At 72.8% G+C, this 49,844-nt stretch carries 45 protein-coding genes and 1 pseudogene; 22 read left to right on the top strand and 24 right to left on the bottom strand.

Going from position 1 to position 49,844, the window contains the following annotated elements; genetic code table 11:
• Both H1A17_RS15480 and H1A17_RS15475 read left to right on the top strand, forming a co-directional pair.
• The coding region (locus H1A17_RS15480) for a transglycosylase domain-containing protein (protein ID WP_228543601.1) at positions 1 to 2,477 on the top strand (2,477 nt) is incomplete at its 5' end.
• Positions 2,478 to 2,642: 165 nt separating this feature from the next.
• Positions 2,643 to 4,151 (top strand): glycosyltransferase family 87 protein, encoded by a 1,509-nt coding sequence (locus H1A17_RS15475; RefSeq protein ID WP_194822167.1) that lies wholly within the window; start codon positions 2,643 to 2,645, stop codon positions 4,149 to 4,151.
• Between the two features lie 30 nt (positions 4,152 to 4,181).
• Here H1A17_RS15475 and H1A17_RS15470 read toward each other — a convergent pair whose 3' ends face one another.
• Entirely contained in the window at positions 4,182 to 6,179 is a 1,998-nt protein-coding gene (locus tag H1A17_RS15470) for a hypothetical protein (RefSeq protein WP_309236779.1), read from the bottom strand.
• A 351-nt stretch (positions 6,180 to 6,530) separates the two neighbouring features.
• The gene (locus H1A17_RS15465; protein WP_145922450.1) at positions 6,531 to 7,313 is read right to left on the bottom strand and encodes a deoxyribonuclease IV; all 783 of its coding nucleotides are present in this window, start codon (positions 7,311 to 7,313) and stop codon (positions 6,531 to 6,533) included.
• A gap of 527 nt (positions 7,314 to 7,840) precedes the next feature.
• Here H1A17_RS15465 and rpsF point away from each other — a divergent pair.
• From rpsF to rplI, 4 genes are all read left to right on the top strand, one after another.
• Positions 7,841 to 8,131, top strand: a complete 291-nt coding sequence (rpsF, locus tag H1A17_RS15460; RefSeq protein ID WP_088643630.1) for a 30S ribosomal protein S6 — start codon at positions 7,841 to 7,843, stop codon at positions 8,129 to 8,131.
• Positions 8,132 to 8,209: 78 nt separating this feature from the next.
• Positions 8,210 to 8,746, top strand: a complete 537-nt coding sequence (locus H1A17_RS15455; RefSeq protein WP_194822166.1) for a single-stranded DNA-binding protein — start codon at positions 8,210 to 8,212, stop codon at positions 8,744 to 8,746.
• A 41-nt stretch (positions 8,747 to 8,787) separates the two neighbouring features.
• Complete coding sequence (rpsR, locus tag H1A17_RS15450) at positions 8,788 to 9,027, top strand: 30S ribosomal protein S18 (protein ID WP_007073789.1); 240 nt, start codon at positions 8,788 to 8,790, stop codon at positions 9,025 to 9,027.
• A 14-nt stretch (positions 9,028 to 9,041) separates the two neighbouring features.
• Entirely contained in the window at positions 9,042 to 9,488 is a 447-nt protein-coding gene (gene rplI / locus H1A17_RS15445) for a 50S ribosomal protein L9 (RefSeq protein ID WP_088643629.1), read from the top strand.
• Between the two features lie 110 nt (positions 9,489 to 9,598).
• On the opposite strand, the gene H1A17_RS15440 is transcribed toward rplI, so the two are convergent.
• On the bottom strand, positions 9,599 to 11,254 hold the full coding sequence (locus tag H1A17_RS15440) for a hypothetical protein (RefSeq protein WP_194822165.1): 1,656 nt from the start codon (positions 11,252 to 11,254) through the stop codon (positions 9,599 to 9,601).
• A gap of 388 nt (positions 11,255 to 11,642) precedes the next feature.
• On the opposite strand from H1A17_RS15440, the gene dnaB reads away from it, so the two are divergent.
• Both dnaB and H1A17_RS15430 read left to right on the top strand, forming a co-directional pair.
• Positions 11,643 to 13,970, top strand: coding sequence for a replicative DNA helicase (dnaB, locus tag H1A17_RS15435; protein ID WP_205789334.1), 2,328 nt, complete (start codon positions 11,643 to 11,645; stop codon positions 13,968 to 13,970).
• A 212-nt stretch (positions 13,971 to 14,182) separates the two neighbouring features.
• Complete coding sequence (locus H1A17_RS15430; RefSeq protein WP_145922448.1) at positions 14,183 to 14,896, top strand: hypothetical protein; 714 nt, start codon at positions 14,183 to 14,185, stop codon at positions 14,894 to 14,896.
• 25 nt (positions 14,897 to 14,921) lie between these two features.
• Here the strand turns inward: H1A17_RS15430 and H1A17_RS15425 are convergent, their stop codons facing one another.
• The 5 genes and pseudogenes from H1A17_RS15425 to H1A17_RS15405 all read right to left on the bottom strand — a co-directional run bounded on the left by H1A17_RS15425 (position 14,922) and on the right by H1A17_RS15405 (position 20,680).
• Positions 14,922 to 15,605 (bottom strand): maleylpyruvate isomerase N-terminal domain-containing protein, encoded by a 684-nt coding sequence (locus H1A17_RS15425; protein ID WP_145922447.1) that lies wholly within the window; start codon positions 15,603 to 15,605, stop codon positions 14,922 to 14,924.
• A gap of 130 nt (positions 15,606 to 15,735) precedes the next feature.
• Positions 15,736 to 16,161 carry a zf-TFIIB domain-containing protein gene (locus tag H1A17_RS15420; RefSeq protein ID WP_145922446.1) on the bottom strand — a complete coding sequence of 142 codons (426 nt, stop codon included), beginning with the start codon at positions 16,159 to 16,161 and terminating at the stop codon, positions 15,736 to 15,738.
• A 29-nt stretch (positions 16,162 to 16,190) separates the two neighbouring features.
• The gene (locus H1A17_RS15415; RefSeq protein ID WP_194822170.1) at positions 16,191 to 16,823 is read right to left on the bottom strand and encodes a phosphoribosyltransferase; all 633 of its coding nucleotides are present in this window, start codon (positions 16,821 to 16,823) and stop codon (positions 16,191 to 16,193) included.
• 18 nt (positions 16,824 to 16,841) lie between these two features.
• A pseudogene (locus H1A17_RS15410) lies at positions 16,842 to 18,137 on the bottom strand (glycosyltransferase family 87 protein); the annotation flags it as partial.
• Positions 18,134 to 20,680: a bifunctional diguanylate cyclase/phosphodiesterase gene (locus tag H1A17_RS15405; protein ID WP_240762518.1), complete on the bottom strand. Its 2,547-nt coding sequence runs from the start codon at positions 20,678 to 20,680 to the stop codon at positions 18,134 to 18,136. The pseudogene H1A17_RS15410 and the gene H1A17_RS15405, both read right to left, overlap by 4 nt.
• A gap of 669 nt (positions 20,681 to 21,349) precedes the next feature.
• On the opposite strand from H1A17_RS15405, the gene moaC reads away from it, so the two are divergent.
• From moaC to H1A17_RS15385, 4 genes are all read left to right on the top strand, one after another.
• Positions 21,350 to 21,841, top strand: coding sequence for a cyclic pyranopterin monophosphate synthase MoaC (moaC, locus tag H1A17_RS15400; RefSeq protein ID WP_145922445.1), 492 nt, complete (start codon positions 21,350 to 21,352; stop codon positions 21,839 to 21,841).
• Positions 21,838 to 22,308 carry a molybdenum cofactor biosynthesis protein B gene (locus H1A17_RS15395; protein ID WP_145922444.1) on the top strand — a complete coding sequence of 157 codons (471 nt, stop codon included), beginning with the start codon at positions 21,838 to 21,840 and terminating at the stop codon, positions 22,306 to 22,308. The genes moaC and H1A17_RS15395 overlap by 4 nt, the downstream gene beginning before the upstream one ends.
• A 78-nt stretch (positions 22,309 to 22,386) precedes the next feature.
• Positions 22,387 to 23,646, top strand: a complete 1,260-nt coding sequence (locus H1A17_RS15390; RefSeq protein ID WP_194822164.1) for a molybdopterin molybdotransferase MoeA — start codon at positions 22,387 to 22,389, stop codon at positions 23,644 to 23,646.
• Positions 23,643 to 24,074 carry a molybdenum cofactor biosynthesis protein MoaE gene (locus H1A17_RS15385; RefSeq protein WP_240763105.1) on the top strand — a complete coding sequence of 144 codons (432 nt, stop codon included), beginning with the start codon at positions 23,643 to 23,645 and terminating at the stop codon, positions 24,072 to 24,074. The genes H1A17_RS15390 and H1A17_RS15385 overlap by 4 nt, the downstream gene beginning before the upstream one ends.
• Positions 24,075 to 24,171: 97 nt before the next feature.
• Here the strand turns inward: H1A17_RS15385 and H1A17_RS15380 are convergent, their stop codons facing one another.
• A complete protein-coding gene (locus H1A17_RS15380; RefSeq protein WP_145922442.1) occupies positions 24,172 to 25,614 on the bottom strand; it encodes a glycosyltransferase 87 family protein in 1,443 nt (480 codons plus the stop codon).
• Positions 25,615 to 25,818: 204 nt separating this feature from the next.
• Positions 25,819 to 26,364, bottom strand: a complete 546-nt coding sequence (locus tag H1A17_RS15375; protein ID WP_145922441.1) for a DoxX family protein — start codon at positions 26,362 to 26,364, stop codon at positions 25,819 to 25,821.
• 202 nt (positions 26,365 to 26,566) lie between these two features.
• On the opposite strand from H1A17_RS15375, the gene H1A17_RS15370 reads away from it, so the two are divergent.
• Positions 26,567 to 27,112: a GNAT family N-acetyltransferase gene (locus H1A17_RS15370; protein ID WP_145922440.1), complete on the top strand. Its 546-nt coding sequence runs from the start codon at positions 26,567 to 26,569 to the stop codon at positions 27,110 to 27,112.
• A gap of 10 nt (positions 27,113 to 27,122) precedes the next feature.
• Here H1A17_RS15370 and H1A17_RS15365 read toward each other — a convergent pair whose 3' ends face one another.
• The 3 genes from H1A17_RS15365 to H1A17_RS15355 form a co-directional block, all read right to left on the bottom strand.
• A complete protein-coding gene (locus H1A17_RS15365) occupies positions 27,123 to 28,367 on the bottom strand; it encodes an ATP-binding protein (RefSeq protein WP_145922439.1) in 1,245 nt (414 codons plus the stop codon).
• Positions 28,368 to 28,503: 136 nt separating this feature from the next.
• On the bottom strand, positions 28,504 to 28,956 hold the full coding sequence (locus H1A17_RS35555) for a hypothetical protein (RefSeq protein ID WP_370517102.1): 453 nt from the start codon (positions 28,954 to 28,956) through the stop codon (positions 28,504 to 28,506).
• Positions 28,957 to 30,564: 1,608 nt separating this feature from the next.
• Positions 30,565 to 31,236, bottom strand: coding sequence for a hypothetical protein (locus H1A17_RS15355; RefSeq protein WP_375372816.1), 672 nt, complete (start codon positions 31,234 to 31,236; stop codon positions 30,565 to 30,567).
• Positions 31,237 to 31,312: 76 nt separating this feature from the next.
• Here H1A17_RS15355 and H1A17_RS15350 point away from each other — a divergent pair, with 76 nt between their 5' ends.
• Positions 31,313 to 32,287 carry an EamA family transporter gene (locus H1A17_RS15350; protein WP_194822162.1) on the top strand — a complete coding sequence of 325 codons (975 nt, stop codon included), beginning with the start codon at positions 31,313 to 31,315 and terminating at the stop codon, positions 32,285 to 32,287.
• Positions 32,288 to 32,420: 133 nt separating this feature from the next.
• On the top strand, positions 32,421 to 33,116 hold the full coding sequence (locus H1A17_RS15345; protein WP_194822161.1) for an A24 family peptidase: 696 nt from the start codon (positions 32,421 to 32,423) through the stop codon (positions 33,114 to 33,116).
• A 109-nt stretch (positions 33,117 to 33,225) separates the two neighbouring features.
• Here the strand turns inward: H1A17_RS15345 and H1A17_RS15340 are convergent, their stop codons facing one another.
• The 5 genes from H1A17_RS15340 to H1A17_RS15320 form a co-directional block, all read right to left on the bottom strand.
• Complete coding sequence (locus H1A17_RS15340) at positions 33,226 to 36,420, bottom strand: UvrD-helicase domain-containing protein (RefSeq protein WP_194822160.1); 3,195 nt, start codon at positions 36,418 to 36,420, stop codon at positions 33,226 to 33,228.
• Positions 36,421 to 36,546: 126 nt separating this feature from the next.
• Complete coding sequence (locus tag H1A17_RS15335; protein WP_145922435.1) at positions 36,547 to 37,794, bottom strand: metallophosphoesterase; 1,248 nt, start codon at positions 37,792 to 37,794, stop codon at positions 36,547 to 36,549.
• Between the two features lie 12 nt (positions 37,795 to 37,806).
• The gene (locus tag H1A17_RS15330; RefSeq protein ID WP_088643614.1) at positions 37,807 to 38,052 is read right to left on the bottom strand and encodes a MoaD/ThiS family protein; all 246 of its coding nucleotides are present in this window, start codon (positions 38,050 to 38,052) and stop codon (positions 37,807 to 37,809) included.
• Between the two features lies 1 nt (position 38,053).
• Positions 38,054 to 39,067: a GTP 3',8-cyclase MoaA gene (gene moaA / locus H1A17_RS15325; protein ID WP_194822159.1), complete on the bottom strand. Its 1,014-nt coding sequence runs from the start codon at positions 39,065 to 39,067 to the stop codon at positions 38,054 to 38,056.
• Positions 39,064 to 39,978 (bottom strand): fructosamine kinase family protein, encoded by a 915-nt coding sequence (locus H1A17_RS15320; protein ID WP_145922433.1) that lies wholly within the window; start codon positions 39,976 to 39,978, stop codon positions 39,064 to 39,066. The genes moaA and H1A17_RS15320 overlap by 4 nt, the downstream gene beginning before the upstream one ends.
• A gap of 153 nt (positions 39,979 to 40,131) precedes the next feature.
• Between H1A17_RS15320 and H1A17_RS15315 the strand changes: the two genes are divergently transcribed.
• On the top strand, positions 40,132 to 41,178 hold the full coding sequence (locus H1A17_RS15315) for a DUF4192 domain-containing protein (protein ID WP_194822158.1): 1,047 nt from the start codon (positions 40,132 to 40,134) through the stop codon (positions 41,176 to 41,178).
• A 288-nt stretch (positions 41,179 to 41,466) separates the two neighbouring features.
• Here the strand turns inward: H1A17_RS15315 and H1A17_RS15310 are convergent, their stop codons facing one another.
• Both H1A17_RS15310 and H1A17_RS15305 read right to left on the bottom strand, forming a co-directional pair.
• Positions 41,467 to 41,658: a DUF397 domain-containing protein gene (locus H1A17_RS15310; protein WP_194822157.1), complete on the bottom strand. Its 192-nt coding sequence runs from the start codon at positions 41,656 to 41,658 to the stop codon at positions 41,467 to 41,469.
• Entirely contained in the window at positions 41,645 to 42,451 is an 807-nt protein-coding gene (locus H1A17_RS15305; protein ID WP_194822156.1) for a helix-turn-helix transcriptional regulator, read from the bottom strand. The genes H1A17_RS15310 and H1A17_RS15305 overlap by 14 nt, the downstream gene beginning before the upstream one ends.
• Before the next feature lie 448 nt (positions 42,452 to 42,899).
• Here H1A17_RS15305 and H1A17_RS15300 point away from each other — a divergent pair, with 448 nt between their 5' ends.
• Together H1A17_RS15300 and H1A17_RS15295 are read left to right on the top strand one after the other, a co-directional pair.
• On the top strand, positions 42,900 to 43,199 hold the full coding sequence (locus H1A17_RS15300; protein ID WP_194822155.1) for a hypothetical protein: 300 nt from the start codon (positions 42,900 to 42,902) through the stop codon (positions 43,197 to 43,199).
• Positions 43,196 to 43,450 carry a flavin reductase gene (locus H1A17_RS15295; protein WP_240762514.1) on the top strand — a complete coding sequence of 85 codons (255 nt, stop codon included), beginning with the start codon at positions 43,196 to 43,198 and terminating at the stop codon, positions 43,448 to 43,450. Before H1A17_RS15300 ends, H1A17_RS15295 begins: the two co-directional genes overlap by 4 nt.
• Positions 43,451 to 43,510: 60 nt before the next feature.
• Here H1A17_RS15295 and fdhD read toward each other — a convergent pair whose 3' ends face one another.
• Positions 43,511 to 44,365, bottom strand: a complete 855-nt coding sequence (gene fdhD / locus H1A17_RS15290; protein ID WP_145922429.1) for a formate dehydrogenase accessory sulfurtransferase FdhD — start codon at positions 44,363 to 44,365, stop codon at positions 43,511 to 43,513.
• 107 nt (positions 44,366 to 44,472) lie between these two features.
• On the opposite strand from fdhD, the gene H1A17_RS15285 reads away from it, so the two are divergent.
• The 3 genes from H1A17_RS15285 to H1A17_RS15275 all read left to right on the top strand — a co-directional run bounded on the left by H1A17_RS15285 (position 44,473) and on the right by H1A17_RS15275 (position 46,617).
• Complete coding sequence (locus H1A17_RS15285; RefSeq protein ID WP_168222599.1) at positions 44,473 to 45,090, top strand: NTP transferase domain-containing protein; 618 nt, start codon at positions 44,473 to 44,475, stop codon at positions 45,088 to 45,090.
• Positions 45,087 to 45,344: a DUF6457 domain-containing protein gene (locus tag H1A17_RS15280; RefSeq protein ID WP_145922428.1), complete on the top strand. Its 258-nt coding sequence runs from the start codon at positions 45,087 to 45,089 to the stop codon at positions 45,342 to 45,344. The genes H1A17_RS15285 and H1A17_RS15280 overlap by 4 nt, the downstream gene beginning before the upstream one ends.
• Positions 45,345 to 45,504: 160 nt before the next feature.
• Entirely contained in the window at positions 45,505 to 46,617 is a 1,113-nt protein-coding gene (locus H1A17_RS15275; protein ID WP_145922427.1) for a YbjN domain-containing protein, read from the top strand.
• A 44-nt stretch (positions 46,618 to 46,661) separates the two neighbouring features.
• On the opposite strand, the gene H1A17_RS15270 is transcribed toward H1A17_RS15275, so the two are convergent.
• The gene (locus H1A17_RS15270; RefSeq protein WP_088643606.1) at positions 46,662 to 47,120 is read right to left on the bottom strand and encodes an Lrp/AsnC family transcriptional regulator; all 459 of its coding nucleotides are present in this window, start codon (positions 47,118 to 47,120) and stop codon (positions 46,662 to 46,664) included.
• Between the two features lie 59 nt (positions 47,121 to 47,179).
• On the opposite strand from H1A17_RS15270, the gene ddaH reads away from it, so the two are divergent.
• Positions 47,180 to 48,013 (top strand): dimethylargininase, encoded by an 834-nt coding sequence (ddaH, locus tag H1A17_RS15265; RefSeq protein WP_375372815.1) that lies wholly within the window; start codon positions 47,180 to 47,182, stop codon positions 48,011 to 48,013.
• A gap of 82 nt (positions 48,014 to 48,095) precedes the next feature.
• On the opposite strand, the gene H1A17_RS15260 is transcribed toward ddaH, so the two are convergent.
• On the bottom strand, positions 48,096 to 49,310 hold the full coding sequence (locus H1A17_RS15260) for an ABC transporter substrate-binding protein (protein ID WP_145922426.1): 1,215 nt from the start codon (positions 49,308 to 49,310) through the stop codon (positions 48,096 to 48,098).
• Positions 49,311 to 49,339: 29 nt separating this feature from the next.
• Positions 49,340 to 49,844 (bottom strand): S9 family peptidase (locus tag H1A17_RS15255; protein WP_194822154.1); only part of this gene is annotated, 505 nt, incomplete at its 5' end.

Below are 49,844 nucleotides of genomic sequence, written 5' to 3'. Positions count from 1 at the left end.
GGGCCGGCGTCGCACAGGTCGGCGGCGGGCCGGGTGGCCCGAACGGCCCGAACGGGCCGGGGCGTGGCTACGGCGGTGGCGGCGGACGCGGACGCGGCCCGGGTGACCCGGACGCGATGGCGCGGGCGAAGCGGCGCAAGCGGATCAACCTGCTGATCGCCGGCTTCGCGGTCTTCATCATGCTCGCCGGCCTCGGCGTGGTCGGGTTCACCTACTACTCCACCACCGTGGTGCTGCCGAACCAGATCAAGCTGCCGCTCGCCACGACCATCTACGCGAGCGACAACAAGACGGTCATCGCCAAGGTCGGCGAGCAGAACCGCACCTTCGTCTCGATCAACCAGATCCCGCAGCACATGCGGGACGCGGTGGCGGCGGCGGAGGACAAGAACTTCTACGAGCACGCCGGTGTCGACTACAAGGGCATCGCCCGCGCCGCCTGGAACAACCTCTCCAACGGCGACAAGCAGGGTGCCTCGACGATCACCCAGCAGTACGCCCGCAACGCCTACGAGAACCTCCAGGACGACTCGTACGCGCGGAAGGTGAAGGAGGCGATCGTCGCCTCCAAGCTCAACGATCAGTTCACCAAGGAACAGATCATGGAGCACTACCTCAACACCATCTACTTCGGTCGCAACGCGTACGGCATCGAGGCGGCGGCGCAGACGTACTTCGGCAAGTCGGTCTCGAAGGTCGACGTGGCGGAAGCCGCCGTGCTCGCTGCGTTGATCAAGCAGCCGGAGCCGAGCAGCACGCACAAGGGCTTCGACCCGTCGATCAACCCCACCGACGCCAAGAGCCGCTGGGACTACGTCATCAAGAACATGATCGAGATGCGCTGGGTCGACGCCCCCGGCCGGCCGGCGCATCCGACGGAGTACCCGACGAAGACGTTGCAGACCCCCAAGGAATCCCGGTCGGGCGTCAAGTTCGGGGTCAACACCCCGATCGGCAACGTCATCAACTACGTGTCGGCGGAGATGCGGGAGAAGAAGCTCTGCACCGACAACGACGCGGAAGTGACCGAGCGTAAGCCGCGCTGTTCGGCGATGCTCCGCGAGGGTGGTTACCGGATCAGGACCACCATCGACAACAAGGTGCAGAAGGCCGTTACCAGCGCCGCCCAGCGCAGCACCAAGGGCTCCGAGCTGGACGGCGCCCGCAAGAACCTGATGGCCGCCGTGGTCTCCATCGACCCGCGCAACGGCCGGGTGCTCGGCTACTACGGCGGGGACGACGGCACCGGCACCGACTACGCCGGCACCAACACCGACACCAACGGCAACGTCACCGGTGGGCACTCGCCCGGCTCCAGCTTCAAGATCTACACGCTGGCGGCGGCGCTGGAGGCCGGCAAGTCCGTCGAGTCGCGCTGGAAGGGCCGGGCGTTCACCCCGGAGGGCGTGAAGTTCCGGGTCAGCAACGCCGGTACCGACAACCCCAGCTGTGGTGACTCCTGCACGCTACGGGAGTCGACGTTGAAGTCGTTGAACGTGCCGTTCTACCACGTCAGCCTGGACATCGGCCCCGACAAGATCGTCGACATGGCGGCCAAGGCCGGCGTCAGCATGATGTGGCAGACCAACGTGAGCCCGCCCAAGGGGCACGACCTGACCAAGGAGAAGGCCGCCGACCTGGCGCCCGACCCCTTCTACCACGTGGTCGCCTACGGTCAGTACCCGATCACCGTGCTCGACCACGCCAACGGCATCGCCACCTTCGCCAACAAGGGCATCTACAACAAGGCCCACTTCCTGATCTCCGCCGAGAAGCAGAACAAGGAGACCGGCAAGTGGGAGAAGCTCGGCGGCGAGCAGCTCAAGCCGCAGAAGCGGATCAACCCGGACGTGGTCGCCGACGTGACCGACGTGTTGGAGGCATACCCGGGCCGGATCAACCACACCCTGGCCGACGGCCGGAAGTCGACCGCCAAGACCGGTACCTGGGAGCTCAAGGAGGGCACCACCCAGAACGGTGACGCCTGGACCGTCGGGTACACCCCGCAGCTCGCCACCGCCGTCTGGGTGGGCAACAAGGGCAAGCGGGAAGCGATCAAGCTGAACAACGGCGACAACATCAGCGGTGCCACCATGCCCGGCGAGATCTGGGAACGGGTCATGAACGGCGCGCTCAAGGGCGAGGACAAGCTGGACTTCCCGCCGGCGGCGAACGTCGGCGACCCGGAGTCCGGCAACGGCACCCCGCCGCCGCCCCCGCCGCCGCCGCCGAACCCGAACGGCCAGAACTGCGCACCGACCGACCTGCAGTGCCTCCTCGGCGGTGGCAACCAGGGTGGGAACCAAGGCGGCAACCAGGGTGGGAACCAGGGGGGCAACCCCGGAGGTAACCAGGGCGGCAACCCGGGAGGTAACAACCCGGGCGGCAATCCGCTGACCCCGCCCAACCAGAACCTCCCCGGCCAGAACGGCGGGAACGGCGGCGGCCTGCTGCCGACCCCACGCGCCCGGGACTGAGCCGACCCCGTACCGACGAGCGTCTATGCCGCTGCCGGCGACCCGCAGACCTGCGGTCGCCGGCAGCGGCATGTCGCGGGTGGGATGGTCCGCGTCGGGCGAACGGAGTCCGCACCGCAACATGCTGCTCGTCCAGGAGCCATTCATAGGGCAGGATGCATTCTCATGAGCACCCAGCCGACGGCCGGCATCGACGACGCCGGGAGCAGCGACCACCCGTCCCGATCGGACGGCTTCGTCCGAGGCGCCTCCGAGGCGATCGGCGGACCGCTCGGCGACCACGCCGTCGCCCTCGACCGGCCCGCCGGCCGGGAGAGCCGGTTCTGGACGGCCGCCCGGATCGTGCTGGCCCTGGCGTGCCTGACCCTGGCCCTGCACTGGGTGCAGAAGGCGCCCTGCCAGAACGGCGCCTGGCAGAACAACATCCAGTACACCCGGATGTGCTACACCGACGTGCTGGCCCTCTACTACGCCGAGGGCCTGCACGAGGGCAAGGTCCCCTACCGGGACCACCCGGTCGAGTACCCGGTGCTCACCGGTTACATGATGGGCGCGCTCGGCCTGCCGGTGCACTCGCTCGGCGTCGACGACCCGACGATCAACCAGGGACGCTGGTTCTACAACGCCAACGCGTTGACCCTCGGCGCGCTCGCCGTCGCCACCGTCGGGGTGATCCTCGCGCTGCGCCGCCGACGACCGTGGGACGGGGCACTGTTCGCCCTGGCCCCGGCGCTGTTCCTCACCGCCACCGTCAACTGGGACTTCCTCGCCATCGGGCTGGCCGCCTTCGGGCTGGCCGCCTGGGCGAAACGACAACCCGCCCTGGCCGGCATCCTGCTCGGCCTCGGCGGCGCGGCGAAGATGTGGCCGCTGTTCCTGCTCGGCCCGATCCTGATCCTCGGCCTGCGCGCCGGTCGGCTACGGGCCGCGCTCACCGCCGTCGCCACCGGCCTGGTCGCGCTGGTCGCGGTGAACCTGCCGGCGGCGATCCGCTACCCCGACAACTGGGGACGGTTCTTCGAGCTGAACACCACCCGGCCCATCGACTGGGGCACGCTCTGGTACATCGGGCGGTACCTCGACGGCAAGGTGAACACCGGCGGCCCCGGCGACCAGGGCCCGTTCCAGTGGCTGAACGCCAACATCCCGACCCTCAACAACCTGTCGTACGCCCTGTTCGGGCTGGCCTGCATCGGCGTGGCCGTACTGGCCCTGCGGGCACCCCGACGGCCCCGGCTGGCCCAGCTCGCGTTCCTGGTGGTGGCCGCCTTCCTGATCTTCAGCAAGGTCTGGTCGCAGCAGTTCGTGCTCTGGCTGCTGCCGCTGGCGGTGCTCGCCCGTCCCCGCTGGGGTGCCTTCCTCGCCTGGCAGTTCGCCGAGGTGTGCTACTTCGTCGCCTTCTACGGCGAACTGCTCGGCTCGGCCACCAGCCGACCGGTCTTCCCCGAGGGGGTCTTCGTGCTGGCCTCGTCGCTGCGGCTCGGCACGGTGGTGGTGCTCTGCGTCCTGATCGTCAAGGACATCCTGCACCCGGAGCGGGACGCGGTCCGCCAGACCTACCTCGACGACCCGGACGGCGGCGTGCTCGACGGCGCCCCCGACGCCCCCTGGCTGTCCAAACTCCGCCGCAAGGCCCCCCCCCCCGAACCGGAACCAGCCCCCACCCCCGCCTGAAACCACTCAACCCCCGCCGCAACCCCGACCTCAGAGACGGAACACCACGGCGTTGCCGACCTGCTGACGGGTGATGCCCAACTGCTCGACCGGCGCGTCCACGGTCACCTCCCACGGCGTACCGACGATCTGGTCCCGCAGCACCACCACGTTGCGGACGCCGAGGGTACGCAGGTAGTCGACGCTGGTCTGGTCGGGGAAGGCCGCCGACACCCGGCGTACGTCGTCGAGCTGCTTCGGGGTGAAGCCGCTGCCCCCGTTGACCACCTGCTGGAAGCGGGTGGTCGACCAGAGCATCACCGGCTGGTCCTGGTTCTGGCCGCTGGGCAGCACCAGCAGCGGACCGTCCACCGTGCGCATGGCCACCGGCTGCTCGGGCACCACCGGGTGCGGCGTGTTGTTCAGCCCCTCCACCAGCACCAGCAGCAGCGGCAGCAGGGTGACCGCCCGCAGCCACGGCGACGGCCGGGCGGGCACCCGGTCGGCGCTGATCTCGCGTACCCGCCGGGCGAAGGCGCTCACCGCACCGGCCGCGAGCAGGCCGAGCAGCAGCGTCGTCCAGAGCATCATCCGCCCCGGCGTACGCAGCCCGTTGAACCCGGGCAGGTGCTCGAACAGCGGGGCGTAGGTGAAGGTGCCGTCGAAGAACCGGGTCCCCATCGCGAGCACCATGGTGACGATCACCCCGGCGAGCATCAGCAGCCGGTGCCGCAGCCGCCACACCGAGAAGAAGAGCCCACCGGCCGCCAGCGCGTACAGCACGAAGCCCGGCAGGAGGGTCATCTCCGGGTGCCAGGGCAGCGCGGCCCGCGCCCCCTCGTGCAGCCCGCCCCAGATCCACGACTCGGCGGGCGCGGTGAAGAAACCGCTGGCCGGTGGCGAGTAGACGCCGATGTCGCCGAGCGTGCGTTCCGCGTTCGGATGCAGCTCGGCGACCTTGAAGTACGGCACCGCCAGCAGTGAGCCTACCGCGGCGAAGAGCAGCCCGCCGACCAGGTCGGCGACGAACAACCGACGACCGAAGGGCCGCCGCACGCGTCGCCGCCGCCAGAACCACACCGCCGCCGAGACCAGCAGGGTCAGCGCGAGGACGTACGCGAAGACCAGGCCGATGCCGAAGCCCAGGCTGAGCTGCCAGGCGGCCACCACCCACCCGGCGTACGCCCAGCCGACCCGGCGGCGTTCGGGGCGGTAGCCGTGCCGCAGTGACCAGCCGTGGCCCCGGGCCAGCATGGCCAGCGCCAGCGGGATACCGCCGTTGGAGACGATGTGCAGGTGCCCCGCCTGGGCGAGCAGCCACGGCGCGTACGTGTAGCTGACCCCGGCGACCGCCGAACCGATCCGGCCCGCACCCAACTGCCGGGCCAGCACGTACGCCCCGAAGGTGGCCATCGCGTGGGCCAGCACGAACATGATGTTGTAGCGGAGCACGGCGGCGTCCGGGCCGGTGCCGAGCAGGCCGGCCGGGGCGTACCCGAGCAGCATGTCGGAGAATGCGAAGCTCCACGGTTCCGGGAAGAACGTGTTGGACTGGAACAGCTGCCCCGGATTGGTCCGCAGGGCGTGCCCGGACCAGGCCATCTGCCACGCCTGGAGGCTCGGGTCCCAGTAGTCCTGGGGGAGCGTGTAGCGCGGGTAGCGCAGGGTCGGCCAGGTCAGCCCCACGGCGAGGGCGAGCGAGGCGAGGGCGGCGAGCGTCCACTCGTGCACCAGGAACCGGCCGGTGGCGCGGACGGCCCGCCCGGGGCGGCCGGGCACCGGCTCCGGCGCGGGCGCGAACGAGGTCCACGGATCTGCCTCGGCGGCCGGCTCCGGCTGCTCCGCTCCGCCCCCGGCCGGCTCGTCGCCCCGGCCCTTCCCGGCCTCGTCCTTCCCGGCCTCGTCCTTCCCGGCCTCGTCCTTCCCGGCCTCGTCCTTTTCGGCCCTGCTTCTGCGGAACGTGTCCTTCCAGGTCCGGCGCTTGCCGGTCCGGTCAGGCGTCGTGCCGGCCTGGTCGGCCGCTACCACGGTCGCCGCGGCCTTTTCCACAGTCGTCCCCGCCGGCTGGGCTTCCGCCCCGGCCGGCCCAGCCTCAGCCTCAGCCCCGGCCTTCCCGCCCCCGGCCCGGCTCTCGGCGGATACCTGACCACCCTTGGCGGGCGCCGCGCCGGCTCCGCCGGGCCCCGCGCCCGATCCGGCGGGTTCCGCGCCGGTCCCGGCGGGTTTCGGGTCGGGTCCGGCGGGCGGGGGCGGGTCGGTCCTGCCCGGCTTCGAGCTGTCCCGCGCGTCGGACGCCGTCCGGTCCTGCGGCGACCCGGCCCCACCCCCGGGGGTGGCTTCCGTGCCGCCGGGCTGCCGTGGGGGCTGGCTGCCGCCCGTCGCGTTGGTGGTCATCGGAGTTCAGTTCCCCGTGCCGAGCTGCTCGCGGAGGAAGGTGATGTCCGCGCCCTGGCCCGTCGCCCCGCCGGGGGTCTCCACGATGACCGGTGCGTCGGCCGCCCGGATCACCGCCACCAGCAGCTCCGGGTCGATGGTGCCGCCGTCGAGGTTGTCGTGCCGGTCCTGCCCGGAGTTGAACCCGCCCTTGGAGTTGTTCGCGTGCACCAGGTCGATCCGGCCGGTGATCGCCTTGACCCGGTCGACCAGGTCGAGCAGTTCCTCGCCACCGGCGTACGCGTGGCAGGTGTCGAGACAGAAGCCCACCTCGTAGTCACCGAGGGCGTCCCAGAGCCGGGCCAGCGCGTCGAGCCGTCGGGCGCAGGCGTTGTCGCCACCGGCGGTGTTCTCGATCAGGACCGGGACGGGGAAGCCACCGGCGTCGGCGGCGTACGCGAAGGTCTTGCGCCAGTTGTCGAAGCCGACGGCGAGGTCGTCACCGGCGTTGACGTGGCCGCCGTGCACGATCAGCCCCCGGGCGTCGAGCTGCGCCGCCGCGGTGGCGTGGCCCAGCAGGAGCTTGCGGCTGGGGATGCGGATGCGGTTGTTGAGGGTGGCCACGTTGATGACGTACGGGGCGTGGACGTAGATGTCCACCTCGGCGGCGCGCAGCCGGTCGGCGTCCTCCCGGGGTTTCGGGGCCTTCCAGCCCTGCGGGTCGGAGAGGAAGAACTGCACCGCCTCGGCGGCGCGGGTGGCCGCCTCCGCCAACGGGTCGGCCTGGTCGACGTGGGCTCCGATACGCATGCAGGCGAGCCTACGTCCCGCCCCCGACGTGCGAGGGGTGACGGTCGTGGGCAAGTCGCGCCCGTCCGCCCCCGCGCGGGGCGTGCGGCGTCACCGGTCGGGGCCGGCGATCGTTGAGGGGAGTGGAACAGCCGGACGAATAGTTTCAATTCGGCTATCACGTGACGATCGCCGTTGTATCGTCAGATAACAACAGGATGAAGCTCCGCGGGGTGTCCTCGATCCAACCTCATCGGTGTGGTCGTTCCTCCCCAGGTCCCACCCAAGGAATGCGGACGGGACGCCCCGCGGCCCCGTGGACAGGGGTCCGCCGTCGGCCTTCGGGTGTCGCGGCGGGCCCCTGTCGTCTCCGCCCGCCCCTGCGTCGACCGCCCGGGTCGACCTGCCCGGGGGTGATCGTCGGGACCGGGTATCCTGGTCCGGTTGTCCGCGTCCGGCCGGGTTCCCCCGGCGTGGGGCGGGCACGACGCACGACCTCCTGCCACGGAAGGACCGTGGCCGCCTAGCCCACAGGAGGTGAGCTCGTCTTGCGTCACTACGAAGTCATGGTGATCCTCGATCCCAGTCTCGAGGAGCGCACCGTCGCCCCGTCGCTCGACACGTACCTGAACGTGATCCGGACCGCGGGTGGCTCGGTGGAGAAGACCGACGTGTGGGGCCGCCGGCGCCTCGCGTACGAGATCAACAAGAAGGCCGAGGGCATCTACGCCGTCGTCGACCTTCAGGCGACGCCGGAGGCGGTGGCCGAACTCGACCGCCAGCTGCGGCTGAACGAGTCCGTGCTGCGCACCAAGGTCATCCGGCCGGAGATGCGCTAAGCATTCAACCCGGTTCGCCCGGATCAGCCTCATCGGAGATGTCGCACGGTTCTGAGAACCTGTACGACGCAACGATGAGTGCGCGAGGAGATGGTCATGGCAGGAGACACCACCATCACGGTCATCGGCAATCTGACCGATGACCCCGAGTTGCGGTTCACCCCGTCCGGTGCGGCGGTCGCCAAGTTCCGGGTCGCTTCGACGCCCCGGTTCATGGACAGGACCACCAACGAATGGAAGGACGGCGAGCCGCTCTTCCTGGCCTGCACCGTGTGGCGGCAGGCGGCGGAGCACGTCGCCGAGTCGCTCCAGCGCGGCGCCCGCGTGATCGTCTCGGGACGGCTGCGCCAGCGGTCGTACGAGACCCGCGAGGGCGAGAAGCGCACCGTCATCGAGCTTGAGGTCGACGAGATCGGCCCGTCGCTGCGCTACGCCACGGCGAAGGTGCAGAAGATGTCGCGCTCCGGTGGCGGCGGTGGTGGCTTCGGCTCCGGTGGCGGTGGCAACCAGGGCGGCGGCGGAGGCAACTTCGACGACCCCTGGGCGTCTGCTGCTCCGGCCCCCTCCTCCCGCGGTGGTTCGGGCGGCAACTTCGACGAGGAGCCTCCGTTCTAATGGCGCCGAGCGCCCGCGATCGCAAACCAGGAGCACGTGCAATGGCCAAGGCTGCGGCACTTCGCAAGCCGAAGAAGAAGGTGAACCCGCTCGACAAGGACGGGATCACCTATATCGATTACAAGGACACCGCGCTGCTGCGCAAGTTCATCTCCGACCGCGGCAAGATCCGCGCTCGGCGGGTGACCGGGGTCACCTCCCAGCAGCAGCGGCAGATCGCCCGTGCGGTCAAGAACGCCCGCGAGATGGCGCTTCTGCCGTACACCGCCACGGCCCGCTGAGAGGAGGCACCGACATGAAGATCATCCTGACCCAGGAAGTTTCCGGTCTCGGTGCCCCCGGCGACATCGTCGAGGTCAAGAACGGCTACGGCCGTAACTACCTGCTGCCGCAGGGCTTCGCGATCAGCTGGACCAAGGGTGCGGAGAAGCAGGTCACGGTCATCAAGCGGGCCCGCTCGGCCCGGGAGATCCGCGACCTCGGCCACGCCAACGAGGTCAAGGGCCAGCTCGAAGGTCTCAAGGTCAGCCTGAAGGTCCGCGCCGGTGACGGCGGTCGGCTCTTCGGCTCGGTCACCCCGGCCGAGGTCATCGACGCCGTCAAGGCGGCCGGTGGCCCGGTCCTCGACCGTCGTCGGCTGGAGATGCCCGGTCACATCAAGTCGACCGGCTCCTACCCGGTGAAGATCAAGCTGCACCCCGAGGTGTCCGCCACGTTCGACCTCAACGTCGTCCAGGGCTGACCTCAAGCACCAGGCAACATCCGTAGTGGCCCGCACCGGCTCCGGTGCGGGCCACTACGCACTTCCCACGAGGACGTCGCACACCGGCCGGGCCGGCTGTCGTACGCCGGTCAGCCGATCGGCTGACCGGTGATCGCGCTGATCATCACGGTGGACAGGCCACCACCGACCACCGCCGCCGCCAGCGCCACCGTCGCCGGCCGCCAGGTCGTCCCGACCCGGCGCAACAGCACCGCCACCACCAGACTGCTCAGCAACGACAGGCCGAACCGGGGACCACCCGCGACCAGCGAACCCAGCGCGTGCGCCCGGGGCGGCTCGCACCCGCCACCGCTGATGTCGGTGACACAACCGGCCGGCGGCTGACCGTCCAGGGTCAACAGCCACAGGAACACCAACACCGCCGGCACCAGGTAACAGGCTGCGGTGTAGACCAACGGACGCAGCGGACCACCCGGGTCCGGGTCGAGCAGATCGTCCTCCAGGCGACGGTTCCACGAGCCGGCACCCACCGAGCCGATCCGCTCCCGCAGCGAGGACGGTGCCGCCGCCCGCCCGGACACCGGCTCGGCCCGACGGCGAGGGGCCGCCCGGGGGCGCGGCGCGGTGTAACCCACCACCGGCGACCGGGGCGCCGAGGTCGGCGGGTCCATCCAGCGGGGATCGTCGCCCGCCAGGCGGGTACCCGACCAGAAACCCTCCGGCTGCTCACCCCACGGCCAACCCTCACCGGTGACCGGCTGCGACGACCGGGGCGGCACCGACCGCTCCCACCGGTCCACGTCGCCCGCGTCCCGCTGGTCGATCCCACCCCGGTCCCACGGGCCGACGTCGTCGCGGCCCGGGCGGTCGACCCGGCCCGGGTCCCGGCCGTCCCACCCGTCACGGTCCGTGGTCACCGGACCCCACCGGCCGACGTCCGTCCGGTCCCACTGGGCGGTGTCGGTGAACCGGTCCCACTGGCCGGTGCTGTCGCTCTGCCCCCACCGCGACGACCCGCCGAGGCGGTCCCACCGGTCGTCGGTGGCGGGACTCTGCCAGCCGTGCACGCCGGAGGCGTCCCACGGGTCCACCGCCGGGCGGTACTCCGGTTCCGGCTCGGCCGACCGGCTCCACGGGTCGGCCGCCGGGCGGCTCGCCGGGTCGGTCAGGGGCCGGGCCCACGACTCGTCGGTGTTGCGTCGCCGACGGCGGGGCGGCTGCTCGGGCACGGCCTCCACGGGCAGGTCGGAATCGTCACCGCCGGACCAGATCACCTCCGGACGGCGGGACGACGCCCGGCGCGGACGGGCCGTCGGGGCCGCCCCGGAAACCGGCTCACCCTCGTCGGCGTCCGCCCGCCGGCTCCCGACGTACCCCTGCTCCTGCTGGGGACGGTCGAAGGTCCACTCCCGGGTGTGGTCGTCGGACCCGGGGCCCGCGCCGATCGCCCGTGCCTCCCGGCGTTCGCTCTCCCGCCGCCGCCGGGCCGCCCGCCGGCCCACCCCGGTGGCCCGGCGGGTGTCGTCCTCGTCGTCGTCCGGGGCGGCGTGCCGGCCCCGGCCGTCGGCGTGCGCGATGCCCGACTCGACCGCCCAGCGCGGCAGGTAGGCGTCGACAGGTTCCTGCTGGCCACGCTCGACCGCCCGACGCCGACTCGGCGTACGGTAGCGGTCCGTCGAGGAGTATGAATCCGACGGAACCGGGTCGCCGAGGTCGTCCCACGGGGCGATCGGCTGACGCGCGCGCGGGCTGCCCTCCCCGCGCTCCCAGTCCCGGTAACTCACGGCCGGAGCGTGACCCTTCTCAACCGAAAGTGCAATCCGCTGTCCAGGTGTAGCCGTTTCGCAGAGATAGTACGGGAAGACCGACCCAAGAGCCTTACCGGAAAATATTCGTCCACAGGGTGTGGATAGTGAACTAGCAGCTCACAGCGCTGGGGCTCAGAATTCCCCCACAGTTTTCCACAGGCTGTGCACACGCTGCGCACATGGTTGTCCACGCGCGTCCACAGGTTGTCCCGAGGCTCGTCCACCGCGCCGGTTGAGGGTCTGACCTCGGGGTCCGTATCGTGGGGCACCGACCGGTCGCGCGATGGCCCCCCGATCGACCTGACCGGACGGTGTCACCGCCGGCGTACCGCCGGGGCAACCGCGACGCTGTGGAGGGGGAACCGTGTCGATCACCGACGACATGCGGGCGGAGCCCCGGGTCGCGGGGCAGTCGTCCGCCCCGCCGCCCCGCGACGGCCAGTTCGACAAGACCCCACCACAGGACGTCGCCGCCGAGCAGTGCGTCCTCGGCGGCATGCTGCTCTCCAAGGACGCGATCGCCGACGTCGTCGAGATCCTCAAGTCCACCGACTTCTACCGGCCCGTCCACGCCACCATCTTCGACGCGATCCTCGACATCTACGGTCGCGGTGAGCCGGCCGACGGCATCACCGTCGCGGCGGCCCTCGCCGACTCCGGCGACCTCGCCCGCGTCGGCGGTGCCCCCTACCTGCACACCTGCATGGCGGCCGTGCCGACCGCGGCGAACGCCTCCTACTACGCCCGGATCGTCGGCGAACGCGCCGTGCTGCGCCGCCTGGTCGAGGCGGGCACCCGGATCGTGCAGCTCGGCTACGGCACCGCCGCCGGTGGCAGCCGGGACGTCGACGACGTCGTCGACCTGGCCCAGCAGGCGGTCTACGAGATCACCGAACGGCGGGTCAGCGAGGACTTCGCGGTGCTCGCCGACATGCTCCAGCCCACCCTGGACGAGATCGAGGCGGTCGGCGCGCAGGGCGGCGTGATGACCGGGGTGCCGACCGGCTTCACCGACCTGGACCGGCTGCTCAACGGCCTGCACCCGGGTCAGCTCATCATCGTGGCCGGCCGTCCCGGTCTCGGTAAGGCGCTGGCGCTCGACACGCCGCTGCCCACCCCCGACGGCTGGACCACCATGGGTGAGGTCGCGGTCGGTGACCGGCTGCTCGCCGCGGACGGCACACCGACCACGGTCACCGCCGCCTTCGCCGTGCGGCACGGGCGACCCTGCTACGAGGTCGAGTTCTCCGACGGCAGCGTGATCGTCGCCGACGCCGAGCACCTGTGGCGGACCACCACCCGGACGCGCACCCGTGCACCGGTAGGCGCAGCTCAGGGCGCTGCCGAGGCCGGCGACGGCGAGGCTGTGCGCACCACGGAGCAGATCGCGGCGACGCTGCGTACCGGGCCCGGGGGACGACCCCGGCACGCCGTCGCCACCTGCGCCCCCCTGCAACTGCCCGAGCGGGCGGTGCCCATCCCCCCGTACGGCCTGGGTGGCTGGCTCGGCGACGGCCGGGCCGACCCGGGGCACCTGGCCGGGTCCTTCCTGGCGACGCTGCGGGAGATCGGTGTCCTCGCGGACAAGCACATCCCCCGCGACTACCTGCGCGGCTCCGAGGCGCAACGTCGGGCGCTGCTCGCCGGGCTGATGGACACCGCCGGCACCCTCACCCCGACCGGCGAGCACCGGTACACCTCGACCTCGCGGCGGCTGGCCGGCGACGTGCGCGAACTCGTGGTGGGTCTCGGCTACCGGTGCACGCTGACCGAGCGGCCGGCGCAGGGTCGGACCGGGACGACGTACACGGTCGCCTTCGCCACCCCGGACGCCGTCTTCCGCCGGGAACCCAGGGCGTCCGCCGAGGCCGTCCGCCCGCGCACCGACCCGGGCGTCCGGTACGTGGTGGACGTCCGGCCGGTGGCGAGCGTGCCGGTGCGGTGCGTGACCGTCGACAACCCGGACCACCTCTACCTGGCCGGCCGGTCGATGATCCCCACCCACAACAGCACGGCCAGCATGGACTTCGCCCGCAACGCGGCGATCCGGGCCAACCAGGCCGCCGCCATCTTCTCGCTGGAAATGAGCAAGGTCGAGATCGTCATGCGGCTCCTCTCGGCCGAGGCGCGGGTTCCGCTGCACGTGCTGCGCAGCGGGCAGCTCTCCGACGACGACTGGACCAAGCTGGCCCGCTGCATGGGTGAGATCAGCGAGGCGCCGCTGTTCGTGGACGACACCCCGAGCATGAACCTGATGGAGATCCGGGCGAAGGCGCGGCGGCTCAAGCAGAAGCACGACCTCAAGATGATCGTCGTCGACTACCTCCAGCTGATGACCTCACCGAAGCGCACCGAGAGCCGTCAGCAGGAGGTCGCGGACCTGTCCCGTGGCCTGAAGCTGCTGGCCAAGGAGGTCGAGTGCCCGGTGATCGCGGTGAGCCAGCTCAACCGTGGCCCGGAGCAACGCACCGACAAGCGACCCCAATTGTCCGATTTGCGCGAATCTGGCTCGATCGAGCAAGATGCTGACGTCGTCATCCTGTTGCACCGCGACGACTACTACGACAAGGAGTCGCCGCGCGCCGGGGAGGCGGACTTCATAATTGCCAAGCACAGAAATGGTCCGACCGACAGCATAACGGTCGCGGCGCAGCTCCATCTCTCTCGATTCGTCGATATGGCCATCGGGTGACCGATGTCGGGACGCAACTCGCGGCGGAGCGACGACGAGACGTGGTCGCGCGTGCGGAGAGCGGGGAGAGCATCACGAGTATCGCCGTACGTCATGGGGTGACAAGGCAGGCGATCCGGGGGATGCTCCGTCGTTGTGGCGTACCTGCACGTCGAACTGGGAAGCTGACGGACGCGCAGCGGGAGGAAGTGATAAACCGATTTCTCGACGGAGTGGATCTCGGACAGATCGCCACCGATTTCAGTGTCACGGTTCCGGCTGTCCGCGGCCTGATCTCCCGTCGAGGAATCAAGATTCCCTCAGTCTCACAGGGCCTGCGGCACGAGGCCTTCGACAGCCTGACGCCTGATGCTTGCTACTGGATCGGATTTCTGTTCGCTGACGGATGCGTCAGCTACCGGCCAGGTCACATACCGCAGATATCGATAGGACTGGCTGAGCGAGACCGAGGGCAGTTGGTCGCGCTGCGGGATTACCTGGGCTGTGGTAACAGCATCTCCCAAACAAATCCGACCCAAGGTTCGTGCCAGTTCTCCGTGCGGTCGCGGAGCTTGGCGGACCGGCTCATTGAATTGGGTAGGTACGGTGATTCCATCGACGAGCGGTTGGTTGTCTCGCGCGACTTCTGGCGTGGTGTCGTCGATGGTGACGGCTCGCTGGGGATCTACAAAAGGGCAGCCCCGAGTGGTCGGACTTTCGCTCAGTTCAAGGTGGTCGGAAGGCGGCATGTCATGACCGCATTCGTTGCTTTCCTCGAAAGGAACGGCATCAGGGGTCTGTCGGTGCGTCCACACAAGAGCATCTGCGCTGTCGGAACCACCTGCGGGCCGGCTGAGAGGATAGCCTCCCTGCTCTACCTTAACGCCGAACCGGCGCTGGCGCGGAAGGCGGAAATTGCCGCACGGATGATCGTCCGGCAGCGATAGCGCGTTAATTCCGTGCGCGCCGAGGTCAGCCGAGCAGCGGGAACCAGCCGGCGGCCTCGCCCAGCGCCACCCGGTCCCGGTCGGTCAGCGGCTCCCGACCGGTGGCCCTGCCCAGGTACGTCAGGTCGTCCCAGTCGGCGGGCCGGACGGTGTCGTCGCTGAGCAGGCCGTCCATCGTGGCGACCGCGACCGCGACGGCCAGCGGACCGGGCGGCGGCGCGGCGGGCAGGTCGTGCACCAGATCGAGGTGGTGCACGACGGCCTCGGTGGTCAGCGTGGCCAGGAAGTCGGGCACCCGCAGCACGTGCCCCTGGGTGGTGACGTGGCCCTGCGGGTCGGCGGCCCCCGCCGCGCGTACGGCGGCTGGGGCGGTGTCGGCCCAGATCCGGACCACGCCGGTGGGCCGGTCGAAGGCGGCGGCCGAGCGGCGGACCCACCACGCGTGCCGGGCCGCGGCGTCGGGATCGCCACCCGCCGGGAACGACCGCCAGTAGCTGACGTCGTCGGTGTCGGCCGGGCCGTCGGCGGGGCCGGCCAGGGTGACCAGCGCCCGCTGGGCGTCGCCGAGCAGGTGGAAGAGCAGGTCGGCGACGACCCAGCCGCGACACCGGGTGGGGCGTTGCAGGGCGTCGTCGTCGAGGTCGGCGACCACCCGGGTGATGCCGTCGTAGGCCTGCGCCAACGCGGTGTGCTGCCGGACGAACGTCATGCCGTGCAGCGTCGCACGCCCGGCGCGGCCCGGCATCCGGACCCGGAACCCGCCGGCCGGAACCCCGGGCGGGCGGCGGCGGGACCGGGCCGGGCGCGGGAGGGCCCGGCCCGGCCGTCGACGGAACCGGTCAGCCGAACATCTCGTCGAGGAAACCCTTGTGCTTCTTGCGCTTGTAGTGGCCGTGGTAGCCGTGGTGCTGCGGGTGGCCGTAGCCACCGTGGCCGCCGTACGCGGGCTGCGGCGGGTAACCCGGCGGGGGCGGGGGCGGCGGCACGGCACCGTAGCCCGGCTGGTGGCTCGGGGCGGGCGGCGGCGGGGGCGGGGGTGGATACCCGCCCGGCACCTGGACGTGCTGCTGACCGGGGACGGCTCCGGGCTGACCGGGTGCGGCCGCACTGCGCTGCCGGTTCCAGTTCGCCTCGGCCTCGAACAGCTTTTCGAGTTCGCCGCGGTCCAGGAAGATTCCCCGGCACTCGCCGCACTGGTCGATGACGACTCCGCTGCGCTCGTACTGGCGCATATCTCCGCGACACTTGGGACAGGTGAGCTGCATCGTTCGACGGTACCCGGTCGGCGCAGCATTCAGGCGGTGGCGATCAGCGCCGAGGTCACCTCGTCGTCGTCGACCTCGTGGAAGTCGTCGTAGTAGGCGCTGACCGCGGTGAAGTCGACCGGGTGCTGCGGGCAGACCACCTCGTCGGCTTCGGCGGCGAGCATCTCGTACGCCTGCTGCGCGCCGACCGGCACCGCGACGACGACCCGTCGGGCGCCGAGCCGCCGGGCGACCTGCACGGCGGCGCGGGCGGTCGCACCGGTGGCCAGCCCGTCGTCGACGATCAGGGCGGTACGTCCGGTCAGGTCGAGCGGGGGTCGACCGTGCCGGTAACGGGCCTCCCGGCGGTCGAGTTCGGTCTGTTCACGGCGTTGCACCTCGGCGCGGTCGGCCGGGTCGAGCGGGGCGGCGACCTGGTCGTTGAGGACCCGGACGCCGCCGGGGCCGAGCGCGCCGAAGGCCACCTCGGGTGCCCGGGGCAGACCGAGCTTGCGGACCACCAGCACGTCGAGCGGTACGCCGAGCCGGTCGGCGACGACCCGGGCCACGGGCACCCCGCCGCGTACCAGGCCCAGCACGACGACGTCGGGCTGACCGGCCAGCGCGGTGAGCCGTTCGGCGAGTCGCCGGCCGGCGTCGGCGCGGTCGCGGTAGCTGCTCATGTCCTCAGGTCTACGCCGTCCGGGCGGGGTGCGGCGGGAAGTCGGCGGAACCGGTGCCGGGCGGGTGGCGAGGGCGGAGGCCCAGACCAGCAGGGCGATCGGGTAGAGCAGGTAGCCGAAGCGGGTGGTCGGCATCAGCAGGATCGCGGCGAGCAGGCCGTACCCGCAGATCAGTGCGGTGGCGGCGGCGGTGCGGGGCGGGCGGCGGACGAGCCGGACGGTGATCGCGCCGCCGACGGCGGCGAGCAGCGTGGCGGCGACGACCCGGCCGCCGGGCAGGGCGGTGGCGATCAGGTGACCGGGGAACGGGGACTGGGCGGGGCTGGTGACCTGGCCGTGGCCGAGCGGGAAGCGGAGCACGTTCTCCACCAGCGCGTCCCGGTCGACCAGCAGGGCGGGGAGCAGGGCGAGGGCGGGTAGCCCGAGCGCGCCGGCCGCCACCCGCAGCCCGGCCCGTCGGGTCGCCCCCCAGAAGATCAGGACCAGCGCGACCGGCCAGGCGAACAGTTTCAACGCGCCGGCCAGCCCGACGGCCAGCCCCGCGCTACCGGGGCGACCGGTGGCGGCGAACGCCAGCGCCAGCAGGCAGAGCGCGAGTACGGGCAGATCGTCGCCGCCGGTGGCGAGGGTGAGGGCGCAGATCGGCAGGACGGTGGCCGCCTGCACGCCGCGTAGCACCGCCGGCGCCCCGGGTGCTCCGCCGGTGGTCGGGGCGGAACGGCGCAGCACCATCACGGCCCACGCCAGGGCTGCGGCGGTGACCAGCGCGAACCAGACGCGGGAGTCGGTCCACCAGGTGTCGGCGGCGGCCCGGGGCAGCCCGAACAACGCCATCCCCGGCTGGTAGGGGGTGTAGCCGAGCAGCCGTTCGTCGGCGGGCAACGCGGCGATGGCGTCCGACCCGAGGTAGGGGGTGCCGTGCTCGGCGAGCCGGATGCCGGCCTGCTCGACCACCACCACCTCCTCCTGGGCCCGGTCGGTGCGCCCGGCGGCCCGTTGCCCGGCCTGCACGATCAGCGGGAGCAGGGCGGTGCCGGCCCAGGCGAGGCCGGTGACCACCGCGCGGGCGGTGGTGCCGGCCAGCCGGGGACGGTGGCGGCGGAGGAGGAACTGGGCGGCGACCAGGACCGTCGCGGCGAGGTAGCCGACGGCGGCGATGCCGCCCCAGGCCCGGTGCGGCGGCAGGGTGGAGGTGACGGCGGTGACGGCGGCGAAGATCGCGGAGAGCAGGTAGAGGCCGAGATCGAGGGCGAGTCCACCGGCGGCGGTGTCGACGGCCCGGCAGCGGCGGGCGGCACGGTCGGCGGCGGTCACGCCGGCAAGTGTGGCAGACCCGTCGAACGGTTCCGGGCGGGCTGGCGGCGGCCGGGGGTGCTGAGTCGGATGACCGCGCCGGTGTCGTGCAGCGGGGTGGCGAGACTGCCGGGGCGGCCACCGGAGCCGCGTTGCAGTGCGGCGAGGAGCGCGCCGGCCGGCAGCGGGCGGGCGAACAGGTGTCCCTGGCCGGCGGCGCAGCCGAGCGACCACAGGGCCCGGCGCTGCGGTTCGCTCTCCACGCCCTCGGCGACGACGGCCAGGTCGAGGCTGCGGCCGAGGTCGAGGGTGGAGCGGATGACGGCCGCCGCCTCGGCCGAACTCTCCATCGCGGTGACGAAGCTGCGGTCGATCTTCAGCTCGTGCACGGGGATGCGGGAGAGCAGGGAGAGCGATGAGTAGCCGGTGCCGAAGTCGTCCAGGGCGAGCCGGATGCCGGAGTCGCGCAGCCGGTTGAGCACCCGGTCGACCACGTCGAGCTGGCTGAGGGTGAGCGTCTCGGTCAGCTCCAGGACGAGCCGGTCCGGGGGGAAGTCGTGGGCCTGGAGCCGGGCCAGCACCGCGCCGGGGAACCGGGCGTCGAGCAGGCTGCGGGGTGAGACGTTGACCGAGACCGGCAGGTCGAAGCCGGCGGTCCGCCAGCTGACGGCGGCGACGAGCGCCTGGTCGAGGATGGCCTCGGCGAACGCGGGGAGCATGCCGGAGCGTTCCACCGCCTCGATGAAACGCAGCGGGTCGATCACCCCGTGCCGGGGGTGGTGCCAGCGGGCCAGCGCCTCGGCCCCGGTCACCTCACCGGTGCCCAGGTCGACGATGGGCTGGAAGTTGACGGTGAACTCGTGGTCGGCCACCGCGCGGGGCAGCTCACCGCCGAGGGTGAGCCGGCGCAGGTCGGCGGTGTCCCGGGTGGGGGCGTACGTGGCGATCCGTTGGCCGGCCCGCTTGGCCTGGTACATGGCGACGTCGGCGCGGCGTAGCAGTTCGGGCATGCCGCCGGTGGCGGGGGCCGCGGCGATGCCACCGCTGGCCTCCACGCTGATCCGCATGCCGTCCACGTCGATCGGTTCGTGCAGGGCGCCGAGCAGGGTTTCGGCCCGGTGGGCGGCGATGGCGGGGGCGGGCAGGTTGCGCATCAGCACGGCGAATTCGTCGCCGCCGAGGCGGGCGACCAGGTCCTCGTCGCGGGCGGCGGCGCGCAGCCGGTCGGCGACCTGCATCAGCACCTGGTCACCGGCGGCGTGGCCGAGGGTGTCGTTGACCTCCTTGAAGTGGTTGAGGTCGATCAGGACGAGGGCGGTCACCCCCTCGGCGTGCCGGGTGCCGAGCTGTTCGGTGCCCCGGTCGAGCAGTTGCCGGCGGTTGGCCAGGCCGGTGAGCGCGTCGTGGCTGGCGGCGTGGGCGTGTTCGTCGGCGACCCGGGCGAGTTCGGCGTACGCCTGGGCGTTGCGGACGGCCGTGCACAGCGCGGAGGCGAAGGTGCGCAGGGTGTACTGCTCGCGTTCGCTGAGCCGGACCGGCCCACGGAACCGCAGCCGCAGGATGCCGACGTCGACGGTGCGGTCGTGGCCTTCGAGGCGGGCGGGCAGGACGGTGCCCTCGATCTCGCTCGGGGTGCCGGACGGGCCGTCGTAGGTGATCGTGCCGCTCGCGCCCCGGACGGTGCGGCCGGCGTCGCGCAACTCGATCTCGACCTCGTCGGCGGAGAAGAGTTCGGTGGCCTGGGTGACGGCGGTGGTGAGGACCTTGTCCAGGTCGACCACGTTGAGCGCGTCGGTGGTGCGGGCCAGCCGCTGCCAGGCCTGCTGCTCGGTGCGGGACTTGACCTGGTTGGAGTAGAGCAGGTGCAGGCTGAGCACCAGCGGTGGCACGGCGAGCAGGAGCCGGGGGTCGGCCTGGAGGATGGCCAGGGTGACGGCGATCAGGACGAACCGGGCCAGCGCGCTGGTCAGGCGTAGGCCGAGGTCGTCGGAGAAGAGCCGGGGCAGCGGGGTGCCGGTGGCCATCGCGATGACCGGCAGGGTGAGCAACTCGTCGAGGACCACGGCGACGACGTAGGCGAGCCCGATCATGCCGATGGCCTTCGGCAGGTCGGTGTCCTGCGGTGACCAGCCGAGGGTGTGCAGGGCGACGCCGCCGCCGGCCGCCAGCAGCATGCTCTTGGCGATGCCGAAGGCGGTCTTCAACGGTGCGCGCTTCATGGACAGCAGGGCGATCGCGACGCCGGTCCCGGTGGTCAGGACGACCAGGGGCGCCGGTGCGACGGCCAGCCCGAGGACGATCGCCGTCTCGCTCCAGGAGACCGCGTGGACGGTGGCCCGGATGCGGATCTGCCAGTTGATCCGGACGCCGAGCGCGGCCATGAAGGCCAGCGCGACGGACCGGGTGAGGTCGCCGCCGGTGAGGTCGAGGTGGACCAGTTGGTAGAGGGCGACGACCGCCGCTGCGGTGGCCACCACGCAGACGAGGCCGACGTGCAGCGTCAGCTGCCGCTCGGCCTCCGTCTTGCCTTCGTCCGGTCGCGCCACCGTGTCCTCGACAACCACTCCGTGTCGCTGAGCAGAGGCCAAGGCTACGTGGGGTCACGCCGCCACCACAATCGTTCAGAGCCACTCGTGTGCGGACATCGCGTTCGCCCTCCCCTGATCGTTGTCGCCGACCCTTGCGGTCGGGATCTGACAGGGGACAGCCTAAGTGCGGTTAGGCCGATTTTGGAGGTATAAATGTAACTATGAGCGATAGATGAGAATTGAGTGCGTCTTGGTGACTTTCCGTTTCCATGGGGAAACGGAGTGCTGAGCGCTCCCGACGGTTCTCGTTAACGCTAGATAATGGTGCAGACGGCGGCTTCGCGACATCGGACGAGAGGTGCCGTCTGCCGTTACGTCGAGGTGACCGGCTGTGCGAGTGCGACAGATCACCCCATTGCGGAACGCAGCGTAGTCGGGTCGACGCGGTGGTGCCAACGTCGTCGAAGTGGCCCGGTGGCGATTCGCGGTCACGACGCGACGTAGGGTTTCTCGGGCGTGACGATCTCGCGCGCGATGGTGTTTCCCGCTCTGTCGTCGACGCGAGAACCTATTAGTGGCGACCGATGAAATCGACGATGAACTACCGATCACGAATCGTCCCCACGCGCTCGGCGTTCCTGTTCCCGGTCGTCGTCGCGCACCGGACGTACGCTCCGGTGGGCGCGCACCGCTAGGCTCGCGGACGTGACCGATCCCGCGCAGCTCAGCCACGTCGACGCCGCGGGCGCGGCCCGCATGGTCGACGTCTCCGCCAAGCCGGTGTCCGGCCGGGTCGCCGTGGCCGCCGGGCGGCTGCGCACCACCGCCGAGGTGGTGGAGCTGCTGCGCCGCGACGGCCTGCCCAAGGGCGACGCGCTGGCCGTCGGCCGGATCGCCGGCATCATGGGCGCCAAACGCACCCCCGACCTGATCCCGCTCTGCCACCCGATCGCCCTGCACGGCGTCACCGTCGACCTGCGACTCACCGACGACACCGTGGAGATCACCGCCACCGCCCGCACCGCCGACCGGACGGGGGTGGAGATGGAGGCGCTGACCGCCGTCGCCGTCGCCGGGCTGGCCCTGGTCGACATGGTCAAGGCGGTCGACCCGGCCGCCGCCGTGGACGCCGTCCGGGTGCTGCGCAAGACCGGCGGCAAGACCGGCGAGTGGGTCCGCCCGCAGGACCGGCCGTGATCCGGGCCCGGGTCGTCGTGGCGTCCAACCGGGCCGCCGCCGGGGTGTACGCCGACACCAGCGGCCCGCTGCTCGTCGCCGGCCTGCGCGAGCTGGGCTGCCAGGTCGACGAGCCGGTGGTGGTGCCCGACGGCGAACCGGTCGGCGAGGCCCTGCGCGCCGCCCGTGCCGACGGGATCGACGTGGTGCTGACCAGCGGCGGCACCGGCATCAACCCCACCGACCGGACCCCGGAGGTGACCCGGGCGCTGCTCGACCACGAGATCCCCGGCATCGCCGAGGCGATCCGCGCGTACAGCCGGGACCGGGTCCCCACCGCGGCGCTGTCCCGGGGGCTCGCCGGTGTGCTGGGCCGGATGCTCGTGGTCAACCTGCCCGGCTCGCGGGGCGGCGCGAAGGACGGGCTGGCCGTGCTCGGCCCGATCCTCGGCCACGCGGTCGACCAGTTGCGCGGCGGCGACCACTGACCGCACGGTCGGCGCGGCGGCGCTAGGCTCGCGGGGGTGTACGCGGAGCGCCGCGTCCCGTCCGAACGGAGGCCCCCGGTGAGCACGGAAACCGCCGCCACCGCGGCCCAGGTCGCCGCGCCGCCACCGGCCGGGTGGGAGGAGGCCCGCTCCCGGGTGTACGCGGTCGGCCTCGCCGCCGCCCTGCCCCCGGTCAACCGGTCGCTTTCCGACGCCGACGGGTACACCCTGGCCGAGCCGCTGACCACCCGGACCGACCTGCCCGCCTTCCCCACCTCCAGCGTCGACGGCTGGGCGGTGCGCGGGGCCGGCCCGTGGGACGTCGTGGGACGGGTGCTCGCCGGGCAGACCCCGGCCGGGCTGACCGCCGACGGCACCACCGTCGAGATCGCCACCGGCGCGATGGTCCCCACCGGGACGACCGCCATCCTGCGCATCGAGGACTCGGGGCGTACCCCGGACGGGCGGGTGACCGGCACCCCCCGGGCCCACCCGGAGTGGCGGGAGCCGGGCGAGGAGGCGGTGGCCGGTGAGGAACTGCTGCCGGCGGGCACCCCGGTCGATCCGGCGCTGATCGGGCTGGCCGCCTCCTGCGGGCACGACCAGCTCACGGTGCGCCGCCAACCGCGCGCCGCGCTGCTGGTCTTCGGCGACGAGCTGCTCACCGCCGGGCCGCCCGGGTCGGGCCGGGTCCGCGACGCGCTCGGCCCGGCGGTGCCGTCCTGGTTGCGCCGCTACGGCTGCCAGGTCCGGCCCTCCGACGTGGTCGGCCCGGTGGCGGACACCCTCCCCGCCCATGTGGCCGCCCTGCGCGGGGCGCTGGCCGGGGCCGACCTGGTCTGCACCACCGGCGGCACCATGCACGGCCCGGTCGACCACCTGCACCCCGCGTTGGAGGCGCTCGGGGCCGACCACGTGGTGAACACGGTCGCCGTGCGGCCCGGCTTCCCGATGCTGCTGGCCCGGCTGGTCGACGCCGACGGGCGGGTGCGGTTCGTGGCCGGGCTGCCGGGCAACCCGCAGTCCGCGATCGTCGCCCTGGTGTCGCTGGTCGCGCCGCTGCTCGCCGGGCTCCAGGGCCGGGCGCTGCCGGCGCTGCCACAGGCCACCCTCGCCGAGCCGGTGCCCGGTCGGGGGGACTACACCCACCTGGCGCTGGTCCGGCTGGACCGGGCCGCCGGCACCGCCCACCCGGTCCGGCACGTCGGGTCGGCGATGCTGCGCGGGCTGGCCGGCGCGGACGGGTTCGCGGTGATCCGGCCGGGCACCTCCGGCGAGGTCGGGGCCCGGGTGCCGGTCGTCCCGCTGCCGCTGCTGCCCGGGGAGCGCACGTGGTGACGACCGGCCCGACGACGGCCCTGCTCGCGGTCACCGACGAGCCGCTGGACCTGGCCGCGCACGAGGCGGCGGTGGCCGACCGCCGGGCCGGCGCGGTGGTCTCCTTCCAGGGCGTGGTCCGCGACCACGACCACGGCCGACCGGTGACCCTGCTGGAGTACGAGGGCCACCCGAGCGCCGTCGAGACGCTGCGCGCGGTGGCCGCCGAGATCGCCGCAGACCCAGACGTCTACGCGGTGGCGGTGTCGCACCGGATCGGCCGGCTCGACATCGGTGACGTGGCGCTGGTGGCGGCGGTGAGCACGGCACACCGGGCGGCGGCCTTCGCGGCCTGCGCGAGGCTGGTCGACGAGGTGAAGGCGCGACTGCCGATCTGGAAGCGGCAGGTCTTCGCCGACGGCACCGAGGAATGGGTCAACTGCCCCTGACCGGCTGCGGTCACGTCGGAGCCCGCACCGGCACACGGGTGGACCAGGGGCGACGGCGGCCGGCCGCTGCCCCCGTGTCCCGGTGGGCCGGAACGGGTCAGCGGCGGCCGGCGGTGGCGGTGGCGCGGGCCAGCCGGTCGGCGTAGAAGGCGGGCTCGGCGCCGGGCCGCCACGGCAGGGCGGCGACCAGCACGATCAGCGCCAGCGCGAGCGAGTTCTCCATCAGCGCGCCGAACAGGCCGTCCTGGTAGTGCGACACCTCGGGGAGCTTGTGCTCGTACGGCCAGATCGGTGAGATCAGGAAGAGCAGGTACAACCCGAGCGCCGCCACCCCGTGCCGCAGCCCGGTCAGCGTCGGGTACCAGATCGGCGGGCGCAGCCCGTTCACCCCGGGCGGCCCGCCGAACGCCTGCTGGCCGCTACGCAGCGACAATCCCCGGCTCGCCTCACGGCGGCGGACGGCGGCGTCGGCGAGTACGACGATCGCCGGGATGACCCAGACCAGGTGGTGCGACCAGGAGATCGGGCTGATCACGTTGGCGGTCAGCCCGACCAGGGTGAACGCGGTCAACTCGTCGCCGTCGGCGCGGGCGTTGGCGGCCCGGGACAGCCCGACGGCCAGGATCAGCACCGAGAACGCCAGCCAGAGCAGGCCGGGCGTCTCGATCGAGTCGTACAGCCGGGCCAGCAGGCCGGCCAGCGACTGGTTGGGCGTCATGTCGGCGGCCCCGACCCGTTCGGTCTGCCACAGCACCCCGCCGAAGTAGGCGCGCGACTCGGTGCCGACCAGCGCGAAGCTGCCCAGGGTGACGCCGATGGTGGTGCCGACGGCGGTGGCGGCGACCCGCCACTGCCGGGTGATCAGCAGGTAGGCGATGAACAGCGCCGGGGTGAGCTTGACGGCGGTGGCCAGGCCGATGCCGACACCCGCCCAGGAGCCGCTGTAGAGCAGCCGCAGGAACGGGCCGTCGGTGTCGCGCCCGTGGGTGCCCCGCCGGGAACGCCAGCGCAGGCCCACCAGGTCCGCCATGATCAACGCGAACAGGAGCAGGTTGACCTGGCCGTACCCCAGGGTTTCCCGGACCGGTTCGATGGCCGTGGCCATCGGCGTGGCGATGGCCACGGTGAACCAGAGCGGCCAGCCGAGCCGGTCGACGATCGGACGCAGCAGCGCGGCGAGGACCACCGCGAGGGCGGCGATGCTGCCGGCCGCGTTGATCCACCCGGCCACCTCGATCGGTAGCCCCGCCATCGGCAGCATGGCCAGCGCGGCGAAGGGCGGGTAGGTGAAGCCCAGCGTGGTGGTGGGCGCGATGAACTCGTACAACTCGTGCCCGCTCGCCCACCACACCACCGCGCCGTGGTAGATCTTCATGTCGAAGAAGTTGTACGGCCGCCCGAAAGCACCGATGGCGAGCCATGCGGCATAGGCGACGGCGGCCACGATGCCGGTCCGTACGACTGTCCTACGATCGATCCCACGCGTTGCGCGACGGACTGGGGCGAGGCGGTCCGCACGTCTACCGACGGTTGTCGGCATGGCGTGGCCACCCCCGTACCAAGGTCGTCCTACCCGTCCAGGTCCGGTACGGAGCCTAGAACGGCGCCTCACGTTGCTGCCTCCCGCGTTATGCGACCGTGTCCGATCCCACACCAGTTTTTGACATTTCCACCGCGTTAACGGCTGTCGGGTGGTTCAGGTAATTCGCGGCCTTGCGGGGGGTGATGGCCGAATAGATGCAGGTCAGCCAGGTAACCGGCGGGCGGCGGCGGCCGACCGGACGGCGATCCGGGCCTCCCGCCGGGCCGTACGCACCGCGCGACCCACCGAACGTCGTGAGTGGCCGATGCGGTGACCGGCCCGCCAGCGCAGACCCGGCCTGCCCTCGGTGTCGGCGGCGGCGAGCAGCAGACCGCCGAAGAGGCCGAGGTTCTTCAGGAAGTGCACCTGGTTGTTGTTCCGGGTCGCCGGATCGTCGTTGCTCCAGAAGGGGTGACCGGCGGCGGTGGTGGGCACCAGCGTGCCGGCCAGGAGCAGCGCGGCCGGGCGGGTGAACTTCCCGGTGGCCAACATCAGGCCGGCGGTGAACTGCACGGCGGCGTTGGCCCGGATCAACGTCTCGGTGTCGGTGGGGAGCTGCGGGGCGACCTGCTGGATCAGCGGCGTGACCCGGTCGGTGACCGGCTTCGCCGCCGGGACGAGCCGGTGGGGGTGCTGAAAGTTGCGGGCGCCGCTGACCACGAAAATGCCGCTCAACATGACACGGGCGAGGGAGCGCACGGGTTTCATGGCTCAGTCATACCCCGTTTGACGCCCCACTATCCGGGCAATGGCCGATCCGCAGTGGTCCGCGTGTCGACGGTCCGCATCGGTGCGTCGTCGTCCGTCACGTCGCGGGACGGTCACGCGTACCGGCGGCCGGAGGCGGTGCGCCACGCCGAACGAAGCGACCGTCGCTGATGGACGGGCTCCGACCGGTAACGTCGCGCGGGTGACGACCCTTCGGCTGCGTCCCGAGGGCCCGGCCGACGCCGGCCCGGTCCGCCGGGTGCTGGCCGCCGCCTTCGCCCGCCCCGACCGCACCACCCCCGGTGAGGTCGCGCTCGTCGACGAGTTGCGCGGCAGCGCGGCATGGCTGCCGGAACTGGCGATGGTCGCCGAGTACGGCGGCGAGGTGGTCGGGTACGCGCTGCTCACCCGGGTGCAGGTCGAGGCCGACCGGGTCCGGGTTCCGGCGCTGGTGCTCGGGCCGGTGGCGGTGGCCCCGCACCGGCAACGGGTCGGGCACGGCACGGCGGTGGTGCAGGCCGCGTTGGAAGCCGCCACCGAGCTGGGCGAACGGCTGGTGGTGGTGCTCGGCGACCCGGCGTACTACCGGCGGTTCGGCTTCACCCGGGCCGACCGGATGGGACTGGTCAGCCCCTGGTCGGGGCTGGGGGAGCCGTGGCAGGCGCTCGTCCTGCCGCCGGAGGTCAGCCACGCGCCGCCGCCACCGCGCGGCGAGGTGGTCTTCCCGCCCCCCTGGTCCCGGGTCTGACCCCGGCGGATCAGGCCGGCTGGGTGCGCAGGTAGCGGCCGAAGTGCGGAACGGTGAAGGCGACCGTGCCGCGTTCCCCGGAGTAGATCAGCCCCTTCTTGATCAGCGCGTCCCGGGCCGGGGAGAGGCTCGCCGGCTTGCGGCCCAACGCGCGGGCGATCTCGGCGGTCGGCACCGCCGCGTCCATGTCGTCCCGACCGCCGCCGTCGGCCTCGCCCGCCACCTGGGACAGGGTCGCCATCGCCCGCATGTACTCGCGTTCGGCCGGGGTGGCCCGCTCGAACCGGGAACCGAAGAAACCCACCGCCAGCTCCGCCTCCGCCTCCGGGGCGGCGACCCGGACGTCCGCGTCGGTGATCGGGGAGCGGGGTGCGTGGTCCCAGGTCGCCTTCCCGTACGCCTGGACGAAGTACGGGTAGCCGCCGGACGACTCGTAGAGCAGGTCGAGGGCCTTCTGCTCGTACTCGACCTGCTCCCGCTCGGCCGGCGCGCACAGTGCCCGGTCGGCGGCGATCCGGTCCAGCCGGTCGATCCGCAGGTAGCGGAACAGCCGCTCCGAGTACGACTTGGCGGCGCTGAGCACCGCCGGCAGGTGTGGCAGGCCCGCGCCCACCACGATCAGCGGCGCGCCGAGCTGGGACAGCTCGTGGCAGGCGGCGCAGAGCGCCGAGATGTCCTCCGCGCCGAGATCCTGCATCTCGTCGATGAAGACGGCGATGCCGGTGCCCACGTCCCCGGCGACCGCCGCCGCGTCGGTGAGCAGCTCCACCAGGTCGATCTCGATGTCGCCGGAGTCGGCCCGACCGCTGCTGGCCGGCACGTCGATGCCGGGCTGCCACCGGTCGCGCAACCTGGGGGCCGCACCGGCCCGCCCGGTGGTCGGTGCGCTGCGCTGCGCGAACGCCTTGAGTACGCCGAGGAAGGCGTCGATCCGGTCCGGTGCGCGGTGCCGGGGGGCCAGTTCCCGGACCGCCATGTGCAGGGCGGCGGCGATCGGCCGGCGCAGCGACTGGTCCGGCCGGGCCTCGATCTTGCCGGTGCCCCAGAGCTGGTTGATCGCCTGCGAACGCAGGGTGTTGAGCAGGACCGTCTTGCCGACGCCGCGCAGGCCGGTGAGCATCAGGCTGCGTTCGGGGCGACCCCGGGCGATCCGTTCCAGCACCACGTCGAAGACGTCCAGCTCCCGCCCCCGCCCGGCGAGTTCGGGCGGGCGCTGACCGGCGCCCGGGGCGTACGGGTTGCGGACCGGATCCACGCATCGCACAGTATCGGGCGTTCTAGCCTGCGGACTAGAGATGCGTAGACAGGGCTACCGGCGTGTCGCCGACCCGCCCTCGACCGGAATATGGGGCTGTCTAGCGTGAATGCTAGACAGCCCCATACTTTCCTGTTCAGCTCCGTTTGCGCAGGCAGAGCACGTAGTCGAAGATGTCCACCGAGTTGTCGTGCACGTAGTTGGCGTTCGACTCCGGCGCCAGCGACCGGCACCGCTCCCCGTTCGTGGACGCCGGAATCCGCAACAGCACCTCGTACGTGTTCGGGCCGCACGGCACCTTGCGCAGTTCGGCGTCGCTGGCCGTACCGTCGTTGACCACGCAGTCGCCCCGGACGATCTGATCCGCCCTGGTCGGCGTGGGGGTCGGCTCGGCCGTCGTCGGTTCCCCGGTCGGCTCCGGCGCGCTCGTCGGGGTGCTCTCCGTCGGCCCGTCCCCGGTGGGGGCGGCGGAGATGCTCGTCGAGGGTGCCGGGCCGTCGCCGTCATCCGAGGCCAGGAGGAACCAGCCGCCCACCCCGAGACACGGGCAGAGCAGCAGGACCACCACGAGCCCGACGATCAGCGCGATCCGACCGCCCCGCCCCTTCGCCGGTGGCGGGGTCGGATACCCGGGTCCGGGCTGCCCCGGGAAGCCCGGCGGCGGCTGCTGTCCCGGGTAGCCGGGCGCGGCCTGACCGGGATAACCGGCCGCCGGTGCGGCTGCTCCGGGGAACCCGGAGGACGGTGGTGGCGTCGACTGGCCGGGGTAGCCGGACGTGGGCGCGGCTGCTCCGGGGAACCCGGAGGACGGTGGTGGTGGCGCGGCCTGGCCGGAGTAACCGGTCGGTGGGGGCGACGCCGGTGCGTTGAACGCGCCCGCCGCCGGTGCGGCCGTCGGCCCGGCGGGCGGGAACGGCCCCGGCGGCGGGTAGCCGGCCCCCGACGACGCCGCCGGCTGACCGGTCGGCGGCAGGTAGGTGTCCGGCGGCGGGTAGCCCGCCCCCGACGTGGGCGGTGGCGGGTAACCGGCCCCCGAGGTCGGTGGCGGGTAGCCCGCCCCTGACGTCGGCGGTGGCGGGTACCCCGCTCCCGACGAGGGTGGTGGCTGGGGGGCCTCCGCTGCCGGCATCTGCGTGGTCGGGGAGTACCCGCCGGTCGGCGCGGGCATCTGCGTGGTCGGAGAGTAGCCACCGGCCGGTGGGGGCGGGGCCGGCTGCCCGGCTCCCGACACCGGCAGTCGGGTGGTCGGCGGTTCCGGTGACGTGGCGATCGGGGCGGTCGCCGCATCACCGGTCACGGGGGCGGTCGGCGGCTCGCTGCGCAGCGCCGTGGTCGGTGCGTCGTCCGTACCGGCCCAGATCGGGGCGGTCGGTGGCTCCGGTGCGGTGCCGGAGATCGGTGCGGTCGGCGGTTCCGGCGTTGCGGCGGAGATCGGCGTGGTCGGTGGCTCCGGCGGGGTCGCCGACATCGGTGCCGTCGGCGGCTCCGGGTCGTGCGCCCGGATCGGCTCGGTCGCCGCCTCGGCGGGTGCGGTGTCGGGTTCGGCCGGACCGGCGAGCGGTCCGGCCGACACAGCGGTGGGCTCGTCGTCCTGGCCGGTCGGGACCTGCCCGGCCGGCCCGGCAGACAGAACCGTGGTCGGCTGGTGGTCGGGGTCGGCCGCGATGGGTGCGGTCGGCGGTTCGTCGGCCGGGTGCGGGGGAGGCGACGAGATCGGAGCGGTCGGCGTCTCGTCGGCGGTCGACGGGACCGGGGTGGTCGGCGCGGTGGGTGCCTCGTCCTGGTCGCGGGCGAAGGGAGCCGTCGGCGACTCGTCCGGCTCCGCCGGGATCGACGCCGTCGGCGTGTCCGCGTCGGACGGGACTCCCCCGGTCGCAGGCTCGGAGCCGGACTGCGCGAGGGGTGCGGTCGGCGGCTCCGGCTCGGACCGTGCGAGGGGCGCGGTCGGCGGCTCGGGGTCGGACCGGCCGATCGGCTCCGTCGCGGGTTCCGGGGAGATCGGGGCGGTCGGTGGTTCCGGCTCGGACCGGCCGATGGGTTCCGTCGCGGGTTCCGGGGAGATCGGCGCGGTGGGCGGCTCGGAGCCGAGGGGCTCGGTGGGTGGCTCGGACTCGGAGGCCGTGGGCCGGTGTTCCTTGTCGGGACGGCCGGAGTCGGGTGGGCCGAAGGTTGACAATCTCTCTCCCCAGGGGTGGGCTCAGCGCTGCTTCAGGCAGAGGACGAAGTCGAGGGTGTCCAGCTCGCTGTCGAAGAAGTACCAGTTGGTGTAGCCCTCCACCACGCCGCACTTCGCCTCGGCGTCCCTTTCACCACTGGTCGCCCCGTCGAAACGGCGGAGCACCTCGTACGTCTTCGGAGCGCACGCGGTGATCAGCAGCTTGGGCTTGCCGCCGGCCGGGCCCTCGTTGCGGACGCACTGGCCCGCCTTGACGAACCGGGGGTCGGCCGACGAGGCGGGGGCGGGCGTGGTGGCTGCCGGACCGGAGGTCGCCCCGTCCGGCTCGACAGGCGTCGTCGGCAGGACGGCCTCGGTCGTGGACGGCGGTCCGTCGTCGTCGGCCAGCAGGTACCACAGGAGGCCACCGCCGACGACCAGCACCGCGAGCACGACCAGCACCGCGACCAGCGGACCACGGCCGCGCCCCGGCGTCGGGGCATCCGGGTACGCCGCCGGCCCGCTGACCGCGTACGGGTCCATTGGCCCGTACGGCTCCGGCTGCCGGTACGACGGGTCGTACGACGACGGGTAGCCGGACGGCTGGGACGGCACGGTCGGGGGCTGCTCCGGGGCGGGCTGGCTCCAGCGGTCGTCCGGGCGTCGCCCACCCCACGGTTCCGGGGAACCCCCCGGTGGTCCGTAGTTCGCCATGCCCGTCCTCCCGCGTGCCGAGATGCCGGCCATCCGAAGGACGCCACCGACGTGGTCACCGTAGCGTGGTCCTGCGATGACCTCATCTCCCTCGGCCGCGACACCCGCCCGACCAGCCCTGATCTGGACCGCACTGATCCTCGTCTACGTGCTGTGGGGTTCCACGTACCTCGGTATCCGGGTCGTGGTGGAGTCGATGCCGCCACTCGGGTCGGCCGCCGCCCGCTTCGGCGGTGCCGCGCTGGTGCTGGCGGTCGTGCTGCGGCTGCGGCGGGGCAGGGGCGCGCTGCGGGTCGACCGCCGGCAGCTCGGTTCCGCCGCGCTGGTCGGGGTGCTGCTCCTGGCCGGGGGCAACGGTCTGGTGGTGCTCGCCGAGTCCGGTCCGGCCGGGGTGGCGGTGCCGTCGGGGATCGCCGCGCTGCTGGTCGCCACCGTCCCGCTGCTGGTGGTGCTGTTGCGGACGGTCACCGGGGACCGCCCGCCGGGGTGGACGTTCGCCGGGGTGACGCTGGGCTTCCTCGGGCTGGTGCTGCTGGTGCTCCCCCGGGGCGGGTCCGGTGCGGTGCCGCTGGTGGGGGCGTTGACCGTGGTCGCGGGGGCGGTCTGCTGGTCGGTGGGGTCGTTCCTGTCCAACCGGCTGCGGATGCCCGCCGATCCGTTCGTCGCCACCGTCTACGAGATGGTCGCCGGGGCGGTGGCCCTGTCCGTGTTGTCGCTGGCCCGGGGTGAGCTGCGCGGGTTCTCGCCGGCCCAGGTGACCGCCCGGTCCTGGCTCGCGCTGGCGTACCTGTTGGTGGCCGGGTCGCTGGTGGCCTTCACCGCGTACGTCTGGTTGCTGGCGAACGCCCCCATCTCGCTGGCGGCCACCTACGCGTACGTCAATCCGGTGGTGGCGGTGGCGCTCGGCGCGTTGCTGGTCGCCGAGCCGGTGACCGGCCAGGTGCTGCTCGGCGGCGCGGTGATCGTGGCAGGGGTGGCGCTGGTGGTGACCACCGAACGGCCGCGCCGGCCGGCCGTCGACGGGGCGGTCCCGGAGCCGTCCCGCCGGTAACGTCGACGGCCGTGCCCCTCGGCCCGCCGACCCCGAGCGCGCGGCCCGGCCCGCCGCCCGCACGTAAGCGCACGGCTGACCGTGGTGCCCACGCGGGCGCACGTTGCCCGGCGGCCGGCCGCCCGGAGCCACGATGACCGGGACGTCGGTCGGCCTGGTGACCGCAGCGGCGACGCTCGGTGTGCTGGCCGGCCTTGCCGCACCCCGCATCGCCCGCGCATTCCCACCGCCCGCGACCCCGCGACCGTCGCCGCCCGGGAACGCCGTTCCCCCACCGGCCAGGGAACCGGATGCCCGGTCGGCCGGACATGGCACGCCTCCGGTCGTGGTGGGGGCGGTGGTCTGCGGCGGGTTGGCCGCCGCGCGTGGCGCGGAGCCGGCGCTGCCGGCGTTCCTGCTGGTGGCGGCGGTGGGGGTGGTGCTGGCGGTGGTGGATCTGGCCAGCCTCCGCCTGCCCGACCCGCTGGTGGGTGCGGCGGCGCTCGGCGGCGGCACCGCCTTGACCGTGGCCGCCGTCGCCGCCGGCACTCCCGGCCGTCTGGCGCTCGCCCTGGTCGGTGCCGCGCTCTCCTTCCTCCTGTACGTGGTGCTGGCGTTGCTGCCCCGGTCCCGGCTCGGCTTCGGTGACGTGAAACTGGCGGCGGTGCTCGGCCTGCCGTTGGGCTGGCTGGGCTGGCCCGCCCTCTGGCTCGGCCTGCTGCTGCCGCACCTGCTCAACGGGGTGCTGGTGCTGGCGCTGCTGGCCGCCGGCCGGGTACGCCGGGACACCGCCCTACCGTTCGGCCCGGCCCTGCTCACCGGCGCCTGGCTCGCCGCCCTCCTCGCCTGACCGCGCACCGCGCCCGGCCGCCGGGGGCGGACAGCTTTGTCGCGCATCGAGCGGTGTCAGGTCGGCCGGGATACCGCTACTCCGACCCCCATGAGTCGATCGAGGGGCGTCAGATCAGGCGGAGTTGACGGTCCTTGGGGCGGCGTGGCTCGGCCTCGCCGAACCGTTCGAACAGGCCCGGGTCGACGACGTCGAGGAACGGCGACGGCCGGCAGTCGCGTTCCGTTCCGTGCCGGACCCGGCGGGCGGCGTGGCTGACGTAGAGGCGGTCCTGGGCGCGGGTCAACCCGACGAAGAACAGCCGCCGTTCCTCGGCGATCGCGTCGTCGTCCGGTGTGGAGCCGGGCCAGCGCAGCGGCAGCAGGCCGTCCTCGACGCCGACCAGGAAGACCACCGGGAACTCCAGCCCCTTCGCGGCGTGCAGGGTGAGCAGGGTGACCGCCTCGGCGCGCGGGTCCAACGCGTCGACCTCGGCGCCGGTGGCGAGCTGGGAGAGGAAGAGTTCCAGGTCGTCGCCGCAGCGCCGGGCCAGCGGGGTGAGCAGGTCGACGGCGGTCCGCACGTCCTCGGGGCGTACGGTGCCGGCGGCGTCCAGGGTGGGGGCGGCGAACCGTTCGGCGAGCACCTGCCCGGCGGCCCGGACCCGGGCGGGCAGCCCACCGGTGGTGCCGTCGGCGTGCCGCAGTTCCCGGGCGATCGCCAGGACGCCGGGCCGGTCCCGGAGCCGGTCGTGGGACCGCTTCTGCACCGGGATGTTGGCCCTGGCCAGCGCGTCCACGATCGGGGCGGCCTGGGCGTCGGTGCGGTAGAGCACCGCGATGTCGGAGAAGGACAGGCTGGTCGACCGGCCGTCGATCCGTCCGGAGTCCAGCGACCGATGGGAGAGCCCGCCGACCAGGTCGTCGACGGTGCGTACCACGAAGTCGGCCTCGTCGGCGACGGACGCCGCCGGGTAGCGGCCGACCAGCGGGGCCTCCGGGTCGAGCCGGGCCGGGTCGAGCCGGCGGCCCCGGACCAGCGACGACGGCGCGATGGCCTGGACAGCGGCGGCCAGGATCGGCGCGGACGAGCGGTAGTTGCGGTTGAGCCTGACCAGCCGGGCGTCGGTGAAGTCCTCGGAGAAACGCAGGAAGTAGCCGACGTCGGCCCCCCGGAACGAGTAGATCGCCTGGTCCGGGTCGCCGATCGCGCAGATGTTGCCGTCGGCGGGGCTGAGCAGCCGCAGCAGGTCGTACTGGACGGGGTCGACGTCCTGGTACTCGTCGACGAAGATCCACCGCCAGCGTTCCCGGTAGTCGCGGACCAGCTTCCTGTCGCCCTTGAGCAGTGCTACCGGCAGGGTCAGCAGCTCGTCCAGGTCGACCAGGTCCTGCTTGCGCAGCAGCGCGGTGTAGCGGGCCGGGTCGTCGCCGGCCTCCGTCCGCGCGGCGGCACGTTCGGCGTCGTCGGCGATCCGGAAACCCTCCGGCAGCCCGGCTGCGGCGGCGTTCTCCCGCAGGATGCTCAGCCCGAGCGAGTGGAAGGTGCCGACGGTGACGTCCTCGGCGACCGGGCCGAGCAGCCCGTCGAGCCGGTGCCGCAGCTCCTCGGCGGCCCGCCGGGTGAAGGTGATCGCCAGGCACTGCTCGGGGAAGACGTTCAGCTCGGCGCAGAGGTAGGCGATCCGGTGGGTCAGGGTCCGGGTCTTGCCGGTGCCCGGCCCGGCCACGATCAGCAGCGGGCCGCCCGGCGCGGAGGCGGCCACCCGCTGCATCGCGTCCAACCGGTCCAGCAGCCCGGTGCCGACCTCCTCCATCCCGGCGAGCATCGGCTCGAACGGCTCGTGCGGCGACGGCGTCGGGGCGATCGGTGGTGGCGGCGGGGTCGGCGCGGGCTTCGGCTTCGGTTCGGCCTTCGCCACCGCCGGGCGCTTGGCCTTCGGTTTCGCCGCCGGCTCCGTCGGCCTGCGCTGCGCCGGCACCGGTACGTCGAACAGCGTCTCCTGCCCCGATCCGGCGGCCCCGCCCAGCTCGGCCGGGTCGAAGAGGGTGATCACGCCGTACTCGCCGTCGTAGCCGGGCACCCGGCGCACGTCGCCCCGCCGCAGCCGGCCGATGCCCTCGGCGAGCAACTCCCCGCCGACCCGGCCGATCTCGTCGACCGGGGTACGGGTCAGGATCTCCAACTCCGGGCCGAGCGCCGCGACCAGCTCGTTGAGTTTCCCCTCGACCTTCTTGGACCGGGGGCCCACCTTGTTGATCTCACCGAGGATCTCGGCCAACGGCACCAGGTGGGTCACCTCGCGGGCGTGCTCCGGACGGTGCCCGTCCGGCCGGTCGGCCAGCTCCTCGACCCGGCTGAGCACCCCCACGGTCAACGGCTTGCCGCACTCAGGGCAGCGTCCACCGGCCGCCCGGGTCCGCTCCGGCGACCAGTTGACGCCGCAGAGCCGGTGCCCGTCGGCGTGGTACTTGCCCTCCTCGGGGAAGAACTCGATCGTCCCGGCCAGCCCGTCACCGGTCCGCAGCGCGTCCCGGATGGCGAAGTAGTCGCGGGCCGACGAGAAGACGGTGGCCTCCCTGGCCAGGGCCGGCGGGGAGTGCGCGTCGGAGTTGGACACCAGCCGGTAGCGGTCCAGGCTGCCGACCCGCCAGTTCATCGCCGGGTCGGAGGAGAGCCCGGTCTCCACCGCGAAGACGTGCTCGGCCAGGTCGGCGTAGCAGTCGGCGATCGCGTCGAAGCCGGATTTCGAGCCGAGCGCGGAGAACCACGGCGTCCAGATGTGCGCCGGCACCAGGTAGCCGTCTTCGCTGGCGTCGAGGGTGATCTCCAGCAGGTCCCGGGAGTCCAGGCCGAGGATCGGCCGGCCGTCCGAGCCGAGGTTGCCGATCCGGCCCAGCGCGGTGTTGAACCGGGCCACCGCGTCCAGGTCGGGCAGGTAGATCAGGTGGTGCACCTTGCGGGTCCGGTCGTCCCGCTTGTAGATGGTGGAGATCTCCACGCTGAGCATGAACCGGACCGGGTCGGCCTCCGCCGCGTCGGCCAGCCGGGGTGGCAGCCGCCGGGCGATGTCCGCCTCGACCTCCGGGCCGAGCCGGTACAGGCCGGGCTCGGCCGGTTGCAGGGTTTCCCGCAGGTGGTCGTACCAGCCGGGATGGGTGAAGTCCCCGGTGCCGAGCACCCCGATGCCCTTGCGTCGGGCCCACCAACCGAGGTTGGGCAGGGTGAGATCGCGGCTGCACGCGCGGGAGTACTTCGAGTGGATGTGCAGGTCCGCGACGAACGGGGGGACGCCACCAGGGGGAGCGGCGTTGAACGGAGGCACGCCGCATCCTGTCACGGCTGGTCCACTACCCGCCTGCCGCCACGCGTACGCGTGACCTGAGCAATCCGGTGCTGGACTCCACCGGCCGGACGCGCTATGTGCGCGACCCCGGCTCGTCCGGGCAGGTCACGGGGCACGCAGCTCCACCAGGGTCACCTGCGGCGGTGCGCCGACCCGGACCGGGGGACCCCAGAAACCGGCCCCGTTCGTGACGTAGACCTTGGTGCCGTCGACCTCGCCGAGGCCGGAGACCACCGGTTGCTGGAGCTTGACGGCCAGGTTGAACGGGGCCAACTGTCCACCGTGGGTGTGTCCGGAGAGTTGCAGGTCGACGCCGAACTTCGCCGCCTCGTGCGCGGCGACCGGCTGGTGGGCGAGCAGCACCACGGGGCGGTTGACGTCCCGGCCGCCGAGCGCGGCGGTGAAGTCGGCGGGGCCGGCGACGCCGGTGCCGTCGGCGGTGACGTCATTGATCCCGGCCAGGTCCAGCACCCCGCCCCGGGCCCGGATCTCCTGCCGCTCGTTCTGGAGCACCCGCAGGCCGAGCCGGTCGACCTCGGCCACCCACTCCTCGACGCCGGAGTAGTACTCGTGGTTGCCGGTGACGAAGAAGCTGCCGTACCGGGACCGCAGGTCACGCAGCGGCTCGGCGGCCTCGCCCAACGCGGCGACGGACCCGTCGACCAGGTCACCGACGACCGCGACCAGGTCGGCGTCCAGTCGGTTGATCATCGCGACGATCCGCTCGGTGTGCGCCCGACCGCGCAACGGGCCGAGGTGGATGTCCGAGACGGTGGCGATGCGCAGGCCGTCCATGCTGCGGGGGAGTTTCGCCAGCGGGATGCGTACCCGGTCGAGCTGCGGGGGGCCCAGCGCGGTGCGGACCCCGTACCCGGTGATGCCGGCGGCGGTGAGCCCGGCGAAGATGGCGGCCCCCCGGGCGAGCAGCAACCGGCGGGACTCGTCGTGGTCGGGGCGGTCCACCGCCTCGGCGGCCGGCGGGTCGGCGCTGCCGGCCGCACCGACCAGCGCCGGTTCCGGGGCGGCCGTGGTCGCCTCGGCGGCGGCGCTGCGGCGACGCAGCACCAGCCGGGTCACCACCATCGGCACTTCCAGCACCAGCAGCACGATCAGCAGATAGAACATCACCGCGAGCCAGAGGTAACCGGGCCAGGCCAGCCAGAACGCCCCGGCGATCTGGGTGCCGGCCATCGTCGCGGGGACGAGCACCGCCAGCACCAGCGCGACGACCGTGCCGACCCGCCGCCACCGGCCCGGCCCGGTGGTGTCCTTGACCAGCCGCTTCCACAGGTAGAAGTGGATCAGGCCGGTGATCAGGGCGAGTGTGCCCACGAACCCCAGAATCGCCAACACGGCAGCCCTTCCTCAGCCGCCCGCGAAGGGAGGCAGCACGTCGATCGTGGCCCCGGCCGGCAACGGTGTCTGACGATCATGGCAGGCCACCCCGTCGACCAGGAAACTCGCCACCTGGAGCACCGCGGCCAGCCGGGGGCCGTGCCGGTGGGCGAGTTCACCGAGCAGTTCGTCCAGCGGGCGGCCGGCGGATGCGGTCTCCTCGCTGCGGCCGGCGGCGGCCCGCGCCCCGGCGAAGTACCGGACGGTGAGGTCCACCTCAGCCTCCGATCGCCGACATGGGCCGGACGGGTTGCAGGAAGGTCGGGTCGTCGATGCCGTGCCCGGCCCGTTTGACCACCGTGGCGGCCTGCCAGCGCCGGGCGATCTCGGCGTCGTCCACGCCGGCCCGCAACGCGCCGCGCAGGTCGGACTCCTCCGTGGCGAACAGGCAGTTGCGGATCTGGCCGTCGGCGGTGAGCCGGGTCCGGTCGCAGTCGCCGCAGAACGGCCGGGTCACCGTGCCGATCACGCCGACCCGGGCCGGGCCGCCGCCGACCAGCCAGGTCTCGGCCGGGGCGGCGCCCCGGTGCGCCGGGTCGGGGGTGAGGGCGAACTCGGCGGCCAGCGACGTGAGGATCTCGTCGGCGGTGACCATCGTGGCCCGGTCCCAGCCGTGCTGGGCGTCCAACGGCATCTGCTCGATGAACCGCAGCTCGTAGCCGTGGTCGAGGGCGAACCGCAGCAACGCCGGTGCCTCGTCGTCGTTGACCCCGCGCATCAGCACCGCGTTGACCTTCACCGGGGCGAGCCCGGCGGCGGCGGCCCCGGCCAGCCCGGCGAGCACGTCGCCGAGCCGGTCCCGCCGGGTCAGCGTGGCGAACCGGGCCGCGTCCAGGGTGTCCAGCGACACGTTCACCCGGTCCAGTCCGGCGTCGCGCAGCGCCGGGGCGAGCCGGTCGAGCCCGAGGCCGTTGGTGGTCAGCGAGATCCGGGGGCGGGGGGTGAGCGCGGCCACGGCGGCGACGATGCCGACCAGCCCCGGCCGGATCAGCGGCTCTCCCCCGGTGAACCGCACCTCGGTCACCCCGAGCCGCTCCACCGCGACCCGCACCAGCCGCACGATCTCCTCGTCGGTGAGCAGTTGCGGCCCGGCCAGCCAGGGCAGCCCCTCCGCCGGCATGCAGTAGGTGCAGCGCAGGTTGCACTTGTCGGTCAGCGACACGCGCAGGTCCCGGGCGATCCGGCCGTACCGGTCGACGAGGACGCCGGCGGTCGTCGGGGCGGCGGTCACCCGTCGACCGTAGCGCGGCCGACGCCCCGCAGCGCCGCTCGGGCGGCACCGACGACCGCATCGCGGTACGCCCCGCCGAACAACGCGGTGTGCACGAGCAGCAGGTGCAGTTGGTGCAGCGGCACCCGTTCCCGCCACCCGTCGGCCAGCGGCCACGCCTCCCGGTAGCCGGCCATGATCCGGTCGTGGTGCGGCGGGCCACCGAACAGCGCCAGCTGGGCCAGGTCCGTCTCCCGGTGCCCGCCGTGCGCCGCCGGGTCGACCAGCCACACCCGCTCGTCCGCACCCCAGAGCAGGTTGCCCGGCCACAGGTCGCCGTGCAGCCGGGCCGGCGGCTCGTCGCCGCCGAACTCGCCGATCCGCGCCACCACCTGCTCGACAAGCGCGGCGTCCGGGCCGTCGAGCGCGCCGCCGTCGACCGACATCCGCAGGTACGGCAGGAGGCGTCGCCGGGCGAACCAGTCCGGCCACGGCCCGTCGTCGGGGGTGTTGTCCTGCGCGAGGGTGCCGATGAACCCGGGCCACGCCGCCCCGAACCGGTCGGCGCCGGCCCGGTGCGTGCCGGCCAGCTCCCGGCCGAACCGCTCGGCCGCCTCGGGCGTCGGCTCGCCGGGGTCGACCCAGTCGAGCGCCAGCAGCTCCGGCAGCGCCACCACCACCTCGGGTACGGCCACCCCGCCGGCCTCCCGCAGCCAGCGCAGCCCGGCGGCCTCGGTGTCGAAGAAGCCCGCCGGTACGGGTCGACCGGCGCGCTCCGGCCAGGTCTTGGTGAAGACCGAGTGGCCGTCGTCCAGGGTCAACCGGGAGGCCACGCAGCTGTCCCCGCCCGCCACCGGGGTCTCCCGGATGCGCTGGTGGGTCAGGAAGGTGGGCAGGTGCTCCGGGTGCGCCCGCAGGTACGCCAGGTCCATGAGCGCAAGGTAGCCGCTCGGACCGACCCCGGTGGGCCGCATAACCTCCGGAATCGCGGTGACCTGTGCAAATACTCTCCGTATCTGTGGATAACCCGTGTGTCGTCCACAGGGCCTGTCGGCGCTGTGCCCACCCGCCGCACGCTGCCGGACATGAACGCGACCGACCGCCCCCGGCTCACCGTCCGCTCGCCCGCCGACCTGATCACCGCCGTGCCGTACCTGATCGGCTTCCACCCCGTCGACAGCATCGTGGTGGTGGCGATGCGGGGCCGGCGGATCATCTTCGCCGCCCGTGCCGACCTGCCCGGACCGGGCACCGACCCGGCCCTGCCGGCGCGACACCTCGGCGACGTGATCGGCCGGCAGGACGCCGAATCCACCACCGTCATCGGGTTCGGCCCGCCCGAACGGGTCACCCCGGCGGTGGACGCCGTCCGGTCGGCGCTGGCCGACTTCGGCCTGCCCGTGCTCGACGCGCTGCGGGTGACCGGTCGCCGCTACTGGTCCTACCTCTGCGAAGCGCCGGACTGCTGCCCACCCGACGGCACCCCGTACGACCCGGATGCCAGCCAGGTCGCCGCCGCCGCGGTCTACGCCGGTCAGGTGGCGCTCCCCGACCGGGCGGCACTCGCCGCGCAGGTCGCCCCCGCCGGGGGCGTCGACCGGGTCGCCCTGCGCCAGGCTGGTGACCGGGCCGAACGCCGCCTGCTGGCACTGCTGGAAGCGGCCCCCGCCAGCGACGAGTTCGGCGAACGGGCGATCCGCCGGGCCGGCACCACGGCGGTACGCCAGGCGCAACGCCGGCACCGGCGCGGCGACCGGCTCACCGACGACGAGGTGGCCTGGCTGACCCTGCTCCTGACCCACCTGCCGGTACGCGACCACGCGTGGGAACGCACCGACGGCCGGGAGAAGGACATCGCCCTGTGGAGCGAGGTGTTGCGCCGCAGCGAAGAGGAGTTGGTGCCCGCCCCCGCCTGCCTGCTCGCCTTCGCCGCCTGGCGGGCCGGCCAGGGCGCGCTCGCCGCCGTGGCCCTGGAGCGGGCGCTGGCCATCCGCCCCGACTACACCCTCGCCCGGCTCCTCGACGATCTGCTGAGGCGCGGTGTTCCGCCGTCCGACCTGGACGGGTGGCCGGCCGTGACCGAGCCGGAGGTGCTGCGCCGCCGTCGTCGCCGGCCCCGCCGCCCCCGCTGACCCGCCGGCCCCGTTGATGCGGGCGACTGCAGGGTCACTGTCGGTGAGGATGGTCGGGGCTATGTGGTCTCGGAGAGAAGTATTCCTGGCAGTCATATTCATGCCTGACAGGCATACGGCTGTCAGTGGCATGGTGTCGGGGCGGACACGGTCGGCACCTGGCCGGAGTGATAGCCGCCCATGCTCTCCATCGGCCGGGTCGGGCACGTCAGCGATGGAATGCCGGGTCGTTCCCTGACGTGAATGCCTGCCCCGGACCTCGGGGCAGGCATTCGCCGAGCAGGTCGGTCAGGCGCGGGCGGCCAGCCCGGCGACGAACGTGCGCCATGAGGTCGGGGCGAACGTCAGGGCCGGCCCGTCCGGGTCCTTGGAGTCCCGCACGGCGACCGCGCCGGGAAGATTGTCGGCAACCTCGACACAGTTCCCGCCGCTCGCGCCGCTGCGGGTGGACTTCCGCCACGTGGCGTTACTGAGGTCCATGTTGGCTCTCAACTTCCTTCAACAGATCGATTGACTGCCGACGCGGAAGGGCCTCGTTCCGAACGTTCTCCCACCGCGCTTGGAGCGTAGCCAACTCATCATCCTTGTCGACCACAACGCCGCCAAGCTGGTTCTCAAGGTGCCCGACCCACACTCCACCGCCGGAGCGCGCCAGGGCGAATGGTCCAGACAGCCCGACATGCAGCCCGGTGACTACCGGGATGACGTGCACATGAACATGCGGCAGCTCCGCCCTGGCGATGAGTTGCGTGATCTGCTGACCCATGACGACACCGAAGCCCTCTCCGGCGAGGCGCACCGCCCTCTCGTCGAGCACCGCCACCAATTGCGGGGGATGCGCGCCGGTCAGAATTCTCTGTCGGTCGATTCGTGCCGACACCCGCTGTTCCACCTCATCGTCGGTGAGGCTGTCGACGGTTCGAAGCACCGCGCGGGCGTAGGCCTCGGTTTGTAGTAGGCCGGGAATCAGGTTCGGCTCGAAGTACCTGAGTTGGGTCGCGTTGCGTTCGGCGTCGAGCCACGGCAGGAACCACGACGGTGTGCCGAGCTTGCTCACCAGCCGCTCGAAGAGCCCGCCGGTGCTGAGCGCCCGATCAGCTCCCTTGATGAAATCCAGGGTCAGCGCCCGGGTGCCACCCTCGACGGCACTGACGTGCGACGCGCTGAATCCGGCACCCCGCCCGAACGTCTCCTGCGTCATCCCGGCGGCCCCCCGGGCACGGCGGATCTCGGCAACGACGAAATCGGCGAGCGGATCTGGTACGTCAGCCATGCACGGCGCCCCAATCTGAAGATCGACTATTCATGTCGCCACCTCGTCGGCGGTTCCTCATCCGCTTCAGCCCGAACCCTCGTCGCACCTTCCGAGCCTAGTGACATCCACATCAGAGTGTCACCGGGGCGGCGCTGTCGGTAGTGGTCGAGAGCTGGCGGCGGCGTCTGCCGGAGGGGCCGTCCGTGGAAGGGCGGCCGGCCCCTCCTCCACACCGACACGGACACACCGAACGCAAAGGAGACGCCGTGCCCAGCGAGAAGCCGAAGCCCGACCGGGGCCCGAAGCCCGCACCCCGCCCCGAACCCGTACCCGATCCCGGGCCGCCCGCGCGCCCGATCGTGCCCGGACCGATCGGACCGTTCGTGCCGCCGTACCGGGGGCCGGGGCGGATGACCGGCGTCGTGCCGGCACACCGCTGGTCGTACGGCCGGAACCAGGGACCCCGGTGACTCCGCCGGAGGTCAGGTCGGGAGACGTCCTGCACCTCTCGCGTACCGCCAGTGTGCAGTTCATCCGGCCGGTCACGGTCCGGGTCATCCGGGTGCTGGCCGACTGGCACACGTACCACGGTTGGGTGTGGATCGACGCGTACGAGCTGAATGCCGCAGGCGACGCGGTCCGGCGGCGGACCCTGTTCCTGATGCCGGCGGGCGCGCGCCGGCTCGCGCAGCCGGACCGGCCGGCACAGGCGTCGCTCCCGCAGGGCGGGCGGGGGCGTCGGCTCAGGTCGGTGGGGACGCGGTGACCGGGCCGCTGCCCGGCCGGCACACGCCGCTGCGGCCGATCTGGCTGTGCCGGGTCGACGCGAACCCGTGGCCGTGCGGGGAGGCGAAGCTCGCCCTCCTCGCGCGGTACGCCGACGACCTGCCCGGACTGCTCGCCCTGCTCACCGGGTTGTCGGCGGAGGCGACCGACCACCTGACGCAGCTCGACAACGGTCGCCGGATCGACGTGACCGACCGCTTCCTGGCCTGGGTCCGCCCGCCGGACCGCTGACCTTCCCAGCCCGGGTCGACGTGTCGCCGACCTTCCACCGGTGGGACAGGGCTGCGGGGTTCAGGGGGTGACGCGCTGCGCGCCGGTGTAGACGTTCATCGTCCGGCCGCGCAGGAAGCCGACCAGGGTCAGGCCCGCCTCGTCGGCCAGGTCGGCGGCGAGGGTGCTCGGCGCGGAGACCGCCGCCAGCAGCGGCAGCCCGGCCATCCACGCCTTCTGGGTCAGCTCGAAGCTCGCCCGGCCGGACACCATCAGCAGGTGCCCGGCGAGCGGCAGCCGCTGTTGCCGGACCGCCCAGCCGACCACCTTGTCCACGGCGTTGTGCCGGCCGACGTCCTCGCGCAGCACCACCAGTTCCCCGTCGGGGGTGAACAGGCCCGCCGCGTGCAGGCCGCCGGTGCGGTCGAAGGCGCGTTGCGCGGCGCGCAGCCGGTCCGGCAGCTCCGCCAGCAGCTTCGCCGGCACGGTGAGCGGGTCGTCGGCGACGGCGAAACGGGACCGGGTACGCACCGCGTCGATGCTGGCCTTCCCGCACACCCCGCAGGAGCTGGTGGTGTAGAAGTTGCGCGCCGGGTCCGTCTCCGGCGCCGGCACGCCGGGGGAGAGCACCACGTCGACCACGTTGTACGTGTTGGGTGTCTCCGCCCCGGAGCAGAGCTGGGCGGTGTGCACGTCGGCGTCGCCGCGGATCAGCCCCTCGGTCAGCAGGAACCCGATGGCCAGGTCGAGGTCGTCACCGGGGGTACGCATGGTCACCGCCAGCGGGCGGCGTCGACCCGGGCCGCCCGGACCGACCCGGATCTCCAGCGGTTCCTCCACGGCCAGCGTGTCCGGCCGGCGCAGCGCCACCCGGGCGTCGTCCGCCGCGTCGAGGTCGATCCGGAGCACGCTCCGCCGGTCAGTGGCCCGTCCCATCCCGCCATCCTGCCCCGCCCACCCGGCCCCCCGCACGGTGACCACCCCGGCTGCGGCCTACCCGGAGCACGGTGGCCGGGCCGGGCCGGGCGGCTACCGTGATCCGGGTGACGGCGTACGCGGCGGTGGTGCTGGCCGGCGGGGCGGCCCGCCGGATGGGCGGGCGGGACAAGCCGGCGGTGCCGGTGCACGGCCGGCCGATGCGGGACCGGGTGCTCGCCGCCGTCGCCGACGCCGTGCCCCGGGTGCTGGTCGGGCCCGGTGGGGCGCTCCCGGCCGACGTGCTGGTGACCCGGGAGGAGCCGGCCGGTGGGGGGCCGGTGGCCGCCACGGCCGCCGGGCTGGCCCTGCTCGGTCCCGGTACGACGGTCGTCGCCCTGCTCGCCGCCGACCTGCCGTTGCTCACCCGCCCGGCCGTCGGCGTGCTGCTCGACGCGCTCGCCGCCGAATCCGGTCCGGCGGCGGCGGACGGCGTCTGCCTCGTCGACGACCGGGGGCGACGCCAGCCGCTGTGCGGGGTGTGGCGGGTGCCGGCGTTGCGCGCCGCGCTGGACCGGGTCGCCGCCCGCCGAGCCCAGGCTAGTGCGCTGGCCGGGGCGTCCATGCGGGAACTGCTGGGCGAGCTGACGGTACGCGAGCTGGCCTGGTCCGCTGCCGGCCCGCCACCGTGGTTCGACTGCGACACTGACTCCGACGTACGCCGGGCGGAGGAGTGGACGCGATGACCGTGCTGGACGACTGGGTGACGGCGGCCTGCGCCGAGCTGGGTCTCGACCCGGCCGAGGTGTCGGTGCCGACCGTGCTGGACCTGGCCAGGGACGTCGCGCACCAGGTGCTGCGCCCGGGTGCGCCGGTCACCGCGTACCTGTTGGGGGTGGCGGTCGGACGCGGCGCGGACCCGGCAGCGGCGGCGGCCCGGCTGAGCGGGCTGGCCGCCCAGTGGCCGGTGGAGTTGGGCGGTGAGCATCCCGCCTCCTGACCGGGCGGGTGCGGCCGGGCGGACACCGGCGCACGATCCGGTACGCCGTGCCCCGGGCGGTGACGGGCGACGGGGACGGGCGAGGTTGTCCGATGCCGGTCGCGGTGGATTCGTTCTCCGGCCCGCCTGGGTAGGGTGACCTTGACGGACGGAGGCGATCATGACGGCGGACCACCCCTCGAAGCCGACCGGTGATCAGCCCGGCACCACGCCGGCGCACCACGACCACCACGAGTCGGTCCTGCTGGACGAGCCGAGCACGGCCGACCTGCGGGCCAAGGTCACCGAGGCGTGGCGGGAGTTCGCCCGGGCGCTTGCCGAACGGCTGCGTGAGCTGCCCGCCGGGGCGCAGCTCGAAGTGACCCTGGACCCGACCGCCTCCGGCACCGGCGACGCCGTCTACTCGATCAGCGTGGCCGTCGGTGAGGGTGGCCGGCTCTCCGCGCGGGCGGTCGGCAACGCCACCCTGCCGCAGGGCTTCCGGCTGGACCGCGCCGCGGTGGCCGACATGATCGCGCTCGGCTGGTCGCCGCCCGGCGTGGTGGCGGGCTCCGGCGAGCACTTCGGCCTGGAAGGGTCGACCGGTGACGCCAGCAAGCTGGCCGGGCTGCTCTCCCGCACCCTGCGCGACGTGTACGGCGCACCGCACCCGGCCTTCCTGGTCTACCTCAGCCAGGACGCCGACGGGGAGTCGTTGCCGATCGAGGCGCTCGGCACCGCGCGCAGCGAGTTCGGCCCCGACCGGGACGTCGAGGCCGACCTGGACGAGGCGCTGGCCGCCGCGGCGAGCGCCCAGAGCGGTGAGCAGGAGGTGCTGGACCTGCCCGAACGGGTCCGGACGGTGGTGTCGACCATGCTGAAGTCGACGTCCGACCACCTCCAGATCGACTCCGACGGGGACATCAACATCCGGGCCGGGTCGGCGATGGTCTTCGTCCGGGTGCGGGACAATCCGCCGCTGGTGGACGTCTTCTCGCCGGTGCTGACCGAGGTCGAGCCGACGGAACGGTTGTACGTGAAGCTCTCCGAGCTGACCAACCGGATGCCGATCGGCCGGCTGTACTGCGCCGACGACACCGTGTGGGCGTCCATCCCGGTCTTCGGGCGCAACTTCCAGGCCACCCACCTGATGCTGGCCGTGCAGGTGATGACCGGGCTCGCCGACGAACTCGACGACCGGTTGCACGGCGAGTTCGGCGGCAAGCGGTTCTTCGGCGAGGGCGACAAGCCGGGCCGGGGCGACAGCGAGCACCGCACCGGCATGTACCTCTGATCCACCGCCCTGCGCCGGGGCACCGGCCCGACTCCGGCCGGGTGTCAGGGGGTGGACGGGCCGACGCCGGGCGACTCGACCAGCCGGGACAGCACGATGGTGCTCCGGGTGGAGGTGACGAACGACTCCGCCCGGAGCCGTTCGAGCGCCTCCTCCAGGTGGGAGATGTCGGCGGCCCGCAGGTGCACGAGCGCGTCGGCCTCACCGGAGACGGTGTACGCGCCGACCACCTCGGGGTGCCGGCGGGCGGCCACCCCGAGCTGGGTGGGTGTGGTCCGGCCGGCGCAGAACAGCTCGACGAACGCCTCGGTGGTCCAACCGACGGCGGCCGGGTCGACCACGGCGGTGAAGCCCCGGATCACCCCGCTGGCCCGCAGCCGGTCCACCCGTCGCTTGACCGCCGGAGCGGAGAGTGACACCCGGGCACCGATGTCCGCGTACGAGGTTCGGGCGTCCGCCACGAGCAACGCAATGATTCGCTGGTCGACCGCGTCTATCTGCAACGTTCCGCCTCGGGGAAGCAATGGTTCTGGCTGTTACCAAAGTTCTACGCTACCTACCCTTGGTGACCGTGAACCAGCAGCGTGTGCCGCGAAAGCGGACATATCTCATGTGTGCCCCGGAGCACTTCGCGGTCGAGTACGCCATCAACCCGTGGATGGACCTCACCGTCGGCGTCGACGTGGCACAGGCGGTCAAACAGTGGGACCGGCTGCGGGACGCACTGGTGGGCCTCGGTCACGACGTGCACGTGCTCACCCCGCAGCCGGGACTGCCGGACATGGTCTTCGCGGCCAACGGGGCCTTCGTGGTGGACGGGACGGTCTACGGCGCGCAGTTCAAGCACGAGCAGCGGGCCGCCGAGGCCGCCGCGCACCGGGAGTTCTACCAGAAGCACGGCTGGCACTTCATCGCGCCGAGCGAGACCAACGAGGGTGAGGGCGACTTCGCCTACCTGCCCGAGGCGCACGGCGGGCTGATCCTCGCCGGGCACGGGTTCCGCACCGAGCTGCCGGCGCACGCCGAGGCGCAGGAGGCGCTGGGGCGGCCGGTGGTGTCGCTGCGCCTGGTCGACCCGCGTTTCTACCACCTGGACGTGGCGCTCGCCTCGATCGACGACGGCAACGTCGCGTACTTTCCGGGGGCGTTCTCGGCGGCCAGCCAGCGGGTGCTCGCCCAGCTCTTCCCCGACGCGGTGCTCGCCGACGACGAGGACGCGCTGGCCTTCGGCCTGAACCTGGTCAGCGACGGGGCGAACGTGGTGCTCAACAGCGACGCGACCCGGCTGGCCGGCAAGCTCCGGGCCGCCGGCTACACCCCGGTGCCGGTGGACCTGGCCGAGCTGAAGAAGGGCGGCGGCAGCGTCAAGTGCTGCATCGCCGAGCTGCGTCCCTGACCGGTCCCGGCACCGGCCGGCCCCGACCGGTGCGGCACCCGCACGGCCGGTCCCACTTCGGGGCCGGCCCGCCGCCCACGGCTCAGCCGAGGGTGGCGATCTCGTTGATCAGGACGTTGGAGAGCAGCCGGCCGTCGAACTGCACCTTGCGCAGGTACCACTTCTGCTGCGGGGTGCGCGGCTGGTTGAACTGCCACGGCCCGCGCGGACTGTCGATCTGACCGATCTTGCCCAGCGCCAGGTTGACCTGCTGCGCGGTCGGCTCGGCGCCGGCCAGCCGGATCGCCTTGTCGAGCACCTGCGCGGCGTCGTACGAGGCCATCGCGTAGGTGGTGGGCGAGACGTTGTAGGTCTTCCGGTAGGCCGAGGCGAAGATCCGGTTGGCGTTGTTGTTCAGGTCGGCCGAGTAGTTCAGCGCGGTCTGGATGGTGCCGGCCTTGAGGCTCTCGTCCGCGTTGACCAGGGTCGACCGCAGGTCGGTGAGGATGCTGCCCTCGGTCAGGAAGCCGGGCGCGTAGATGTCCCCGAACCAGCGGCTACGGCGCAGTTGCCTGATGAACTGCTCACCGGCGGTGCCGGAGTAGAAGCAGAAGATCCCGTCCGGCTGGCGGCTGAGCGCCTCGCTGATCTGCGCGCCGAACTCGTTGTCGCCCGGGGCGGGGTTGGCGGTGGTGAGGATGGGGTCGCCGATGATCCGGGGGTCGTCGGTGCCGAAGCCGTCCCGGAAGCCGTTGATCACGTCCTGGCTGGCGGTGCCCTCGGGGGCGACGATGGCGAGCCGGCTTCCGGTGGGAAGTGTTCGCCGCAGGTACGACCCGAGCGCCCGGCCGGGCTCGTCCAGCACGTACGACGTCCGCCAGATGTAGACGACGCTCTGGAGGCTGGGCGGGGAGGCGTTGGACCCGATCAGCGGCACCCGGGCCTTCTCCACCGCGTCCCGGATGCCGGACATCACTGTCGAGTTGACCACGCCGCTCATCGCGAGCACGTTCTGGGTGAGCAGGTTGTCGACGGCGGCCTGGCCGCTCTTGGCGTTGTCGCCCTCGTCGACGGTCACCACCGTCACCGGGTGGCCGCCGAGCTGCTGCCCGTTCATCGCCAGGAAGAGCTGGAAGCCGTTCTCGATGTCGATGCCGATCGCCTTGCCGTCGCCGTTCTCCGGCCGGATCAGCCCGATCTTGATCGGCTTGCCCGGGGCCGGCGTCTCGGTGTCGTCCGTGCCGCAGGCGGCGGCGAGTCCGGTCGTGCCGAGCGCGGCCAGCAGTTGAAGGGCCCGCCTGCGGTTCATCTGCGACACCGAAATCCTTCCGGAAGCATTGCCGGGCGTCACCGCCCCTCCGGCGTTCTACCTGGTGGGCGACCCTGCGTCAATGGATCTTGATCTTCAAGCAGCGACTGCAACGCAGCCCTTACCTGCGGCCAGGCCGCCGAGAGCGGGTCGATCAACCCGAAGTGCTCGCATTCCGGCAGCTCAATGAGGGTGACCGGGGCGCCGGCGGCCCGTGCGGTGGCAGCATATGACCTGCTCAGAGCAGCCGGCACCTGGCGGTCCTCGCCCCCGTGCAGAATGACCGTCCGTGTCCGTGGCGGCACCGACCGGCGGGGGTCGGCCACCGCGTACCGCTGCGGCTGCTCGGCCGGGCCGCCGCCGAGCAGCGCGGCCACCGCCCCCGAATCCAGATCCAGCCGGTACGCCTCGGCGAGGTCGGCGACCGGGGCCAGCGCCAGCACCCCGGCCACGTCCTGCGGGGCGTGCGCCGCCACGTGCAGCGCGAGCTGCCCACCCGCCGAGTGCCCCAGCAGCAGCGGCGGCCCCGGCGCGACCAGCCCC

This window comes from Micromonospora sp. S-DT3-3-22 (assembly GCF_015354745.1).
Taxonomy (GTDB): domain Bacteria; phylum Actinomycetota; class Actinomycetes; order Mycobacteriales; family Micromonosporaceae; genus Micromonospora; species Micromonospora wenchangensis.
Note: the sequence above shows the minus strand (reverse complement) of the source record. Positions and strands in the feature narration are given on the sequence as shown.

What these genes read in the sequence shown, in the direction of transcription:
- H1A17_RS15475 (WP_194822167.1), top strand. Translation starts at nt 2,643, where the DNA reads ATGAGCACCCAGCCGACGGCCGGCATCGACGACGCCGGGAGCAGCGAC.
- H1A17_RS15465 (WP_145922450.1), bottom strand. Translation starts at nt 7,313, where the DNA reads ATGCGTATCGGAGCCCACGTCGACCAGGCCGACCCGTTGGCGGAGGCG.
- rpsR (WP_007073789.1), top strand. Translation starts at nt 8,788, where the DNA reads ATGGCCAAGGCTGCGGCACTTCGCAAGCCGAAGAAGAAGGTGAACCCG.
- rplI (WP_088643629.1), top strand. Translation starts at nt 9,042, where the DNA reads ATGAAGATCATCCTGACCCAGGAAGTTTCCGGTCTCGGTGCCCCCGGC.
- H1A17_RS15425 (WP_145922447.1), bottom strand. Translation starts at nt 15,605, where the DNA reads ATGACGTTCGTCCGGCAGCACACCGCGTTGGCGCAGGCCTACGACGGC.
- H1A17_RS15420 (WP_145922446.1), bottom strand. Translation starts at nt 16,161, where the DNA reads ATGCAGCTCACCTGTCCCAAGTGTCGCGGAGATATGCGCCAGTACGAG.
- H1A17_RS15415 (WP_194822170.1), bottom strand. Translation starts at nt 16,823, where the DNA reads ATGAGCAGCTACCGCGACCGCGCCGACGCCGGCCGGCGACTCGCCGAA.
- H1A17_RS15380 (WP_145922442.1), bottom strand. Translation starts at nt 25,614, where the DNA reads ATGCCGACAACCGTCGGTAGACGTGCGGACCGCCTCGCCCCAGTCCGT.
- H1A17_RS15375 (WP_145922441.1), bottom strand. Translation starts at nt 26,364, where the DNA reads ATGAAACCCGTGCGCTCCCTCGCCCGTGTCATGTTGAGCGGCATTTTC.
- H1A17_RS15355 (WP_375372816.1), bottom strand. Translation starts at nt 31,236, where the DNA reads ATGGCGAACTACGGACCACCGGGGGGTTCCCCGGAACCGTGGGGTGGG.
- H1A17_RS15350 (WP_194822162.1), top strand. Translation starts at nt 31,313, where the DNA reads ATGACCTCATCTCCCTCGGCCGCGACACCCGCCCGACCAGCCCTGATC.
- H1A17_RS15345 (WP_194822161.1), top strand. Translation starts at nt 32,421, where the DNA reads ATGACCGGGACGTCGGTCGGCCTGGTGACCGCAGCGGCGACGCTCGGT.
- H1A17_RS15320 (WP_145922433.1), bottom strand. Translation starts at nt 39,978, where the DNA reads ATGGACCTGGCGTACCTGCGGGCGCACCCGGAGCACCTGCCCACCTTC.
- H1A17_RS15315 (WP_194822158.1), top strand. Translation starts at nt 40,132, where the DNA reads ATGAACGCGACCGACCGCCCCCGGCTCACCGTCCGCTCGCCCGCCGAC.
- H1A17_RS15310 (WP_194822157.1), bottom strand. Translation starts at nt 41,658, where the DNA reads ATGGACCTCAGTAACGCCACGTGGCGGAAGTCCACCCGCAGCGGCGCG.
- H1A17_RS15305 (WP_194822156.1), bottom strand. Translation starts at nt 42,451, where the DNA reads ATGGCTGACGTACCAGATCCGCTCGCCGATTTCGTCGTTGCCGAGATC.
- fdhD (WP_145922429.1), bottom strand. Translation starts at nt 44,365, where the DNA reads ATGGGACGGGCCACTGACCGGCGGAGCGTGCTCCGGATCGACCTCGAC.
- H1A17_RS15280 (WP_145922428.1), top strand. Translation starts at nt 45,087, where the DNA reads ATGACCGTGCTGGACGACTGGGTGACGGCGGCCTGCGCCGAGCTGGGT.
- H1A17_RS15275 (WP_145922427.1), top strand. Translation starts at nt 45,505, where the DNA reads ATGACGGCGGACCACCCCTCGAAGCCGACCGGTGATCAGCCCGGCACC.